Genomic DNA, 53,560 nt, shown 5'->3' with positions numbered 1-53,560 from the left:
TAGTGGGAATGCGGCCATGGGCAAGATGCAAATATTGGCCCTCCCCAGTGCGCGCTCCCCTCGCCTCACTTCTTCGTCAGCGACCGTTTCGGGCGGCCAAAGCGTCGTAAACGGGACGACGCCGGCGACATTCTCCTCTAAGCTGCGACCCATGACCGCACGGGAAGAGGAGCCCGCGCGGACCGCAGCATTTTCAACGGAGGAGATGAAAATGAGCAAGAACCGTGGCGTCGTCTACATGCGGCCCGGCGTTGTCGAAATCCATGACATCGATGATCCGAAGCTCGAGGCACCCGATGGGCGCCGCATCGAGCATGGCGTGATCCTGAAGGTGATCTCGACCAATATCTGCGGATCGGACCAGCACATGGTGCGCGGCCGCACCACGGCGATGCCGGGGCTGGTTCTCGGCCATGAAATCACCGGCCAGATCATCGAAAAGGGCATTGATGTCGAGATGCTCGAGGTCGGCGACATCGTCTCCGTACCGTTCAACGTCGCCTGCGGTCGCTGCCGCTGCTGCAAGTCGCAGGACACCGGCGTTTGCCTCACCGTCAACCCGTCGCGCGCCGGCGGCGCCTATGGCTATGTCGACATGGGCGGCTGGATCGGCGGCCAAGCCCGCTACGTGACCATCCCCTATGCAGACTTCAACCTCCTGAAAATTCCGGATCGCGACCGGGCGATGGAGAAGATCCGCGATCTCACCATGCTCTCCGACATCCTGCCGACGGGCTTCCATGGCGCGGTGCGCGCCGGCGTCGGCGTCGGCTCGACCGTCTATGTCGCGGGCGCCGGGCCGGTCGGGCTTGCGGCCGCCGCTTCCGCCCGCATCCTGGGCGCCGCCGTGGTGATGATCGGCGACTTCAACAAGGATCGCCTGGCGCATGCCGCCCGCGTCGGTTTCGAGCCGATCGATCTGTCGAAGAGCGACCGTCTCGGCGACATGATCGCGCAGGTGACCGGGAGTAACGAGGTGGACAGCGCCATCGACGCCGTCGGCTTCGAGGCGCGTGGTCATTCGGGCGGCGAGCAGCCGGCGATCGTGCTCAACCAGATGATGGACATCACCCGCGCGGCGGGCTCGATCGGCATTCCCGGCCTCTACGTGACCGAGGACCCCGGCGCTGTCGACAGTGCCGCCAAGACCGGCAACCTGTCGCTGCGCTTCGGCCTCGGCTGGGCCAAGGCGCAATCCTTCCACACCGGCCAGACGCCGGTGCTGAAGTATAACCGACAGCTGATGCAGGCGATCCTCCACGACCGTCTGCCGATCGCCGATATCGTCAACGCCAAGGTGATCCCGCTCGAAGAGGCCGTTCAGGGCTACGAGAGCTTCGACCACGGGGCGGCGACGAAATTCGTGCTCGACCCGCATGGGGATGTCGCGAAGGCGGCTTGAGGGATATGAGGATGAGGGGGTGGCCGGCGGCGTGCCGTGTGGCCCCCTCACCCTACCCTCTCCCCGCTGGGGATAGGGGGAGCAAGAGGCCCGCCACGAGTCCCTTCTCCCCTGTGGGGAGAAGGTGGCGGCAGCCGGATGAGGGGGCTGCGGGCGCTGACGTTAGCCACTTTCAAAACTCCTACCTGCAAAACTACATGCCTCTACCCCGGCAGGTTTTACCCCCGGTTGATACGGCACTGGTACGGACGGGGCGCCAAAAGCTGCCTCGTAAATAGTTTAGTTTTATTGACACCTTCCGGCGCCCCGTTCGGCGGTCTGCAATCGTGTCCTGGTTCCTTTACCGGGTGATCGGCATCTTTTCAGAGATATGCTCGCGGGATTGTTCTTGTTCTTGAGGCTTTCGCTCCCCGGGCATCCCGAATGGGCCGTCTTGATCGACGCCGGGAGGGCCTCCGCGGACCTGTCGCCCGCGGCACCCCGGCGCCGTTCCGCAAAACCCTTCCGGACTTCACGGTCGGCCAGTCGCCGTCCCTTATGTGCATAGGCGCGTGGTATCGGCGAACCGACCTTCACACCCGCACACCAACTCTTCGCTGGCGGGACCATTCCGCGACGCCCCTCGTTTCACCCTGCGTCAGGGGCTTCCCGAAAGCGCCGGTCCCACCTCGCCGGCAACGCAACCGGTGTATCCGAAGACGGGACGGGGTGAGTGTGGCGCAGGAGGTGGGCGTGGGGAAAATGTGTGGTGTAAGTAGTTGATATTGTGGGGTGTGAGGGTGAGGTTGCGAGGAGCAACGCTGGCATGCGCGACGTGATCGGCTGGTGATGATTACTACCGGGCCTAAGCGGCGATCAATTCATTGACGATCAAGCCGCCACGATCTCTAAATGCTGGGGATCAATGACATGCGAGGAACCTGAGATTTGCAACCTTTGACAATCCGCGTGGCGCGGCCAAGTGATGATTTGGAAGCCCTCCGCCAGTTCTACTGTGCCGGTCTTGGGCTTGAATTGCTCTACGAGTTCGCGGGACACGATGGCTTTGACGGCATAATGGTCGGCCAGCGTGGGGTTCCGTATCACTTTGAGTTCACGAAGAAGGTAGGGCACCCTGTCGGCCGTGCCCCAACCGAAGACAACTTGATCGTCTTCTATATTCCTGATCCGATTGAATGGAATGCATCCGTCGACCGTATGGTCGCGTCTGGGTTCCCGCCTGTTGCCGCATTTAATCCCTATTGGGATCGAAATGGTAAAACCTTCGAAGACCCAGACGGCTACAGAATCGTACTCCAAAACGCTGCTTGGGATTAGGCCTATGACAATGAGCCCGATTGACTGATCGTCGGTTCCAACGTGTCGCCCCCTCACCCTACCTTCTCCCCTCGGGGAGAAGGTGGCCCGAAGGGTTCAGGTGCAACAAGTTGCACCTGAGATGAGGGGGCGGCTGGCGCGGAGTTAGCTGCTTGATCAAGCTCCTTCGGCGCGTTTGCCCAACCTCTCCGCAACCTCAAACAGCGCCGGCACCGCCGGGTTGCTCGACGCAGCCGAGGCGCAGAGCACGATGTCGAACTCCGGCGCATCCATGATCGGCCGCGAGACCAGCCCTTCGGCCAGATCCGCGCACAAAGACTGCGGGATGAGCGCTATGCCCAGGCCTTCGGCGACAAGGCGGATGATGGTGTGCTGCAGGCGGGGTTCGAGCGCGAAATGCGGGACGACGCCCGGGGCGGCGCAGTAGTTGCGTATGGCGTCGCGGAGCGTCGGCGTGACGCTTGCGGGGGCGGCGATCAGGCGTTCGCTTGCGAGGTCCGTTGGGCCGGCGATGTCGAGTTTCGCCAGGCGGTGATCTCGCGGCACGATCAGGCGCAGGCGGTCGCGGGCGAGAAGCGTGGTGCGCAGATGCGCGGCCGGGCTGCCGCCGAAGGTGACGGCGGCGTCGAGGCGGCCTTCGATCAGCATCTCCTCGATATCGGTCGGTATGCGCTCCTCGAGCACGAGGCGGACATCGGGGCGCGCTTCGGAGTAAAGCCGCACCAGCGCCGGGACGACGCTATAGGCGGCGTTCATCATGAAGCCGAGCTTCAATTCGCCCTTCACGCCGGATGCGACCAGCTGCACATCGCGGCAGGCGGCGTCGAAATGCGCGAGCACGGCGCGGCACTCCTCCAGAAAATGCCGGCCCGCCGCCGTCAGCGCGACATTGCGGGAATTGCGCTCGCAGAGGCGGGCGCCGAGCGTCTTCTCGATCGCGGCGATCTGCCGGCTGAAGGGCGGCTGGCTCATGTTCATGCGGGCTGCCGCGTGGCCGAAGTGCAAGGTCTCGGCGAGCGCCACGAAATAGCGCATGTGGCGCGTGTCCATTTCATACCCCTCAGGTATCAATCAGTGACAATATCGACATTGGATTATATCGATATCAGGGGCTAGACAATGGTCTTTGCAACCTGAGTTCCTTCCCCCAATGCTGACCAATCTCCTCATCGTGCTCCCCATATTCGCGCTGATCCTGACCGGATGGATCGCGCGCAAGACCGACGCGCTCGGCCCCAATGCGACGCGCGAGGTGAACCGGCTGGTGGTCTATCTGGCGCTGCCTGCTTTGCTCTTCGACATCATGGCCAACGCCAAACTATCGCAGATCTGGCAGCCGGGCTTCATCCTCGCCTTCACCTCCGGCTGCGCCATCATCTTTTGCGCGACGCTCTGGTGGCGGATGTCCAAGGGCCGGCACCTGGCGGATGCGGCGATCGACAGCCTGAATGCCAGCTACGCCAACACGGGGTTCGTCGGCTTTCCGCTGGTGCTCTCGATCGTTGGCGACAACGGCATGGCGCCGACGCTGATCGCGACGATCGTCACCGTCTGCGTGCTCTTCGCGGTCGCTATCGTCTTGATCGAGGGCGGGCTGCAATCGGAGACACGGCGGCGCGATATCGCCCGGAAGACATTTCTCTCGCTGGCCAAGAACCCGCTGTTGATCGCGCCGGTGCTGGGCGCGCTGTTCATGGTCTCGGGCGTTTCGCTGCCGGCGCCGGTGCATGCGTTTCTAAAACTTCTCGGCGGCGCGGCTTCGCCCTGCGCGCTGATCGCGCTTGGGCTCTTTCTGGCCGGATCGAAGGCGGGGGCGGCGACCGAGCGGGCGGCGACGGCGGGGATTCTGGTCGGGCTGAAGCTGGTTGCGCAGCCTCTGGTGACCTGGGTGATTGCCGGGCCGCTGCTGCAGCTGCCGCCGGTTGCGGTGCATACCTGCGTTCTCTTGGCGGCGCTGCCGACGGGGACCGGGCCGTTCATGCTGGCGGAGTTTTATGGGCGGGAGGCGAGTTTGACCGGGCGCGTGGTGCTGGCCTCGACGGTGCTGTCGATTGGGACGATTTCGGCTTATTTGGCGGTGGCGGGGTGAAATTTGGTTGGGGCGAGCGGCCCGCCACGAGTCCCTTCTCCCCAGCGGGGAGAAGATGCCGGCAGGCAGATGAGGGGGCCAGAGGTGAGAGGTCTACGATAATAATTTCAAACGGATAGCTGGGAGCCCGGAGCCCCCTCATCCGACCCTTCGGGCCACCTTCTCCCCGCTGGGGAGAAGGAAATGTCGAGCAAGCGGCCAGCTCCTACCCGCAAAAAAGAGAAGCCGCCCTACCGCTTCTTGAACGGCTCCATGCCCTTGCGCGCCAACTCGTCGGCGCGTTCGTTTTCCGGGTGGCCGGCGTGGCCTTTGACCCAGTGCCAGTTGACCTTGTGGCGCTGGTTGGCGGCGTCGAGCGCCTGCCAGAGTTCGCCGTTCTTCACCGGCTTCTTGTCCGCGGTCTTCCAGCCGTTCTTCTTCCAGCCGAAGATCCACTTGGAGATGCCGTCCATGACGTATTTGCTGTCGGTGTGGAGATCGACCTCGCAGGCGCTTTTCAGCGCCGTCAGCGCCGAGATGGCGGCCAAGAGTTCCATGCGGTTGTTGGTGGTTTCCGCCTCGCCGCCGCAGAGCTCCTTCTCCACCTCGCCATAGCGCAGCACCGCGCCCCAGCCGCCGGGTCCCGGGTTTCCGGAGCAGGCGCCGTCGGTGTAGATGTCGACGTGCTTCATGGCATGAGCCCGTATTCGGCGGCGGATTTGATCTGCCGGTGGAAGCGCAGCTTGCGCAGGTATTCGAGCGGGTCCTTCTTGGTCACCATCGCGCCCTCGGGCGTCATCAGCCAGTCGTAGAGGCGGGTGAGGAAGAAGCGCAGGGCCGAGCCGCGCGAGAGGATCGGCAGCGCCGCTAAGTCGGCGTCGCTCAGCGGGCGCACGCTGGTATAACCCTCGAGCATCGCCATGCCCTTGGTGATGTTATAGGCGCCGTCCTTTTCGAAGCACCAGGCGTTGAGGATGATCGAGACGTCGTAGGCCAAGAGATCGTTGCAGGCGAAGTAGAAATCGATCAGGCCCGAGAGATCGTCGCCCAGGAAAAAGACGTTGTCGGGGAAGAGATCGGCGTGGATGACGCCTGCGGGGAGATCCTTCGGCCAGTGCGCCGCGAGAAAATCGAGTTCGCCGCGGATTTCCGCCTGCAGGCCCTTCTCGACTTCGTCTGCGCGGGCTTCAGACTTGTCCCACAGCACCTGCCAGCCATCGACGGAGAGCGCGTTGGGGCGCTTGAGCTCAAAACCTTCGCCGGCGATGTGCATCCGGGCCAGCGCCTTGCCGACCTCGCGGCAATGCTTGGCTTCCGGCTTGCGCAGCCACATGCCTTCGAGGAAGGAGATCAGCGCCGCGGGGCGGTCCGACAGCTGGCCGAGCAGCGCGCCATCCTTGCGCGGCAAGGGCAGCGGGCAGGACAGGCCGCGCGCGGAGAGATGCTGCATCAGGCCGAGGAAGAACGGCAGATCGGTCTTTTCGACGCGCTTTTCGTAGAGCGTCAGGATCAGCGGGTCCTTCGAGGTATGCAGCAGGAAGTTGCTGTTTTCGACGCCCTCGGCGATGCCCTTGTAGGACAACAGCGTGCCGGCGTCATATTCCGTCAGGAACCACTTCAGATCGTCTTCGGAGATATCGGTGTAGACTGCCAAGGCGGGCTCTCGTTTTCGGTTTGGTGCTTCGGTCGGCTTCGGGCGGTGGTGCAGATGATACCCCCCTCTGCCCTGCCGGGCATCTCCCCCACAAGGGGGGAGATTGATCCGTGGTGGGGGTTTCCCCAAACAATTGATCTTGCAGCGAGCGGCGGCCCCCAGCCGATCTCCCCCCCTTGTGGGGGAGATGTCCGGCAGGACAGAGGGGGGGTGGCCCCACCCTCCGACCACCAATTACCCGTTCACGAACGCCATATCCGCCGTCGTCAGCTCGATGTCGCGCAGTTCGCGGTTGACGAGGAAGTGCTCGTTTTCCTGAACGGTCTCGGCAAGCTCGACGCGGGCGTCGAACCGGGCGCGAAAAGCCTCGATGATCTCGTTGACGATGACCTCGGGGGCAGAGGCGCCGGCGGAGAGGCCGAGCGTGCCGACGGGGCCGATATCGTCCCAATCGAGCTCGGAGGCGCGCTGCACTAGGATCGATTTCTTCGCCCCTGCCCTCAGCGCCACTTCGACGAGGCGCTTGGAGTTGGACGAATTGGGCGCGCCGACGATGATGAAGAGATCGCAGCCGGGTGCCGCCTGCTTGACGACTTCCTGGCGGTTGGTCGTGGCGTAGCAGATCGAATCGGCCGAGGGTGCCGTCAGGTTCGGGAAGCGCTCCTGCAGGCGGGCGATGACGCCGGCGGTGTCGTCGACCGAGAGCGTCGTCTGCGTAACATAGCCGAGATTGTCGGGGTCGACGGGCTCGTAGAGATCGACGTCGGCGATCGTTTCGACCAGCGACACCGCGCCTTCAGGGAGCTGGCCCATGGTGCCGATCACCTCCGGGTGGCCGGCATGGCCGATCAAGACGACGTGGCGGCCGAGCTTGTTGTGGCGCATGGCCTGCTTGTGGACCTTGGAGACCAGCGGGCATGTGGCGTCGAGATAGAAGAGGTTGCGCGTGGTCGCATCCTCGGGCACCGATTTCGGCACGCCATGGGCGGAGAAGACCACCGGCTGGGCGCGATGCTCTTCCGGGATCTCGTTCAGCTCCTCGACGAAGACGGCGCCCTTGGCTTCCAGACCTTCGACGACATAGCGGTTATGCACGATCTCGTGCCTGACATAGACGGGCGCGCCATAGGATTTCAGCGCCAGAACGACGATCTGGATCGCCCTATCAACGCCGGCGCAGAAGCCGCGCGGCCCGCAGAGCCTGATCGTCAGTGGAGGTTTCGCCGCAATATTCATGTCTTTTCCGGTTTATGCAGATACGCGTCTCTAGCCCAATATAGGCACGAATTGAAGCGATACTATTGCGCCGGCGGATTGCCGCGCGTGCGCAAGCGCGCGACGACGACGATCACGACCAGCGTGGCGGCGAGACCATACCAGGTGAAGGCGTATTGCAGGTGGTTGTTGGGCAGGTCGACCTCGGTGACGCCGCCGATCGGCATGCCCTTGGGATTCGGCGTGTCGTCGGCATCGACGAAGAAGGGCACGACAGAAGCCTTTTCGAGCCCGGTGCTCGAGGCCATGACGTCGAGGTCCTTCCAGTAGAAGATGTTCTTGGCGACGTCGTTGTCAGGCACGACCCAGGAGGGCTTGCCGGGGAGTTTGCCACGGGCGAGACCGTTGACGGTCTGCTCGCCAGTCAGCTGGCCCTGCATGCGCATTTCCGGTTCCTTGTTGTCATAGGGCACGAAGCCGCGATTGACGAAGAGGAAGCGGCCGTCTGCGAGCTGCAGCGGCGTATAGACATGAAAGCCGGTCTGGCCGCGCCAGGTGGCGAAGAAGTGGCGCTCGCGGCTGTTATCGTAGACGCCTGTCGCGGTGACGCGTCGGTATTCGATATCCTCGCCCTTGGCAGCCATGGCCTCGATATCGGACAAGGGGACTACGGGGGCCGCGAGGCGCGTGGTGATATCGGCGAGCAGGCCTTCCTTCCAGTGCAGCCGCTCGACCTGCCAGGTGCCGAGCACGATCAGGATGGCGAGTGCTACGAGGACCGCGATGGCGGTCAGAACGGATCGCGTGCGGCGGGGGGCTGCGGCTGTGGCATCAATCACGGGAGAGACGTCCTTCACGGGCATTGTGGCGATACTGCATGGCGATGAGGATGCCCTTCATCCAACGCAGCGCGAGCAGCGAGAGGATGATCGTCAGCGGCGCGAAGAGCAGGATGTGCAGCCAGATCGGCGGCGAATAGTTCACTTCCAGCCACAACACCGAGCCGATGACGATGAAGCCGACGATCAGGATGACGAAGACGGCCGGGCCATCGCCGGCGTCGGCAAAGGCATAATCGAGACCGCAGGCGGCGCAGCGCGGCTTCAGGCCCAGCAAACCATTGAAAAGTTTGCCATTGCCGCAGCGCGGGCAGCAGCCGCGCAGACCTGTTTTCAAAGGATCCACAGGCGGGAAATGCGCGCTGTCCTCGTTCATGCTATCCTCCCCTTGCGGTGAGTCACCGCCTTAAAGTCACCCATAATCTAATCGAAATGCGAAGTGAAATGCCTGCGCGATTTCGCCTCACTGATTCGCGCCAAACAAAAGAAGAAAACACATGTCCGAGGAAACCCCAGCCGCTCAGATCGTCATTCTGAACGGCGCACCGCGCAGCGGAAAATCATCGATCGCCAAGGCGATCCAGGACGAGTTCGACGGCCCGTGGATGAACCTCGGCGTCGATGCCTATAACGGCATGACGCCGGAGCGCTATCTGCCGGGCATCGGCCTGCGTCCCGGTGGCGAGCGGCCCGATCTTGAGGAGATGGTGCCGTTCTTCTACGCCGCACTCTACGAGACCATCGCCATCCATGTCGGCCTCGGCCTCAACGTCGTCGCCGATCTCGGGCACCACGATTTCTACTCGCAACCGCTCGGCATCCTGACCGACTGCGCCCGCAGGCTGGAAGGTTTTCCGGTGCTCTTCGTCGGCGTGCACTGCCCGCTCGACACGATCATGCGCCGCCGCGAGATCCGCATGCCGGGCCGCGAGGGGCTCTACGACCAGGCAAGCGCCGAAGACCCGATCCCCGATTCAGTGCAGCGCTGGCAGGACCATGTGCACCAGCCGGGCATCTACGATCTGGAAGTGGACACGTCGCTGCTGACGCCGCTGGAGTGCGCGGAGATTATCCGGCAGACACTCGATCTCGGGATTCCCCGGCCGTCGGCGTTCGAGCGGATCGCGGAAGCGCGGTAAGGGCGAAGATAAACTGAAAGACCCGCGCGGTTCATCGCCGCGCGGGTCTTAGGCAAGATCAGGCGGTCAATCGCCATCATCACCCAGCGGCGACCATCCTGCGGCGGCTGGCGACGCCAACCAGGGTGGCGCCAAGCAGGGCCGCTATGCCGGCGAAGGTAAAGACGCCAGCGGCACCCTGAGCATCCACGATCAGCCCGCCAAGCACGGCGCCGCTCGAAATCGCGACCTGGAACGTCGTCAGCATGAGGGCGCCGGCGCTCTCGGCTTCGTCGGCGGCAGCCTCGGTGATGAAGCTCTGAACGCTGACGGGCAACGCGCCGAAAGCAAAGCCCCACAGGGCTGTCGCAACGGCGGCAAGCGCCGGCGCTTCACCTGCGAAAGCAAGCAGGAAGGCGGTGACGGCAATTCCTGAGGCGGCAAGCGTCATGGCAAGGGTCGTGTTGCGCTCGGCGATCAGGCCGCCGGCGATATTGCCGATAAAGCCGCCAATGCCGAAGGCGAGAAGGATGCCGGAAATCGCCTCGACGCCGAAATGCGGCACCGTTTCAAGGAACGGGCGGATGAAGGTGAAGCCCGCGAAATGGCCGGAGACGACGAAGAGGATGGTGACGAGGCCGAGCCGGATGGCCGGACGGCGCAAGACCTGGGCCATCGTGCCGAGGCCGCCCGAACTTGTCGGCGGCATGGCCGGAAGCGTGAACGCCTGGACGAGAAAGGCGACGACGCCAAGCACAGAGGCGATCCAGAAGGCCGCACGCCAGCCGAACGCCTCGCCGACCCAGGCGCCGACAGGTGCGGCACAGACCGTTGCCGCCGACACGCCGGTCATGACGATCGCCATGGCGCGCGGCATCAGCCGCTCCGGCACGAGGCGCATGGCGAGCGCCAGCGACATCGCCCAGAAGCCGCCAAGCCCGACACCGAGCAGCGCGCGCGACAAGAGCAGGGTCACCAGCCCGTTTGCCGTTGCGGCGATCAGGCTCGATATGATGAGCAGGCTTGTGAGCGCCAGCAGCGTGTAGCGGCGATCGAAGCGGGCCGTGCCGAGCACGACACCCGGCCCCGCCAGCGCGCCGACCACGGCGGTCGCCGTCACCGATTGACCGGCCGCGCCGAGGCTGACGCCGAGGTCATGCGACATCGGCGTCAGCAGGCTCGCGGGTAGAAATTCCGCCGTAACGAGCCCAAATACACCAAGCGACAGCGAAACAACGCCTGCCCATGCGGCAGGTGTCTCGCCCTTCACGGCTGGATGGTTGATCTCCGAGTGAATGTTCATATGCATCTCCGTAAATTCTGCGGCGACGCTACGCTCAAGCATCTGGCGTTTCCATGCTGGAAAAGCTATAAAGCATGACAATTCGTCCAAACCTGCCGGAGGCCATGATGACCGATCCATTGACCGAGATGCTGCGTGGGCTGCGGCTCGATGGCGTCGAATATGGTCGCTGCCAGCCATCAGCACCCTGGGCCACGGCCTATCCCGCACAGGCGGAAGCGCGATTTCACTTCCTGGCGGCGGGCAGCGCCTATCTGCAGGCACCCAATGGCGAGTGGACCGAGATGCGCCCCGGCGACGCCGTGCTCCTGCCGCGCGGCGACGCGCATGTGCTGGCGAGCGAGCCGGGCATTCCGCCGACCCCAGTCGACTGCCTGCCGCGCAAGCCGCTCTGCGATGGCATCGTGGACCTGCAATGTCCATGCACCGACAGCAACAACCTCATCTTTTTCGCTGTCATGCGCTTCAATGTCGACAAGCGGCATCCGCTACTCAACCTGATGCCCGATGTGATGCGCACCAGCGATCTCGCCAAGAGCGAGCCGACGATCCCGCCACTGCTCGACGCCATGATGCGGGAGGTCGAGATGAACCGGGTGGGCGCCGGCGGCATCCTCTCGCGCCTTGCCGACGTGCTGACGGCGACGATCATCCGGACATGGGTGGAGCATGGCTGCGGCGATGCCAGCGGCTGGCTTGCCGCCGTGCGCAACCCGGAGGTCGGGCGGGTGCTGGCGGCGATCCACCTCGATCCCGCGCACGACTGGAGCGTGAACGAACTGGCGCGCCACATGGGCGCCTCGCGCTCGGGTTTTGCCCAGCGCTTCGTCAACGTCGTCGGCGAAACGCCGGCGCGCTACGTGGCGCGGATGCGCATGCACCAGGCCCATGAGTGGCTACGCGAGGGGCAGCGGGTGGCAACCGTCGCCGAACGGCTGGGTTACGATTCGGAGGCGTCCTTCAGCCGCGCGTTCAAGCGCGTGATCGGTGCTTCGCCGAGCCATTTTCGCGAGAAGCGGAATGGTGCCGTGGCGCCGGTTGGCAGCTGAGGTACTCCGATGAGCCGATTTGACGATACCGAAAACGCCTTGATCGGAAGGCTGCGCGCGCTCAAGGCCAAGCCTGACGTGACGATCAACCTGCTGGATGTCATCGAACGGCTGGGCGTTGATGGATATACGCCGGGGGAGATCAAGGCTGTGTTGCGGGCACTTGAGCAGGACGGGGTAATTGCTTTCGCGACCGCGAACCGGATTTTGATTCTGAAGGAGTTGGCGTAGGCGACGTCGTATGCGGATGCCCCGTGGATAGCTCAGTATCCGGAGCCCATCATCCGCCCTCTAGGGGCAACGGAAGTCTTGTCTTCGGAGACTCATTTTTTCCGTCCGAAGGGGCGCTTCGGAGAACCGCGCGCAAGGTTTGGGCCATCTGCGTCGCCATCACCAAGTTTCGCAGTCCCCTGATTGCGGCGAAGCCACAGCCAACGACCGACAAGCGTTCCCAAAACAAATGCGATACAAGCAGGCGCAAGCACCCAGCTCAATAGGACGAGCGGCATCACTACCGCTGTGACCGCAATTGCGGCCAATATGATTACAAGTTCCAACCATTCATTGTTTGGAATGCCTGATGCGTCGATGTGTGGAAAAAATGGTCGCAGTGTGTAAGGGCCATCAATGAAGAAAATTCTATATATATCGACCGCTCCAAAAAGCGCGGTATACCATCCTACTTTACGTAAACGGCGCCCGGTATATTCACCCCTGCGGCTCTCGTTATAGCTTCTATCTGCTGCAAGTAGAAAGATGACGACCGCGCCAATACAGAGCACTATGTACCACTCAAATAGCGTATCGCGGTGCAAAGACATGGGCCTCACGGGATTCTGGTTCGTACAACTTTGCCGTCCTCGCCGTGGCGCGGAAAGCCGCATTTCACCTTGACGGGAAGATACGAAGTTCGCGTTTAAGCTGATTTAACATGTCAGCTTCAATTATATAGAAAATTGTTAGGCATATCCGAGCATAGCGAAAGTATCGTTAGCTCTGCTCTATAGCCCCCCGAAAACAAAAAATGCGGAGCCACCTCTCGATGGCTCCGCATTTGCATTTCAATCGGTGGTCTCCGTGACCAGTCTTTCCGCAGCCCTCACCCGGCCGCGAGTGGTGCGCCCCAGCCGCCCCAGACGTAGATCGAGAAGAACAGGAAGAGCCAGACCACGTCGACGAAGTGCCAGTACCAGGCGGCCGCTTCGAAGCCGAAGTGTTGCTTGGGGGTGAAATCGCCGCGCATGGCGCGGATCAGGCAGACGATCAGGAAGATCGTGCCGACGAGCACGTGGAAGCCGTGGAAGCCGGTCGCCATGAAGAAGGTGGCGCCGTAGATCGAGTTTTTGAAGGCAAACGGCGCGTGGGCGTATTCGTAGGCCTGGACGCTGGAGAACAGGACGCCGAGCAGCACGGTCAGCGTGAGGCCCTGGATGAGGCCCTTGCGGTCGTTGTGCAGCAGCGCGTGGTGCGCCCAGGTGACCGTGGTGCCCGAGAGCAGCAGGATGACGGTGTTGTAGATCGGCAGGTGCCAGGGGTCGAGCACCTCGATGCCCTTCGGCGGCCACTGACCGCCGGTGAAGGCCAGACGCGAGGCCTGGATGGCTTCGTGCGGATAGAGGCTGGCGTCGAAATAGGCCCAGAACCAGGCCACGAAGAACATCACCTCCGAGGCGATGAACATGATCATGCCGTAGCGCAGGTGCAGCGAGACGACGCGGGTATGGGCGCCGTCATGTGCTTCCTTGACGGTGTCGGCCCACCAGCCGAACATCACGTAGAGCACGACGGCGAGGCCGATGAAGAACAGCCAGGGATGCGCCCATTCGATGCCGAAGATGTGCAGCGAGCCGCCATTGATGTAGCGCATGAAGCCGACGCCGCCAAAGGCCATGATGAAGGCGCCGATCGAGGCCAGAAGCGGCCACGGGCTCGGATCTATGATGTGATAATCGTGATGTTTCTGATGCGCTTCGGCCATTTGGACTCCCCCGGACCTATCCTCTCCGCTCCGGCTTAGCCGGAAACGAACCCAGTATCAAAGTTTCTTTTCAAGCGTTTGCGTTCCATCCTCGCGCGAAGCCACCGGCTTCGGTCCTTCCTTCGGATAGAACGTGTAAGACAAGGTGACCGTGTGGATATCCTTGGATTCCACGGCCTTGACGATATCGGCGTCGATGTAGAAGACGACAGGCATCTCCAGCTTCTCGCCCGGCTTGAGCTCGGTCTCGTTGAAGCAAAAGCACTGCACCTTGTTGAAATAGACACCCGCCTCGCCCGGCGTGACGTTGAACACGGCCTGGCCGCGCTGCGGCTTGTCGGACTTGTTGACGGCGGTGAAATTCACCTGGATCGTTTCGCCGATGCGCGGATTGACCTCGCGCTCCACCGGCTTGAACTCCCAATCCAGCCCGGGCGCGACGTTGGCATCGAAGGTGACCCGCATCTTGCGGTCGAGGATGACCGACGAGGCCTGCTCGACGCGCTGCGTCGTGCCGTTATAGCCGGTCAGTTGGCAGAACATCCTGTAGAGCGGCACGGCGGCATAGCTTGCCGCGCCCATGCCGAAGACGAAGGCAAGGCACATGAAAACGACGGCGCCATTGTTGCGCGGCTTTCTCGGCGTGCTTTGCGCTTCGCTCATCTCATGCCCTCAAGTGAATTTCACGATGGTTATGGCGTAGAAAATGACGACCAGCGCGGCCAGCACGAGGCCGAGCGCAACGTTGCGGTTGCGGCGGGACTTGCGCTGGGCCTCGGTGAGCTTGACGGTCTCGATCAAAGGCCGGCTCCCCAGTGGGCGACCAGGAAGGACGCCAGGCGGTCGAACATCAGCGCCGAGAATATGGCGAAGAGGTAGAAGATCGAATAGGCGAAGAGCTTCTTGGCCGGCACCATCTTCTCGTCGCCATCGGGCATGCGCCAGCAGATGACGGACCAGTAGACGAAGATGGCGCTGAGCAGGCCGGCGACCACGCCGTAGCCGGTGCTGGCAAAGCCGAGGAAGGTCGGCGCAACGGCGCTGAACGCGGTCAGCACGGCATAGACGACGATCTGGTTCTTGGTGGTGCGCTCGCCCGAGACATTCGGCAGCATCGGCACGCCGACGGACTGGTAATCCCGCATCTTGAACAGCGCCAGCGCCCAGAAGTGGGCAGGCGTCCAGAGGAAGATGATCAGGAAGAGGACCGTGCTTTCGATGGTGACGCTATCGGTCACGCAGGCCCAGCCGATCATCGGCGGGAAAGCGCCGGCCGCACCGCCGATGACGATGTTCTGCGGCGTCGAGCGCTTCAGCCACATCGTGTAGACGACGGCGTAGAAGAAGATGGTGAAGGCGAGGATCGAGGCTGCGAGCCAATTGACGGCGAGCCCGAGGATAGACACGGAAAAGCAGGAGAGCACGAGACCGAAGGCGAGCGCCTCGTTCGGCGCGATACGGCCAGCAGGGATCGGGCGCTTGGCGGTGCGGGTCATCACCCCATCGATATCGGCGTCATACCACATGTTGAGCGCGCCGGAGGCACCAGCGCCGACGGCAATGCAGAGCACCGCGATGATGCCGATGATCGGGTTGATGTGGCCGGGCGCCACGATCAGGCCGGCGAATGCGGTGAAGACCACAAGCGACATGACGCGCGGCTTGAGAAGCTCGAAGTAATCGCGTGCGCTGGCTTCCGACATGCGAAATTCGCTGTCGTCTCCTAGGCTGCTGCGATCGTCGATGACTATCATTGGTATTGTCCTGAAAACTGAACGGTGACCGCCGCGCTCCTCCGGCGGCGGTCACGATGTCTCGCATCCATTTACTTGATGCGCGGGAGCTGTTCCCATTGGTGATAAGGGGGTGGCGAGGAAAGCTGCCACTCGAGGGTCGTAGCACCCTCACCCCACGGATTGTCTCCGGCGACGCGCTTCTTGGCGAAGGCTTCGAACACGCCGAAGAGGAAGATCAGAACGCCGAAGGCCGAAATGTAGGAGCCGATCGAAGACACGTAGTTCCAGCCGGCGAAGGCGTCCGGATAGTCGATATAGCGACGCGGCATGCCGGCGAGGCCGAGGAAGTGCTGCGGGAAGAACACCAGGTTGACGCCGATGAACATGACCCAGAAGTGCAGCTTGCCGATGAGCTCGTTGTACATGTAGCCGGTCATCTTCGGGAACCAGTAGTACCAGCCGGCGAAGATGGCGAAGACGGCGCCGAGCGACAGAACGTAGTGGAAGTGCGCCACGACGTAATAGGTGTCGTGCAGCGAACGGTCGAGACCGGCGTTTGCCAGCTGCACGCCGGTGACGCCACCGACCGTGAACAGGAAGATGAAGCCGATCGCCCAGACCATCGGCGTCGAGAAGGTGATCGAGCCACCCCACATCGTCGCGATCCAGGAGAAGATCTTCACGCCCGTGGGCACGGCGATGACCATGGTTGCGAAGACGAAGTAGCGCTGCGCATCGAGCGACAGGCCGACCGTGTACATGTGGTGCGCCCAGACGACGAAGCCGACGGCGCCGATCGCGACCATGGCGTAGGCCATGCCGAGGTAGCCGAAGATCGGCTTCTTCGAGAAGGTCGAGATGATGTGGCTGACGATGCCGAAGCCGGGCAGGATCAGGATGTAGACTTCAGGGTGACCGAAGAACCAGAACAGGTGCTGGTAAAGGATCGGGTCGCCGCCGCCCTCGGGCACGAAGAAGGAGGTGCCGAAGTTGCGGTCGGTCAGCATCATGGTGATGGCGCCGGCGAGAACCGGGAGCGACAGCAGAAGCAGGAAGGCAGTGATCAGAACCGACCAGGCAAAGAGCGGCATCTTGTGCAGCGTCATGCCTGGAGCGCGCATGTTCAGGATCGTGGTGATGAAGTTGATCGCACCGAGGATCGACGATGCACCGGCGATGTGGAGCGCGAAGATCGCGAGATCGACCGCGGGACCCGGCGTACCCGTGCTCGAAAGCGGCGGATACATCGTCCAGCCGCCGCCGGCACCATAAGCACCAGCCGGGCCTTCGACGAACATCGACATGATGAGCAGGATGAAGGCCGGAACGATCAGCCAGAAGGAGATGTTGTTGAGGCGCGGGAAGGCCATGTCGGGCGCGCCGATCATGATCGGCACCATCCAGTTGGCGAAACCGCCGATCATCGCCGGCATGACCATGAAGAAGATCATGATCAGCGCGTGCGCGGTGGTGAACATGTTGAACATCTGCTTGGCGCCGTCGATGGCGGCATCGCCCTCGTAGCCGTAGACCATGGCGGCGAGGCCATGGAAGATCTGGATACCGGGCTCCTGCAGCTCCATGCGCATGGCAACGGAGAGCGCGCCGCCGACGATGCCGGCCATGATCGCGAAGATCAGGTACAGCGTGCCGATGTCCTTGTGGTTGGTCGAAAAGAGCCAGCGATTGACGAAGCTCGGCTTGTGCGAGTGGTCGTGGTGATCGTCATGGGCGTGCGCGCCATGATCGTGTGCGGAAGGTCCAGCCATGTCCCGTTCCTTTTCCTTTACTGAGCGACGTTTTCGGCGACATCGAGGGTCTTTGCGGGACCATCGGTTTCAGCCATGAGGTTCTTGTAAGCACCGGGCAGGTCGGAGGCGGCGGACGCCATCCACTGCTTGTACTTGTCCTCGGAAACGACGCGAATTGCGATCGGCATGAACGCGTGGTCCTTGCCGCAGAGTTCGGAACACTGGCCGTAGAACAGGCCCTCGCGCTCGGCGCGGAACCATGTTTCGTTCAGGCGGCCGGGCACGGCATCGATCTTGACGCCGAAGGACGGCATCGCGAAGGCGTGAATGACGTCGGTCGGGGCCGCGGTCACGAGAACGCGCACGGTCTTGTTGACCGGCAGCACGAGTTCGTTGTCGACGGCGAGAAGGCGCGGATACTTGGCCTTGTCTTCCTTGCCGGCGGCGGCGCGGTCCTGATCCTTCAGGAGATAGCTGTCGAAGGCGAGCGGATTGTCGCCCGAGCCCTCGTATTCATAATTCCACTGCCACTGCGTCGCGGTCGCCTTGATGGTGACATCAGGGTTCTCAGGAAGCGTCAGCTGCGCGGTCAAAAGATTGAACGACGGAACCGCCAGGAAGAGCAGCACTAGAACCGGTCCCACGGTCCAGGCGATCTCGATCGCGGTGTTGTGGCTCGTCTTTGATGGAACCGGGTTCGCACTGGCCCGGAAGCGAAGACAGACGATGATAAGAAGAGCGAGCACGAAGAGTGTCACGGGAACAATAAACCACAGCGTATATTGTTCGAACCAGTGAATATCGCGCATGATCGGCGTCGCGGCTGGCTGCAAAGTGGCCTGCCACGGCATCGGTTGGTCGGCATAACTGCCGGAAGCAAAAAGCAGACAGACCATCGCGGTCATGCCTGCATAGGCCTTCTTAATCACGTTTCATCTCCCTCGAGCGCTGACCCGCGTGCACTGCACGCAGAATCCTTGCCATCCTCATGCGCTTCAAACCACAGTTTAGCACTTGCCGCAACAATCCAAAGCATTTGGCCGTGCGGCATTTTCGCCCCGATGATCCCTCCTCCGGGCGCATCGAAACATGCCATGATTTTCCTTATGATACGGAAAATGTTGGCGTCGGCCAGCCATCCTTCCCAAGAATAATCAAGAAACGTCCCATTTCCGCCGTAGTCCCCGGCTTTTCAGCGGGTGGGGCTTTTCATTTTGGACGGCCCGCCCCAACTTAGCGGCACTGATTCGAACTGCAGAGGTTTTCATGGGTTTCCGTTCCCTAGTGCGGCCGTTCGTGCTGTCGGCTTTTGTTACCGCCGCGGCGATCGCTCCGGCTTTCGCGCAGACGCCGGCGCCGACACCAGCTCCGGCCGCGCCAGCACAGCCCGCCCCCGGCGCCCCTGCCGCGCAGGCGACACCAGGACAGACGCAACCGCAGGCGCCCGGCACCGTCCGCTCCAATCACGGCGCATGGTCCGTGGTCTGCGACAAGCCGGCCGGCGCTTCGGCCGAGCAATGCGCGCTGATGCAGAACGTCATCGCCGAGGACCGCCCGGAAGTGGGCCTCTCGGTGGTCGTGCTGAAGACCGCCGACCGCAAGTCGAAGATTCTCCGCGTGCTCGCACCGCTCGGCGTGCTGCTGCCCAACGGTCTCGGCCTTAATGTCGACGGCAAGGATATCGGCCGCGCCTACTTCGTTCGCTGCTTCGCCGACGGCTGCTATGCCGAAGTCGTGCTCGAGGACGAACTGCTGAAGACCTTCCGCAGCGGCGCCAGCGCCACCTTCATCGTCTTCCAGACGCCTGAAGAGGGTATCGGCATTCCCGTCGACCTGAAAGGCTTCGCTGAAGGCTACGACGCGCTTCCGTGATATCAGGGGCCTAATAGCTGGGTCTGAGCTCCGCGTCTGATCGCTTTTGCGATCCTTACGAATTCGACACTTGCTCGAACCGTCCCCGGGACCTACATCGGCAGGAAGCATTTCCTGCCGCAGCGGAGCATAATGACATGAATACCGATCTCCTGACGCTTTTCGACGCCGACGAAGCGAAGATGCGTTCGCTTGTCGCCGAGGCCCTTTCCGGCGCGGACGACGGGGAGCTCTATATCGAGCACGCGCAGGCCGAATCGCTGATGTTCGACAATGGCCGCCTCAAGGGCGGCAGCTTCAACACCGAGCAGGGTTTTGGCCTACGCGCGGTGGCGGGTGAAGCCGTTGGTTACGCGCATGCGGGCGATCTCTCGGTTTCGGCGCTGAAGCGGGCTGCCGACGCAGTGAGCGCCGTGACGCGCGGCTATACCGGCAGCTATGCGGCGGCCCCGCAGGGCACCAACAAGAGGCTCTACAGCGACGAAAACCCGATCGGCTCGCCCACCTTCGAGGAGAAGGTCAAGGTTCTGCAGGACATCGACGCCTATCTGCGCGGCAAGGACGACAAGGTCAGGCAGGTCACGGCCTCGGTCGCCGCGAGCTGGCAGGTGGTCGACATTCTGCGCGCAGATGGTCACCGGGTCCGCGATATCCGCCCGATGACGCGCATCAACATCTCCGTCATGGTCGGCCAGGGCGACCGGCAGGAAAGTGGCTCCTATGGTAGCGGCGGACGCATTGGCTTCGGCGACTTCATCGCCGAGGGCAACTGGCAGTACGGCGCCGACGAGGCGCTGCGCCAGGCGCTGGTCAATCTCGAGGCGATCGACGCGCCTGCCGGCACGATGGACGTTGTGCTCTCTTCCGGCTGGCCGGGCGTGATGCTGCACGAGGCCGTCGGCCACGGGCTGGAAGGCGATTTCAATCGCAAGAAGACGTCGGCCTTCGCCGGCCTGCTCGGCCAGATGGTCGCCGCCCCCGGCGTGACCGTCGTCGACGATGGCACGATCGACAGCCGCCGCGGCTCGATCACCATCGACGACGAAGGCACGCCGTCGGGCTACAACGTGCTGATCGAAAACGGCAAGCTGGTCGGCTACATGCAGGACCGGCAGAACGCCCGGCTGATGGGCATGAAACCGACAGGCAACGGCCGCCGGCAGGGCTATGCCCATGTGCCGATGCCGCGCATGACCAACACCTATATGCTGGGTGGCGACAAGACGCCGGAAGAAATTATCTCTTCCGTGAAGAAGGGCATCTATGCCGTCTCCTTCGGCGGCGGCCAGGTCGACATCACCTCCGGCAAGTTCGTGTTCGGCTGCACCGAGGCCTATCTGATCGAGAACGGCAAGATCGGTCCCGCCGTCAAGGGCGCCATGCTGATCGGCAACGGTCCCGATGCGATGCAGCGGATCTCCATGGTCGGCAACGACATGAAGCTCGACACCGGCATCGGCAATTGCGGCAAGGCCGGCCAGTGGGTTCCGGTCGGCGTCGGCCAGCCGCATCTGAGGATGGATCAGGTGACGGTGGGCGGCACGCAGGCGTAACGGGCCAAGGGAGCTCATGGCGGCGGAAACATTCATCCTGAAATTTCTGTCGCCCGAGACCTTGTGTTCGGCACATGAGCTGCGCTTCACGGCAGAGCCGTCCGACGTAGCGGCCACTATCGATGCCGAAGAGAGCGATCTGAAGCATGGTCGGTTCGATCTGGAGCCGGCCGATCTATTGGCGCTGTCGGGCGCGTTCGGGCTTTTGATGCCCGAGAGCGTGCAAAGCGTACGGCTGGAGCGACCGCATTCAATCGATGCGGCGCCCTATCTCGTACACACCAACTTCGAGCTTCCATTGATGCTCGACGGCCGCAAACCGCTCTCTTATTTCTGCCCTGAAAGCGACGAATGGCTAGCAAAGGTGCGGGTGCCGTTCATCCCGCATGTCGCCTCCGGCTTGATCGTCGAGCGGATCATCAAGCGGAGCGTAACCTATCCGACGACGAGCGGCGGAACGCGGACGCTTCAGCTTTCCGCTTTGCTCTACGTGCTGCCCGGCGAAGAGTGGAGAATAGATCCGTTCATGTCGCTGCTCGCCAGCCCGGCGTGGACCGAAGAGCAAGAGCGCGAGCAAGGCCGATTGTTCGGCTACAGCAAGGATGAGTGCGATTGGTGGATCGCCAATCGCTTTCGCAAACGCGCGGGCGCCAATCCATCGGCGTGAGGCCTGCGCCTCTCCTTCTATTTTTCATCCAGCGAAAACAGCCACTTGCGCTTGATCGCGGCCGCGAGGTCGAGATCGTTTTGGTGCGCGAAGAGCAGGATGTGGCCGAGCACGTCGGCGGCTTCGTCTTCGAGTTCGCGGGCCATGTCCTCGCCGGAGCGTCCCTTGGGGCGCCCTCTCCCGCTGACGCGGTTCCAAGCCTGCGTGAGTTCGCCCATCTCTTCCTGGAGCTTCAGCAGAAACCAGTCGGCATCGCGGGTGATGCCGTTTTCTCCGGCATAGGCACTCGAGGCCCGCTCGAACTTCAGGGCAAGATCATCCAGCATCATGTTCTCCTTTCGTTTACGTAGGAGAACCCTGATTCAGCGGCAATGTCCAGTCGGAATGGCGGCGGATCAGCCGCGATCGCCGAGCAGCATGCAATCGTAGGAGCGCTTCTTCAGCGCATCGCAGGCCGACGTCGCGGCGTCGCGGCTTTCGAAGCCGACGAAGCGCGCGCGGTAGACCTTGTTGGCACCCTTACCGACGGCTTCCGTATAGGGGTTGGCCGACTTCAGCGCGGCGCCGCCTTCGGACTTGGCCTGAGCGAGAAGCGCGCGGGCGGCTTCGTCGCTCGGGGCAGCAGAGATCTGGATCGACCAGTCGCCGGTCGAGGCGACGGATGCGAGCGGCTTTGCGGAGCCGATTTTTGCCGACGGCGTTACGGCGTCGAGCGCCGAGGGACGCTCCTGCGGAACGGTGTCGCTCAGATAGCCGAGCGCCTTCGGTGCAAGTTCGCTGCGGGCGATTTCAGGTGCTGCGACCGGAGCGACATCCTCGACGCGCGGTGCGGATGCGGGAACCGGCAGGTCGCTGGCATCGGCCGCGGAGGCGACTTCAACAGGCTCGCGCGAATTGACGCTGGCGACCAGACGGGCGCCACCCGAGGAGGATGCGCGGCCCATCGCCTTGTCGAGCAGGGCCGCCATCTTGTCGTCGCGGCTGCGGGCGGTGCGGCCGCCGAGGACCACGCCGACGACGCGGCGGTTGCCATCCTTGACGGCGCTGACGAGGTTGAAGCCCGAAGCGTTGGTATAGCCGGTCTTGATGCCGTCCATGCCCTGGTAGCGATACATCAGGTTGTTGTGGCCACGAATCTGGCGGCCGCGGAAGTTGAAGCTCGCGGTCGAGAACAGGCGATATTCGCGCGGATAATTCTTCATCAGAGCGACGGCAAGCGTCGACATATCGCGGGCGGTGGTGATCTGGCGGCCATCCGGCAGGCCCGACGCATTGACGAAAGTGGTGCGGCTCATGCCGAGCTGGCGGGCCTTCTGCGTCATCATGCGGGCGAAATTGCTTTCCGAGCCACCGAGCTTTTCGCCCATGGCGGCAGCGGCGTCATTGGCCGACTTGGTGATCATGCCGAGGATCGCGTCGCGCACGGTGATCGACGTTCCTGCCTTGGCGCCGAGCTTGGTCGGCGGGCGGGAGGCCGCGTATTTCGACATGACGATCGGCGTATCCCAGTTCATCTTGCCGCGATTGATGGCCTCGAAAGCCATGTAGATCGTCATCATCTTCGTAAGAGACGCGGGATGATTGAGGACATCGGCGTTTTCCGACGACAGAACCTTGCCGGTTCTCGCATCGAGGATGAGGGAGGCGCTGCCAGCCATAGCCGACAACGGCGCCGCAACGACCAACGTCGCGGTTATAATCGCGGCCAACAGCTTTCTCATGCACTTCCCCTCGATGAACAGCCGACCCTCGTCGCCCGAATTTTGTCCCGTTCTTGTACAGAAGGACACAATATGGCGCGACTTTGCGGCAACGTGGACCATTTTTGTCAAATTTTACCCTTTATGGTGAAAAAACCGTAAAACACGCCCTGCAATATTAGAATTCAGGCAAAGTCGGCATTCAGCAAGGCTTAACCTCGCGCTTGTTAGGGTCGCCCTCCTCACGACCCCGCAAACGGAGCGGAGATGATGAACGCCAGAACGCTGGCAAAGCGGATCGCGATAACTGGCGGGCTGGAGGTGGCAAACCTCCTGCGCTCGGTTGGGCTGATGCGCGGCGCACGCGGTATGGGCGCGATCTTCACGCTGCATCACGTTCGCCCCCACGAGCCGTCCGCCTTTTCGCCGAACGCGCATCTGGAGATCACGCCGGAATTTCTCGACGCGGTGCTGACGCGGCTGAAGAGCGACGGCTACCGATTCGTGTCGCTTGCAGACGTTCCCGATGCGCTGGCCGAGCCCAAGCCGTCGCAGCCCTTCGCGGCCTTTACGCTCGACGACGGTTATCGCAACAATCTCGTCTACGCCATGCCTGTGTTCGAGCGGCATGAGGCGCCTTTCACGATCTTCGTGGCCAAAGGGCTGGTAGAGCGGACGCATACGATCTGGTGGGAGACGCTGACGGCGCTCTTGCGGCGCGAAGACAAGCTGAGCTTCGATTTTGGCGATGGCGTCGAGACGATCGACACCGCCACCCCTCAAGACAAGCACCGCGCCTTCGCCCGCTTCGCACTCTATATTCATGCGCATGAAGAGACGGTGGCCGTAGAGGCCGTGGATGCGCTGGCGCGGTCGCATGGAATCGACCCCACCGAGATCGTCGACGATTTGGTCATGGGGGCGCCGGAGCTGAACCTCCTGGACGCCAGCCCGCTCGCCTCGCTCGGCGCCCACACCGTCAGCCACCGTGCTGTCGCGCGGCTTTCCGACGCCGAGGTTCGCGATGAGATGACGCACTCCCAGGATTATGTCGAGGTGATCAGCGGACACCGGCCGGGCGCATTCGCCTATCCGTATGGAACGCGCGAGGCGGTGACGCAGCAGCAGGCGGCGATCGCTAGGGATCTCGGCTTTTCTCTGGCGGTGACGACCCAGCCCGGCGTGATCGGCCGGCAATCGCTCGAGCGTTCCACTTATCTGCCGCGCCTGTCGATCAATGGTCTCTATCAGAAGCCGCGCTATGTCTCCGGCCTTGCCTCGGGAATCCCTTTGAAGCTGATGGGCAATCGCGGCTGAGGGTCAGCCCCTCCCCGCGACATTCTCCGCCGATCACTTTCTTTTGAGGCGGCGCGCCATTTCCAGGTGACGCCGGCGCCCCGAAGCACGATCTTTTCAACCTAGGATGAAAATTCAAGCGAAGAGCGCCGTGGTTGCGCGGCGCTCCGTTTCAATGTCAGCGGCGGCGGGTTCGTGGCGCCCTTGTGCAAGCAATTGGAGACGCCGCCGAGGGGATGCTTACGGATACATCCGCACCTTGTCCCAGCCGCCCTCGGGCGTGCCACGGCGGAACTCGATGCGGTCGTGGAGCCGGAACTTCTGGTCTTTCCAGAACTCGATCGAGGTCGGCTTGATGCGAAAGCCGGACCAGTGCGGCGGGCGCGGGATCTCGCCGATGGCATAGCGCGCGGTGTATTCGGCGACGGCTTTCTCCAGCGCGAAGCGGCTTTCGAGCGGGCGCGACTGCTTGGAGGCCCAGGCGCCGATGCGGCTGCCGCGGGCGCGGGTCTTGTAATAGGCGTCGGCCTCTTCGTCGCTCACCACTTCAACCGGGCCGCGCAGCCGAACCTGGCGGCGCAGCGTCTTCCAGTGGAAGCACATGGCCGCTTTTTTCTGGCCGAGGACTTCGCGGCCTTTCTGACTTTCGAAATTCGTGTAGAACACAAATCCGTCTTGATCGAATCCCTTAAGGAGAACCATGCGGACATTGGGAAGGCCGTCTTCATCGACCGTCGCAAGCGCCACCGCATTCGGGTCATTGATCTCGGAAGCTTCGGCTTCCTTCAGCCAATCCGCAAAGAGCTGGAACGGCTCGTTTTGCTCGGTGAAGTCACTGGTTGTTAACTCATTTTCCGACATATTAGCTCAAATGCCCCGGGTTTATTCGATAATTGCCCAGCCCAAAACCACTGGACAGGACACAGGGTGGAAGTCATAGCAAAGTCAGTTCGTCATACAAAGGGCCTCATGCGCCAATGCGCGGCCATCTGCGTTGTCGGAATGGCAGTGCTTTCCCTCACCGGCTGCATGGCCGGCGGGCTTGATATGTTCAGCAGCAACAAGGTCGACCGTTCGGTCGCGACCGGCACCGTGCCGCAGCCTGCGCCGACAAGCGACAGCATCTCCGACGAAATGACCGTGGGCAATGCCGTCACCTCAGCCGACATCAACGGCCTGCAGGGACGCCCCCTTCCCTGGGCGAACGCTTCCACCGGCAGCGCCGGCGTGATCGACACGATCGTCGAAAACAACGACACCGGCCAAGTCTGCCGTCAGTTCAAGACGACGCGCCACTCCTATGTCGGCATCTCGAAATTCTACGGCAAGACCTGCCTCGTCGGCGGCGGCAACTGGCAGCTTTTGAGCTTCCAGCCGGAAAGCTGATCGCCTTGCAAGCCAGTCGTTAACGGCTGCCCCCGGCTTCATTTCCAGATTTAGCAAAAGATAACCATTCCGCATGAAACCGTGGCGTGTCCTGACGCCAAATAAGGACTGATTAGCAACTTTGCGGGACTGTGGTTCGCATATGTGCGCAGATTTTCTGCTCGCGAAGCGAACTTCGGCGCACCAAATGAGTTTAATCGGGGCTTCGAGGTGCCGGACAGGGCATCTCGCATTTGGACACCGGGCGGTTTGGAACATGCGCGATCCGTATAAGATATTGGGCGTCAGGCGCGATGCGGGGCAGGACGAGATCAAGGCAGCTTGGCGCAACATGGCCAAGGTGGTGCATCCTGACCATAATCAGGGCGACCCGCTGGCCGGTGCGCGCTTCGCCGAGATCGGCCGCGCCTACGACACGCTGAAGGACCCGAAGAAGCGCAGTCTTTTCGACAGCGCGGCGCGAGCGGCTGAGGCCAAGCAGAACGAGAAGCAGAACGAAAACACCATCATGGCGCAGCGCCAGGCGGCGCGCGAAGCGGCGATCCGCGCCAAGCAGGCGCAGGAAAACGCCGAGCGCGTGATGGAAGAGCTGGCACGGGCAGCGGCGCAGAAGGCCGCCGCCGAGGCCGCCAAGCAGCCGCAGCCGCAACAACAGCAGCAGGCAGGCGCAGCAGAACCCGCCGAAGAGATGATCGAGCGGATCTTCGGCAACCAGGCCCGCGCGGCGAGCGGTGGCGGACGGACGCGCGGTTTTGCTTCCGGCCGGGCCAAGCGGCCGGAGCCCGAGAGCGCCGAGGCCGACAAGCAAACAGATAAGACTACCGAGAGCGCCAAGGCCGGCGACTTCGGCAAGACAGTAGACGACGAGCACGGCGCGGACGAGACCGCGGCGGCGAGCGCTGCCGTCCTGCAGCCGCTCAGCCTCCTCACCTCATTCGTACGCCGCTTCACCGGCGGCACGGCCCCCGCGCCCGAGAAGGCGCCGGATCAGCTGGCGATAGCGACAGTGACCATCGAGGACATCTTGAAGGGCGCCTGGGTGAACGTCGATCTCGGCGATGGCCGCGATGCCGGCTTCGCGCTGACGCCGGGTACCACTGAAGGCCACACGGTGCGCCTCAAGGGCCAGGGTCACAAGCTGACAGGCATGCAGCGCGGCGACGCGGTCGTCAACATTCATATCGCCCCGCACGCCGACTTCACCGTCGACGGGTTCGATCTGCACACCGTGCTTCCCGTCACCATCGAAAATGCCGTGCTCGGCACCGACGCGCGCATCGACGGACCGAACGGACCACTGACGGTTACCGTGCCGGCATGGTCGGGATCGGACAAATCAATCCGCTTCGAAGGTCTCGGATTGCCCAAATCGGATGGCGGAAAGGGCGATCTCGTGGTCGAACTGCGCATTATCCTGTGGGAAAAACCCGACGATAAGGTCACGGATTTGATGAGAATTATGAAGAACGGCCTGTTTTTGTGAATTTTGGGTGACATTAGCACCCTTTGTTACGTTCCCTAACAGTTGATGATTGCTAGCAATCTTGAACCGGCTGGCCGGCTATGCCATAGGCAGGATCGATCAATTTACCTAAGGGGCGAAACATGGCTCAGGCACAAGGCCTCATGTCAGGCAAGCGCGGCGTCATCATGGGCGTTGCCAACAATCGTTCGATTGCGTGGGGCATTGCCAAAGCTATTCATGCGCAGGGCGGCGAGATTGCCTTTACTTATCAGGGCGATGCGCTGAAGAAGCGGGTCGAACCGCTGGCAGCTGAACTCGGCGGCATTCTTGCTGGACACTGTGATGTCAGCGATGAAGCATCGATCGACGAGGTTTTCGACAACATCGAGAAGACCTGGGGCAAGATCGACTTCATCGTGCATGCGATCGGCTTTTCGGACAAGGACGAGCTCACCGGCCGTTACGTCGACACCTCGGCGGACAACTTCGCCAAGACGATGCAGATCTCCGTCTATTCGTTCACCTCGGTTGCACGCCGCGCCGAGAAGCTGATGACGGATGGCGGCTCGATGCTGACGCTGACCTATTACGGCGCCGAAAAGGTGATGCCGAACTACAACGTCATGGGCGTTGCCAAGGCAGCTCTTGAAGCCAGCGTGAAGTACCTGGCGGTCGATCTCGGACCGAAGAACATCCGCGTCAACGCGATCTCGGCCGGCCCGATCAAGACGCTTGCAGCGTCCGGCATTGGCGACTTCCGCTACATTCTCAAGTGGAACGAATACAACGCGCCGCTGCGCCGCACCGTCACCATCGAGGAAGTCGGCGATGTCGGCCTCTACATGCTTTCGGACCTGTCGCGCTCCGTCACCGGCGAAGTGCATCACGCCGACAGCGGTTATCATGTTATCGGCATGAAGGCTGTGGACGCGCCGGATATTTCCGTCATAAAAGACTGATCGTACTCTCTTATGAGTCATGCTCGCGGCCCCTCCTCGCGGAAGCGATAAGGGGCCGTTTGCAATATGGAGCCGATCATTGCTTATCTACGTCATTCGTCACGGCCAGACAGACTGGAACGCGGAACGTCGCCTGCAAGGGCAAAAGGACATCCCGCTCAATGCCATCGGTCGTGAGCAGGCGCGCCAGAACGGTATCAATCTCGCGGAAATCCTGAAGGTCGAAGGCATCGAATTCGATTTCATCGCGAGCCCGCTCGGCCGCACGCGCGCGACGATGGAAATCGCCCGCGAAGCAATGAACCTCCCGCCCAAGGACTACCGCACCGACGAGCGTCTCGTCGAAGTGTCGTTCGGTGACTGGGAAGGCTTTACGGTCAAGGAACTGAAGGCGACCGCCAAGGACCGAATCGTCGAGCGCAATCTGAACAAGTGGGATTTCATTCCGCCGGGTGCCGATGCCGAGAGCTACGAGATCATGTCGTGGCGGGTGGCTTCCTGGCTGAACGAGGTGGACCGGCCGACGGTCTGCGTCACGCATGGCGGCGTCATTCGCAGCCTGTTCAGGACGATTGCCGACGTGCCGAAGGATGAAGCGGCCGAGGGCGAGATTCCGCAGGACCGGATTCTCAAGATCGAGACAGCCACGAAGCAGATCGCCTGGATCTAGGCCTGCTTCGCGCCAGCCGAATTACTGTACGATATCGAGATCGTTGATGACGCGCTTTCCGTCGACTTCCGTGTAGAAGACGATGACCTTCACGCCTGCCTTCAAGCCTTCGAAATTGAACTCTTCCGACGCCTGATAGGTCTTGCCGTCATCGAGCGTGAGGCTGAGATTGCTCATGTCGATGTTCTTGATCGTCGCTTCCACGTCCGCGCTCTCGGCAAAGCCGCTGATCGGCGACAGAAAACTCGCTGTGGCCAAAAGTGTAGCAACTACGAAGCGCATGACGGCATTCCTTCGAAAACACGACTCAAACATCCAATTGTGCATAGATAGCCTCCCGAATATGGCGAAATTTGCCCTGAACCGTGACCATTCCCGCCCAATTGATGAAGCGCATTTTAACAACAATCAAGAGGGTTCGTTAATACAGTCGTACACTTAAAACGTGTTCCCAATACTACCTGTAAGAAATCGTAAATTAACACCCGCTACTTACAGTCATAGGGAAACGGGGAGACTGGGGTTTTGCTATTCCGCAGGAAACATAACGAGGCAACGCGGAGTTCTTTGCGGAATACCCATATCTCGTTTCTGGTTTCCTGCCTGGTCGCTGTCGTCGTCATCATCGTCGGTTTCAGCCTGGATCGCGCCAATACGGCGGCTAATCTTCGCGAATTGACAATCCGCACGGAAAACGAGACCAGCCTTATTCGCGCGCGCGTGACCGCCCAGATCAACATGGACATCACCATCGTGCGCGACCTCTCCAACATGGTCGCGATCAGCTCGAAGGTGAATGCCGAGGAGATGGAGCGGCAGATCAACTGGCTGCTGATCCAGAACCCGCATTTCGTGCATATCGCCGTTGCGCCCGATTTCATCGTGCAATCAGTATTTCCGCCGACGGAGGGCAAGGATCGGCTTGGCCACGACGTCCGCGAATTCCTGATGGATCGCCAGTCGGTGGCGCGCACCACCGGCAACCAGCAGGCGCGATTCTACGGACCGATCCGCACGCTCGACGGCAAGGACACATTCGCGATCTTCTTTCCCGTCTTCGTAAAAGAGAACGGCCAGCGACGAGTCTGGGGCGCGGTCGAGGCGGTGATCGACGCCGACATGTTCTATGAGAACACCGGTTTGAAGCCGGCGCGCGACAGCGAGAACCGCGAGAAATATCCGCATCTCGACCACCTCTCCATCGCGCTGCGCGATCTCGGAACCACGGGTGCAGCCGTCTCGCCGTTCTTCGGTTCGCCCGAAGTATTGGGACAGCGGCCGCTGACGCGCAAGATCACATTCGCGGGCGGGCGCTGGGAGATCGCGGCGGCACCGAAGACCGGCTGGACCGCCCCTCCAGAGAATCAGCAGACGCTGCGGTTCATCATTCTCGCCGCCGCCTGCCTCACCATCATTCCCGTGTTCTTCGCGACCCTTCTGCTTGGCGAGCGCAACAAGAACATCAGGCAGCTGGAAAAGCGCGAGGAGACGCTGCTGGAGCTGTCACAGCGGCTCAACCTGGCGCTGGAAACATCCAATATCGGCATCTGGGAACTGAGGAATGGCGGCCAGAGCCTGTTCTGGGATGGGCGCGCCGCCGCATTGCACGGCAAACAAGCGATCGAGGGGAGCTACTCGCTCGACGACTGGCTGGAAACGATCGTTCCCGACGATCGCCGGGTGGCGAAGATCCACCTCTTGAAGGATGGCCGGTCGGGCTCGTCCTACACGACACAATACCGGATCGAGCTTTCGGACGGCAGCACGCGCTACCTACGATCGGTGGGCTCTGTTTATAACGACGCCGCCGGCACCATCCGCACGATCGGCATCGTCTGGGACGTGACCGCCGATGCGGTTGCCGCCGAAACGCTGCGCCGGGCTAAGGATGTCAGCGATATAAAGAACGCCGAGCTGGAACTTGCGCTTGACGAACTCTCGCATCGCGAGGCGGAACTCGCCGAGCTCTCCGGCAAGCTCGATCTGGCGCTCGATTCCTATCAGTGCGGCATCTGGGAGGCCACGCTCGGCAAGGCCGGCTCCTTCTGGGACGACCGGATGCACGAACTCTACGGGCTGGAGCCGCGCGCCGGCTTCATGGACGAGGAGACGTGGCTCTCCTGCGTGCTCGAGGACGATCGCCCGCTGGCGATCGAGAGCGCGCGGTATTTCAAGAAGGTCGGCGATACCCATACCGTCGTCTGTCGCGTGCCGACCGAAGACGGGACGATGCGCTATGTGCGCTCGACCGGAAAGGTGCACGCGACGTCGAACGGCCAGCTGAAGATTATCGGCGTTGCCTTCGACATCACCGAAGACGCACTAATGACCGCGGAGCTGAAGGCGGCGAAGGACGAGGCGATCGGCAAGAACATCGAGCTCGAACTCGCCAACAACCGCATCGAACACAATTCGCTGCATGATCCGCTGACCGGGCTCGCCAACCGCCGCAAGCTCGACAAGGCGCTGGAGCAGCTGACCGAGGCCGGGCAGCAAGCCAGGCAGAAGTTCGCGATCCTGCATATCGACCTTGATCGCTTCAAGGAGATCAACGACACGCTGGGCCACGCGGCGGGCGACGCCATGCTCGTCCATGCCTCCCGCGTGCTCTCGCGCAGCATCCGCCCGAGCGATATCGTGGCGCGCATCGGGGGAGACGAATTCGTCATCCTGGCGCTCAATGCCAATGACGCCGAGATGTCGGCGCTTTCGGGCCGGATCGTCGAGGAGATGCGCCAGCCAATCGACTTCCAGGGCTTTGCCTGCCGCTGCGGCGTGTCGATCGGGATTGCGCTGGCAAGCGGCATGCGCGTCGATGCCCGCAAGGTGCTGATCAACGCCGATATCGCACTCTACCGTGCCAAGAGCCAAGGCCGCAATCGGTTCCAGTTCTTCAATCACAATCTGCAGGCCGATATCATCAACAACAAGCGGCTGGCCGACGAGATCCTCTCGGGCATCGAGAACGGCGAGTTCACGACCTGGTACCAGCCGCAATTCAGCGCCCGTACCATGCAACTAACAGGCGTCGAGGCGCTGGTGCGCTGGCAGCATCCGTCCCGGGGTCTGCTGACGCCGGACAAGTTCCTGAAGATCGCCGAAGAGATCAACGTCGTGCAAACGCTCGACCGCATCGTTCTCGAGACCGCGCTGAAGGACAAGATGCGGTGGGCGGCGCTTGGCGTTTCCGTTCCCAAGGTCTCGGTCAACGTGTCTGCCCGGCGCCTGCATGACGATGCGCTGGCCGATTCGTTGCGCATGCTGCAGATCAGGCCGGGCGAAATCTCGTTCGAGCTGGTGGAATCGATCTTCCTCGACGAGAGCGAGGACGTCGCCGCCGAGAACCTCGACAAGATCAAGGCGCTCGGCATCGATATCGAGATCGACGATTTCGGCACGGGCCACACCTCGATCGTCAGCCTTTTGAAGCTGAAGCCGAAGCGGCTGAAGATCGACCGGCAGCTGGTGCAGCCGATCATCACCTCGGCGCAGGAGCGCGCGCTGGTGCGCTCGATCATCGACATCGCCCGCTCGCTCGGCGTCGAGACCGTGGCCGAGGGCGTCGAGACCGTGGCGCATGCCAGCCTCCTTCTCGAACTCGGCTGCGACCTGCTGCAGGGCTACGCCTTCTCGCGCCCCCTCTCCTTCGACGATTTCACCGAAGCGGCCACCCATACGGCCTGGCGCATCGCCTCGTAGTATGGCTTTGCGCGGTTGTTCTCGGATTTGAGGAAACACCGTTTCCCAATGGAGACGGTTTGGCGCAAAGAAAGCCTTTTGCCCTCTCGCCTTTTGGCCTATGAGTGTCGCGCCTTTTTAAAGAATGGCGCGGCCCGGGGACGCCCGGCGGCGCGATCCGGTCGGAGCATATGTCACACAATACATTCGGTCACCTCTTCCGCGTAACCACCTGGGGCGAAAGCCACGGACCGGCACTCGGCTGCGTCGTCGACGGCTGCCCTCCCGGCCTGCGTTTCAAGCTCGCCGACCTGCAGGTGTGGCTCGACAAGCGCAAACCCGGCCAGTCGCGCTTCGTGACGCAGCGCCGCGAGGACGACCTCGTCAAGGTGCTCTCGGGCGTGATGCTTGATGCCGACGGCGAGACGATGATCTCGACCGGCACGCCGATTTCGATGCTGATCGAGAATACCGACCAGCGCTCCAAGGATTACGGCGAGATCGCCCGCCAGTACCGGCCGGGCCATGCCGACTACACCTATGATCTGAAATACGGCATCCGCGACTATCGCGGCGGCGGGCGCTCGTCTGCGCGCGAGACGGCGGCGCGCGTTGCGGCAGGCGGCATCGCGCGGCTGGTCGTTCCCGGCGTTCGTGTGCGCGGGGCGCTGGTGCAGATCGGCAAGCACAAGATCAACCGCGACAACTGGGACTGGGACCAGGTCGACCAGAACCCGTTCTTCGCCCCCGATCCCGAGATCGTGCCCGTCTGGGAAGAGTATCTCGACGGGATCCGCAAGAAGGGCTCTTCGATCGGCGCCGTGGTCGAGGTGGTGGCCGACGGCGTTCCGGCCGGTTTGGGCGCGCCGATCTATTCCAAGCTCGACCAGGATATCGCCTCGCTTTTAATGTCGATCAACGCCGTCAAGGGCGTGGAGATCGGCAATGGATTTGAGGCGGCCGAAATCACCGGCGAAGAAAACGCCGACGAAATGCGCATGGGCAACGACGGCCAGCCGATTTTCCTGTCGAACCATGCCGGCGGCATTCTTGGCGGCATTTCGACCGGTCAGCCTGTCATCGCCCGCTTCGCGATCAAGCCGACCTCGTCGATCCTGACCGAGCGCCAGTCGATCGATGCCGACGGCAAGAATGTCGATATCCGCACCAAGGGTCGCCACGACCCCTGCGTCGGCATCCGCGCCGTGCCGATCGGCGAGGCGATGATCGCCTGCGCCATCGCCGACCACTACCTTCGAGACCGCGGCCAGACCGGCCGGCTGAAATAGGAACGTTCCCATGCCTTACGATCAGAAGCGCGTCGTAGACGCTATCCGGGCCTTCGAGGCCGGCGAAATCGTTGTCGTCGTCGATGACGACGGCCGCGAGAACGAAGGCGATCTTATCGTTGCCGCTGTTCACTGTACGCCGGAAAAGATGGCCTTCATCGTGCGCCACACCTCGGGCATCGTCTGCACGCCGATGCCGAAGGAAGAGGCCAAGCGCCTCGGCCTCAACGCCATGGTCGCGGAAAACGACAGCGCGCATACGACGGCCTTCACCGTCACCGTCGACTTCAAGCACGGCACGACGACGGGCATCTCCGCCGACGACCGCACCCTGACGGTGCGCAACCTTGCCAACCCGAATGTCGGCGCCTCCGACTTCGTGCGCCCCGGCCACATCTTCCCGCTGGTCGCCCGCGAGGGTGGCGTTCTGATGCGCTCGGGCCATACGGAAGCCGCCGTCGATCTCTGCAAGCTCGCCGGCCTGCCGCCGATCGGCGTGATCTGCGAACTGGTCAACGATACCGGCAGCGTGATGCGCGGGCCGCAGGTATCGAGCTTTGCCGAAGAGAACGGCCTCAAGCTGGTCTCCGTCGCCGACCTCATCGCATACCGCCAGCGCAAGGAAACGCTGATCCAGCTGCAGGCGAGCTTCGACGTCGAAACGCCGTTCGGCAAGGCCAAGGCCCACAGCTACTCGCTGCCTTGGGATCCGATGCAGCATCTCGCCGTCGTCTTCGGCGACATCCGCGACGGCATCGACATTCCGGTGCGCCTGCACACGGAAAGCGTCGTGGACGACCTGTTCGGCAAGCGCTCGGTCGATCACTACATGAAGAAGATCGCAGAGAAGGGTCGCGGCGTCATCGTCTATCTGCGCGAAGGTTCTGTTGGCGTCGGCCACCAGGACAACGGCCGCAAGGCTTTGGGCCAAGGCCGCGAAGCGCATGCGGAAGCGCAAAACCGTGAAAGCGAATGGCTGGAAATCGGTCTCGGTGCGCAGATCCTGAAGGATCTCGGCGTCAGCTCGATCAAGCTCTTGACCCGCAGCGAGCGCCACTATGTCGGCCTCGAAGGCTTCGGCATCAAGATCGCCGAGACAGAGATCGGCTGAGGCCGGTGAGATGATCAGCCGGCGGGTAAGGCCCGCCGGTTCGACATTCGTCAGGCGGCGATGCGCTTGAAGCGCGTTCGGACGTTCTGCATGTAATATTTACCCGGCGATTCAGACGTCACCATGGCGATGACATGGGCTTCGGCCACGCCTTCGAACATGCGCTCCTCGCCATTGTTCAGGCAGACACGCAATCTGCCGTCTTCCTGGCTGAAGTAGACCGCGTCGATCAGGGCGGACTTGACGGTAACGGGCTTCATCCGCGCGCGCTGCTCGCTCAACGAAACGATCGAACTGGTCGCCGCGGCGCGGGCGTCGCGACGGTTACGCATCAGTGCTCTGACCCTGCGGGCGAGGCTGTTCCATGCCGCCCATGCGGCGTATCTGATCGCTCGTGTTTTCATGCTGCGATCGTAGGCGAACGGTCCTTAAGAAGTTCGCGAAGAAGCATGGTAAACCCCCGTCAAGATTAACAGGCGGTAATCATCTAAAATGCGAACTATCTCAACGATGACAATCGCTTAGCCGCGCCAACCATCCAGCATTTCGACCCGCTCGACGCCGGCGAACCGGGCGACGCGATCAAGCTCCGCTGCGAGCTTTTCAAGACGGCCGGCGGAGGGTTTTACGCCCGGCTCCAGCCACAGGCGTTTGACGTCGAGCGAGCCCTTCTTACGGTCCGCCTTCATATCGATGCGGCCGATCAGGCGATCCCCTTCCAGCAGCGGAAAGACGTAATAGCCATATTCGCGCTTGGGCTCGGGGACGAAGATTTCGATGCGATAGAAGAAACCGAAGAGGCGTTCGGTGCGGTTGCGGTCGCGGATCATCGGATCGAAGGGGCTCAACACCCGGATGCGCGGTGGTGCTGCTGCGTAATCGTCGAGCGTATCGAGGAAATCCGAAAAGGCCCAAGAGGGGCGCGGCTTGCCGCCCAATGCCGGCTCGATCAGGATCTCGGTCAGTTCATCGCGGTGGGCGGTGACCCAGCCCTTGGCCTCGTCAGGCGAGACCAGCGCCCAGAAGGCCGCTACCTCGCCATGGGTGGCAAAGCCCAGCCTTGTCAGCGCGCTGCGGCAGGCCCAGTCCACGAATTCCTCGCGGCTGACCTCCGGCTCGTGAAACTCGGCCGGGATGACGCGCTCGACCAGATCATAGACCTTCTGGAAATTCGAGCGGCTCGAGATGGCGAACTTGCCGGTGCGCCAGAAATATTCGAGCGCCGTCTTGTTGGGATGCCAGTTCCACCAGCCGCCGGAGACGTGACCATCGGCCTTGATTTCGCGGGCCATGATGGCGCCGTCGCGGCTCACCCGCTCGTAGGTCTCGTCGAAGGCATCCTCGAAGCCCTCGCCGCGCCATTTGCGCCAGCGATCCACCAAGACCTCCTCCTCGCGGCGGAACTTGTGCTTCCAATAGCGGAAGTAGCTACTCGGCAGGATGGAGGCGTCGTGCGTCCAGTGCTCGAACAGCGCGCCGTCCTTTTCCAGAAGCGCCGTCAGGTGCTCGCGCTTGTAGGTCTGGTTGCGCGAAAAGAGGATCTGGTGGTGGGCGCGCTCCACCCACTGGATGCTGTCGATCTGCACGAAGCCGAGATCGTGGATCAGCTGCAGCAGGCCGGGTTTGGTGAGCACGCGATTGGGCGGGGCGCTCAGGCCCTGCTTGGCCAGAAAGATGCGGCGGGCGTCGGCATTGGAGATCAGCTTCGTCATGGCAGCGATGATAATCCGGAAAATGTTCCTAGCCACCCGAATATGGCGGGTTCGGGCGAGGATGCAATGGGGTCAGGTCGCGTCGCGTTTTGATCTTCCCTCCGGCCGCATTCGTTTATAGAACGGCGCTTCACCTCAGGGGGGACGCAGTGAATATCCGTTTCGAAAGCGCCGGTGTCAGCTACGGGTCGCGGACTGCGCTGCAGCCGCTGACGTTGGAGCTCACCGAAAAGCGCATCGCCATCATCGGGCTGAACGGCTCCGGCAAGACGACCTTCGCGCGGCTGATCAACGGCTTGACCAAGCCGACGTCAGGCCGCGTCATCGTCAACGGGCGCGACACATCGGATGAGAAGGCAGCGCTCGGCGATGTCGGCTTCATCTTCCAATCGCCGCAGAACCAGATCATCCTGCCTGTCGTGCGAGATGATATCGCCTTCGGGCTGAAGAGCCGCGGACTTGCGAAGGCCGCGATCGAGGCGAGGGTGACCGAGGTGCTCGACCGCTTCAATGCCGGGCATCTGGCCGAGCGGCGAGCGCACGAGCTTTCCGGCGGCGAACTGCAGATGGCGGCACTCTGCTCGGTGCTCGCCACCGGCCCCGATATTCTCATTCTCGACGAGCCGACCAACCAGCTCGACCTGCGCAACCGCGGGCTCGTGCAGGGGCTGATCGAGAGCCTGCACGAAAGCGCCATCGTCATCACCCACGATCTGGAGCTGATCGCCGACTATCCGCGCGTGCTGGTGTTCCACCAGGGACAACTGGCGGCCGATGCGCCGGCCGCCGAGGCAATCGCCCGCTACCGGGAGCTCGCGGCCTGATGCAATCGCTCTATGTCGAGGGCAATAGCCGGCTGCACCTGATCTCTGCGCGGGTGAAGCTCATCGTGCTTGCCGCACTCGGCATCGCGCTATTCGCCACCGCCAACATCGCGCTGCTCGGCTTTGCCGTCGTTGCCACCGGCGCCGCCTACTTCGGCATCGGCATGCCGGTTCGTGCAGCCCTTGCGCGCTTGAAGCCGATCCTTCTCACCATTCTGATCGTCGCCGTCTTCAGCCTCGCCTTCAATCCATGGCATGGCGCCGTCGTGGCGCTACTCAGGCTGACAGCGCTGATGCTGTTTGCCGCGAGCGTGACCGCGACCACCACGATCGCCGCCTTCATGGACGAGATCACGCTTGCCGCCCGGCCGCTGGAGCGGCTCGGGCTCGTGCGGGCCGACGATGTCGGGCTTGCCGTCGGGCTGGTTGTGCGATTCGTGCCTGAAATCATCGGCCGCTACCACGCGATTGCCGAGGCGCACCATGCGCGCGCGCTGAAGGTACGCCCATCGACGGTGCTGGTGCCGTTGATCATCCTGACGCTGAAGGATGCTGATAACATCGCGGCTGCGATTGACGCGCGCGGTATTCGGCGGCATGTGGATTAGCACCTATTGAACCACGGAGCCATCATGAGCACCCGAGACCTCGTTCTGTCCGCCCTGTTTGCCGCCATCATCGTCGCGCTCGGCATCCTGCCGCCGATCACGCTCGGCTTCATTCCGGTGCCGATCACGGCGCAGTCGCTCGGCGTGATGATGGCCGGCGTGGTGCTCGGCGCCCGGCGCGGCACGGTGGCGGTGCTGATCGTGCTGGTGCTTGTTGCGATCGGCCTGCCTGTTCTCTCCGGCGGACGCGGCGGGCTGGCGGCTTTCGCGGCACCCACCACCGGCTTCCTGATCGGCTGGGTCTTCGCCGCATTCACGACGGGCTATATCAGCGAGCGGCTGGTGAAGCACGGCCAGGCGGCCGGCATGCAGCTGACCGGCTTCTTCTTTGCGGCCATGATGGGCGGGATCGTCGTGCTCTATGCCTTCGGCATCGTCTATCTTGCCTTTGCCGCGCAGATCGGCCTGAAGGCGGCGTTTACCGGCTCGATGGCCTTCATTCCCGGCGACGTGATCAAGGCCTTCGTGGCGGCGCTGGTCGGCCGCGCGGTCATGGCCGGCTATCCGCTGCTGCCGGTTAAAGGCTAAGCCAGAACCTAGTTCATGAAACCGTAGAGCCAGTCCCGCGTCACCTCTGGCAGCGGGACCGGTGCCTTGTCCTCGCGGGTCTGCGCCTGCCAGACGATCTCGACCTCGGCGGCGCGCTCATCGCCACTATCCACCGCGATGATGAAGCCGACGGAGCGCACGCCGATCTTGTCGACGGCGGTGGTAAACAGCACCATTTCGTCATAGCGCAGAGGCCGGTGCAGGATGCAGGTGATCTTGCTCGCCACATAGAGCGGCTCGTCTGCCAAATCAGGGCGCTCGGACCAGAATTTCGCCAGAGCGGATTCTGCATAGGAGATGTAGGAGCCGAGGAACATCTGGCCGTTCATGTCCACATCGCGAAACGGCACGTGGATCTGCACAATGTTGGAGCGCATCGCAGCGTTCATCGATTTCCCCCAGTCTCAGCCTTTGCTATTGCGCAATTCCGAACGCAAAACCGTGCTACACTTTTGCTGGAATTGCTTTAGCCCCCCAAGAATAACCGCCTGCTAATATTATGTAAACGAAGGCGAAAGGCGTATGACAGCGCAGGATTGTTGAAATCGCGAGCCCCTACCCCATCTGCTGTGGAACATGACGAGGCAGGCAGATAGAGTGATTGCATGAGCACCCGCCTTTACGAACATCCGATCTTTCTGGAACACATCACGCCCGAGGGCCACCCCGAGCGATCCGACCGGTTGCGGGCGCTGAACGTGGCGCTGGGGCATCCGCATTTCGACCGGCTGGACCGCCAGCAGGCGCCGCAGGCATCCGAGGACGCCGTGCTTCTGGCGCATCCCGAAGAGCATCTTTTCGCCGTGATGCGGCAGGTGCCGGAGGAAGACGGCGAGATCAACCAGCTCGAGGCCGACACCTATGCCAGCCCAAAAAGCCTGCAGGCAGCGCTGACCGGGATCGGTGGCGCGATGGCGGCCGTGGATGACGTCTTCACAGGCAAGGCGGACAATGTCTTCGTCGCCTCGCGACCACCAGGCCACCACGCCGAGAAATCCAAGGCGATGGGCTTCTGCTTCTTCAACAACGCCGCCATCGCCGCCCGCCACGCTCAGCGCAGGCACGGCGCCGAGCGCGTGGCGATCGTCGATTGGGACGTGCACCACGGCAACGGCACGCAGGACATCTTCTGGGACGACCCATCCGTGCTGTTCTGCTCGACGCACCAGATGCCGCTCTATCCCGGCAGCGGCGCCAAGAACGAAACCGGCGCGCACGATACGATCGTCAACGCACCGCTTTCGCCCAATGTCGGCAGCGAGCATTTCCGCGAGGCGTTCAAATCCCGCGTGCTGCCGGCGCTGAACGACTTCCGCCCCGACCTGATCATCATCTCGGCCGGCTTCGACGCGCACCACCGCGACCCGCTGGCGCAGATCAACCTCGTTGGCGAGGACTTCGACTGGGCGACCGGCCGGCTGCTCGAAGTGGCCGACAAAAGTGCCGGCAACCGGGTCGTCAGCCTTCTGGAAGGCGGCTATGATCTTGAGGGCTTGGCCGAATCGGCCGGGCTGCATGTTTTGAGAATGATGAAGGGTTGAGCATGACCGACAACGCCAAGCCGGAGGTTTCCGGCCTCTCTTTCGAAAAGGCTGTCGCCGAACTCGAAAGCATCGTCGCCCGGCTGGAACGCGGCGACGTGGCGCTGGACGAGTCCATCGAGATCTACGAGCGCGGCGAAGCGCTGAAGAAGCATTGCGAGACGCTGCTTTCGGCGGCTGAAAACCGGATTGAGAAGATCAGGCTTGACCGCGCGGGCAAGCCGCAGGGCGTGGAGCCGCTGGACGGGGCTTGAGGTATAGAGCAGCTGGACGACGCGTCAGAGCGGCGCGCGCAGGGCGGCGGTGCCTTCAAGATAATCTCGACGCGCATCCAACTCTCCGCCCTCATCCCTGTGCTCGTCACAGGGATCCAGCGCGATCAAGCCCTTGATCACAATAGACTCTTTTCGCCGCGCAGACGCGCGTCGGCTGGATTCCTGTGACAAGCACAGGAATGAGGGAGGTAAAGGCTGTGCCCGAGTGAATGGGCTCAGGCGCCTTTAATAGCGGTCATCTCTCTCTCCACGAACATCCCCAGCAAACCCTCTTGGCCAGCGCCCAGATCGCGGTCTATCATCCCCGAAACACCAAAGGGGACGGCGAGCATGACAGATAGATTGAAGGGCAAGATCGCGATTGTCTCGGGCGGGGCGACCGGCATGGGCGGGGCGGCGTCGAGACTGTTTGCGGCCGAGGGCGCGAAGGTCGCGATCATCGATCGCAATGGCGAGGCGGCGGCTGAGACGGTGCGTGATATCCGCGCCGCAGGTGGCGAGGCCGATTTCTGGACGGCCGATGTGTCCGACGAAACGGCGGTGAACGCGGCGGTCTCCGACATCGAGGCTCGCTACGGCGCGGTGACCGTGCTCTTCAACCATGCCGGCACGATCGTCATCAAGCCGTTCCTGGAAACCACGCTTGAGGAATGGGACTGGCTGCATGCCGTCAACGTGCGATCAATGTTCCTGATGACCAAGGCGGTGCTGCCGAAGATGATTGCGGCCGGCGGCGGGTCGATCGTCTGCACCTCGTCGATCTCGGCGGTGGCGGCGACGCCTATGGAGGTGCTCTACGACACGACCAAGGGCGCCGTGCACATGTTCGCGCGCGCCATCGCCGTCGAGTTCCGCGACCGCAACATCCGCTGCAACGCAGTCTGCCCCGGCTTCATCCGCACGCCGCACGGCCTGCGCGAGGTGGCCGACCTGCAAAAGCTCGGCGTCGACGTCTCCGACGCTGCGATTGCGGCGCAGCAGGGACGCATCGGCGAGCCGGAGGATGTGGCGCGGGCGGCGCTTTATTTGGCCAGCGATGAGTCGAGCTTCGTCAACGGAGCGCATCTGTTCGTCGACAACGGGTTTACGGCGATGTGATTGGCGGAGCGGCTTGGCCGATTGTGGCGGCGTCTCGACCAAGTCGCAGAGGTCGATTATATTGGCGATATGGACAAGGATCAGGTCATAGCGATCATTCGTAAGCATGAGGACGCGCTCAGGGCTGAGGGCGTTCTTGGGCTTTCGCTGTTCGGGTCAGTCGCTCGCGGCGAAGCGACTGCGGAGTCGGATATCGATGTCATTGTTGAGCTTACGGACGAGGTCCTGCATTCCGGCTTTGGATATTTCGGGACGCTGTATCGTCTCAAAGAAAGACTTGAAGATATCACCGGCCGGCCTGTCGACGTCATCTCGGAACCGATCGAGAAGCCTCGCCTCGCCAAAGAGATCGAAAGAGACCGCCAAGTTGCCTTCTAGCAAACCATGGCTCCGCCTGGCCGACATCACCGATAACAGTCGAAAGATACTGGCCTATACCGAGGGCATGACCTACGCTGAGTTCGTTGCAAACGAGATGGCTGCTGATGCGAGCGAGCGCTGTATCTCGCGCATTTCGGAGGCTGCGGTCAAACTCGGCAGCTTCGCCGAAGAGCTGCTGCCCGGCCACGACTGGCAAGCGATACGCGGCATCGGCAATATCCTTCGCCACGACTATGAAGACGTCATGCTGCCGCGTATCTGGGAGCTGATTAAAAAGAATATTCAACCACTTCTCAGAGATATAGAGTTGGCGATCGAAGCTCACGAAGCGGCCGACAAGTAAGCTCACCACTTTCGCGATTGCTCGCCGGGCTCGAAACACTCCTCGCAATACAGCCCGACCGAAATGGAACGCTTCCCAACCTCTATAGCGCGATCACCGTGCTGATCTCCGTGTAGTCGGCATGCAAGCCATCGGCATCGCGTTCGATCAGCCCGGCGCGGGAGAAGATATCGACGTCATCATGAACACGGCGATAGTCGCGTTTCAGGCTCTTAGCCAGCCCTGAAATGCTTGTCCGTGGATTGCTGCGTAGGTAACGGAGCAGTTCGAGCTGCTTGGCCGTCATCGTGCGCGCGAAGACTTCCCAATCGACGAAGGTTAGGTATTCCTCGGAAACGGGCTGGCCCGCCTCGGCGCGCTGCCATGCGCCGATGAAGCGCTTGTCGGCATCTTCGAAGGAACCGCCAACATGCATGTCGATGGTCTTGCTCATATCGTCTCGCCTCTTGCGTGGTCCATACTGTCGGTGATCACTGTCGCCCGTCAATCGCCCCGAGCCTGCCTTCTGGTCATCGGGCACGATAGCCGATAAACTCCCCACTTTCGCCAACGGAGACACCAATGTCCTTCTTCCCCGGCAAAGACCCTCTCCCCGGCGATGCCTTTGCCTGCGACGCCATCGAGAACCTGATCATCCCGCGCACCAGCGATATCGGCGGGTTTCAGGTCAGGCGAGCGCTGCCGACCCGGCAGCGGCGGCTGGTGGGGCCGTTTATCTTTTTCGATCGGATGGGGCCGGCGATCTTGAAGCCGGACGAGGCGCTGGATGTGAAGCCACATCCGCATATCGGGTTGTCGACGGTCACCTATCTCTTCGATGGCGAGATCAGGCATCTCGATAGCCTCGGGACCGAGAAGGTGATCCGGCCCGGCGATATCAACCTGATGACGGCTGGGCGCGGCATCGTGCATTCGGAGCGTACGCCGGATAATCTGCGTGGCCATCCGCTTTTGATGTCCGGTCTGCAGACGTGGCTGGCGCTGCCCGATGACAAGGAGGAGATCGATCCCTCCTTCGCGCATACGGAAAAGAGCGAGATGCCGCTCATCGACGAACGTGGGGTGCGCGGGCGGGTCGTCATCGGTGCGTTCGAGGGCATGACCTCGCCGGTGAGCGTGTTTTCCGACACGCTCTATGCCGATATCAATCTCGATGCCGGCGCGAAGTTCCCGTTCGGCGCCGCGCATGAGGAGCGGGCGATCTATGTGCTGTCTGGCGAAGTGGTGATCGCGGGCGACCGATTCGCGGCCGATCAGCTGCTGGTATTCCGTCCGGGTGACGCCATCACGCTAGAAGGCGGTGCCCAGGGCTGTCATCTCATGCTGTTTGGCGGAGCGGCGCTGAACTCGAAGCGCTACATCTGGTGGAACTTCGTTTCCTCGTCGAAAGAGCGCATCGAAAAGGCCAAGGAGGAGTGGCGCACCGGCCGTTTCGACATCGTTCCGGGGGATGAAGAGGAATTCGTCCCTTTGCCGGAGTAGCGTTCTCCTCTAGAAAGGATCCTTGCGGTTCTTGAAATCGACTTCTTTCACCGCAACTTATGGCCTAAAGGCTATGTGCCCCAAAACGCCTGGAAAAGACGACAAGAACAAGAACGACAAGAAAGAGTGCCTCCCGTGACACAACCGCCGAAGACGCCGCTGCTGGACAAGGTCATTTATCCGGCCGACCTCCGAAAGCTGGAGGATCGCGACCTGCCGCAGCTTGCGCGCGAGGTGCGCGACGAGATGATCGACGCGGTGTCGAAGACGGGCGGACATCTGGGCGCAGGCCTTGGCGTCGTCGAACTGACGATCGCCATCCACAATGTCTTCAACACGCCCGACGACAAGCTGATCTTCGATGTCGGGCACCAGTGTTATCCGCACAAGATCCTGACCGGCCGGCGCGACCGCATCCGCACGCTGCGCCAGGAAGGCGGGCTCTCGGGCTTTACCCGCCGCGCCGAAAGCGAATACGACCCCTTTGGCGCAGCACACTCCTCGACCTCGATCTCGGCCGGCCTCGGCATGGCTGTCGCGGCAGATCTCTCCGGCTCGAAGCGCAACGTCATCGCGGTGATCGGCGACGGCGCGATGTCGGCCGGCATGGCCTATGAGGCGCTCAACAATGCCGGCGCGCTCGATGCGCGGCTGATCGTCATCTTGAACGACAACGACATGTCGATCGCGCCGCCGACCGGCGCCATGAGCGCCTACCTGGCGCGCCTCGCCTCGGGCCGCACCTATATGGGCATGCGCGAAGTCGGCAAGAAGCTGACAAGCTACCTCGGCAAATCGGTCGATCGTGCCATTACCCGCGCCGTCGAGCATGCGCGCGGCTACGTGACCGGTGGCACCATGTTCGAGGAAATGGGCTTTTATCATATCGGGCCGATCGACGGGCACTCCTTCGAGCATCTGCTGCCCGTGCTGCGCAATGTGCGCGACAATGCGCATGGGCCGGTGCTGATCCATGTCGTCACGCAGAAGGGCAAGGGCTATGCGCCAGCGGAAGCTGCCGCCGACAAGTATCACGGCGTCAACAAGTTCGATGTCATCACCGGCGCGCAGGCGAAGGTGAAGCCGAATGCGCCGAGCTACACCAATGTGTTTGCCGAAGCGCTGGTGCAGGAAGCCGAGCTCGACGACAAGATCGTTGGCATCACCGCCGCCATGCCTAATGGTACGGGTCTGGACAAGCTGGCAAGCGTGTTTCCGTCGCGCTGTTTCGATGTCGGCATTGCCGAGCAGCATGCCGTGACCTTCGCCGCCGGACTTGCCGCCGAGGGCTACAAGCCGTTTACAGCACTCTACTCGACCTTCCTGCAGCGCGCCTTCGACCAGGTGGTGCACGATGTGGCAATCCAGGGCCTGCCGGTGCGCTTCCCGATCGACCGCGCCGGCTTCGTCGGCGCCGACGGGCCGACGCATGCGGGCTCCTTCGACACGACTTTCCTTGCGACGTTGCCGGGCTTCGTCGTCATGGCCGCCGCCGACGAGGCGGAGCTGAAGCACATGGTGCGCACGGCCGCCGCCTATGACGCCGGCCCGATCTCGTTCCGCTATCCGCGCGGCGAAGGCGTGGGCGTCGAGATGCCGGTGCGTGGCGAAATCCTGCAGATCGGCAAGGGCCGCATCGTCAAGGAAGGCACCAAGGTGGCGCTGCTCTCCTTCGGCACGCGCCTGGCGGACTGCATGCTGGCGGCAGAAGACCTCGATGCCGCAGGGCTTTCGACCACGGTCGCCGACGCGCGTTTCGCCAAGCCGCTCGACCACGACCTGATCCGCCAACTGGCGCGTCACCACGAGATGCTGATCACCGTTGAAGAAGGTGCCGTTGGCGGCTTCGGCAGCCATGTGCTGCAGTTCCTCGCGACCGAGGGTCTGCTCGACAACGGGCTGAAGGTGCGCTCGCTTGTCATGCCGGATCTCTGGGTGGAGCAGGCGAAGCCCGAGGTGATGAACGCGCAGGCCGGGCTCGATCGGGCCGGGATTGTCGGCACCGTGTTCAAGGCGCTTGGGCGGCCGGCGGCTGTCGGGTTTGCTGGGTAAGTGGAGCGTGTGTGGTCGGTGATTGATCGACCTCATTGCTTTGCTGAAATAGCTAGCTCCGCGCCAGCATTACCCCCCTCTGCCCTGCCGGGCATCTCCCCCACAAGGGGGGAGATCGATTCGCGGTGAGGTTTACCCCAAACAATGAGCGTGGAACGAGCGGCTGCCCCCAGCCAATCTCCCCCCTTGTGGGGGAGATGTCCGGCAGGACAGAGGGGGGTGCCACTTGCTCAACATTCGCGAATAGCGTCTCTCAATCCTTCCGCACCCCATCGCGATAAAACACCATCCCACCATGATGAAGCACGTCGTCGATGAATTCGCCGTCGGCGGTGAAACCGGTGTCGTCCCAGTAATCGATGTGGCGTCCCCTCACCTCGTAGCGCCCCTGATAGGCACTTTTGACCGTGCCACGCGCTTCGTCGTAGCGGCCGTTGGGCAGCAGTTCCTGCCTGATGCGACCGTCGGCGGTGATCCACATGCCGATATAGGGGTGGGTCGCGTCGGGAGGTGTTGGCATCTTGATATCCTTGGCGAAGGCGCTGGCGGCGGCAAAGGTGATCAGTGCCGCCGCGAGGGATTGGCGGATGACCATGATCACAACCCCGCATTGGCCGTCGGGCGCACGACGATGTCGTTGACGTCGACATCGGCGGGCTGGTCGATGGCGTAGAGGATGGCGCGGGCGATGGCGTCGGGTTTCAGCGCAACGGCGCGGTAGGCGACCATGGCTTCGGCGGCGAAGGGTTCGGTGATGGTTTCAGCGAGTTCGGATTCGACCACGCCAGGATAGACACAGGTGACGCGCAGGATCTTGTTTTCCTGCCTGAGCCCATCCGAGATCGCCCGCACCGCATATTTGGTGGCGCAATAGACCGCCGCTGTCGGCGAGACGGCGAGGCCGCCGACGGAGGAGACGTTGATGATCTGGCCGGATTGCTGGGCGTTCATGACAGGCAGCACGGCGGCGATGCCATAGAGCACGCCCTTGATGTTGACGTCGATCATCCGGTCCCATTCCTCGACCTTCAGCGAGGACATCAGCGACAGCGGCATGACGCCGGCATTGTTGACGAGGACGTCGACGCGGCCGAACTCGGCAATAGCGGCGTCGACGAAGGCCTGCATGTCGGCGCGGTCGGTGACATCGAGCGCTCTCGAAATCACGACACCGCCCGCAGCGCGGATTTCCTCGCTCAAAGCGTCCAGACGGTCGGTTCGGCGTGCGCCGATGACCAGTTTTGTACCGGCGAGACCCAATTCGCGGGCCGTTGCGGCACCGATGCCGCTGCTGGCGCCGGTGATCAGCACTACCTTGTTGTTCATATCGGTCATGTCTTGCTCCTCAAGCGATCTGTTGACCGGCACAGGATCGCGCGACCGGCACCGGTGGCGGTAGACGGCTTTTCCGGAATTCTTGCACGATCCTCCGAAATGGGATGATGGTCTCTTGGCAAAGCGCGCGAGACGTCCGATGCTGGCGCGATGGAAACAATTACCGATCTCGCAGCGCTGATCGATCGCCATGCCGGCGTGGATGGAAACTTCGACACCGTGCTGCCGCGCGTCGGCGTTATACGATCCTCGGCGACCACCGAGCCGTTGCATACGCTCTACAAGCCCTCCTGCTGCATTGTCGCGCAGGGGCGCAAACGGGCGACGATCGGCGATACCAGCTATATCTACGATGCCGCGCATTATCTCGTGGTTGGCGTGGACCTGCCTGTCATCGGCGCGGTGATCGAGGCCAGTCCCGATGCGCCCTATCTCTGCCTACGGCTGGAGTTCGACCGCACGCTGTTGAACGAAATGATCGCTGGTACACCAGCACGCGACGAGAACCCGGCGGCGGCGCGGGTGAGCGAGACGACGCCAAGGCTGATCGATGCGGCGGCGCGTCTGCTTGGTCTTCTCGATGCGCCCGAGGATGCGCCGGTGCTGGCGCCGCTTGTCGAGCGGGAGATTTTGCATCGGCTGATATCGGGACCGCAGGGCGGGCTGATCCGGCAGATCGCCAGCGGCGAGAGCCGGCTGAACCAGATCGGCCGGGCGGTGGATTATGTCTGCCGCAATTTCGGGAGCCCCTTCGCGATCGAGGAACTGGCGGATATTGCCGGGATGAGCTCGTCATCCTTCTACGAGCATTTTCGCGCCGCGATGGCGATGAGCCCGCTGCAGTTTCGCACCCAGATCCGCCTGCAGGAAGCGCGGCGGCTGATGATCGTCGAGGGCATGACGGCGGCCGAGGCGGGGTTTCGCGTCGGATATGACAGCCCCTCGCAGTTCAACCGCGACTATGTCCGCGTCCACAAGGAGACGCCGAAGCGGGATGTGGCGCGGATGCGCACGTCTCCGAACTTTGCCGGATACTAGGAAGCGGCGGGCGGCAGCAGGAACAGCGTCAGGCCGAATATGGCGTAGACGGCGAGCGCCAGCACGCCGACATACCAGGCGCCGCGCCCGCCATTGGAGAGCAGCGCCGCCGCCATCATGGCGAGGAACATCATGGCCACCGCGCCCGGCCAGAACTGCAGCGACATGGGCTCGGGGCCGATGAAATAGCTGACGATGACGAGGACAGGGGCGACGAAGAGCGCGATCTGCGAGGCGCTGCCAAGCGCGATGCCGACGCTGAGATCGAGCCGGTTGGCGCGGGCGGCCGAGAAGGCTGCAGTCATTTCCGCCGCCGCACCGACGAGCGCCACGACGATGAAGCCGACGAAGGCGGGCGTCATGCCCATCTTCTCGGCCGCCGCCTGCACCGAGCCGACGAAGACCTCGCTGATGAGCGCCACGAAGAGCGTCACCACGACGAGGATGATGATGCTGGTCGATAGCCCCCAGCCGCCGTGGTGCTCCTCCGCCTCGCCGACGCTGGCGAAGAGCTCGCGGTGGGTCTTCAGCGAAAACAGCATGCCCATGGCGTAGACGGCGATCAGGATCACGGCGAGGCCGAGGCTGAGCGCCTGCACCATCTCCGGCCCCTGGTCGGCGCGGCTGACGAGCGAGGGGACGAACAGCGCGACAGTGGCGAGAAAGAGCAGCGACGCCTGGAAGCGGGCGCTGACGCGGTTGAACTCCTGCAGGTGATGCTTGAGGCCGCCGAGCAGAAAGGAGCCGCCGAGCATGAACAGCGTGTTGGTGACGATGGCACCGGCGATCGAGGCCTTGACCAGCAGATATTGCCCGGCCTGCAAGGCGGCAAGCGATATGACGAGTTCGGTGAGGTTGCCGAGCGTGGCATTCAAAAGGCCGCCGACGGCGTCGCCCGTGCGGGCGGAGACGGCTTCGGTTGCGCGGCTGAGCAGGGCCGCGAGCGGGATGATGGCAAGCACCGAGAGGATGAAGAGCAGCGTGTGCGATTCCGGCGAGGCGATGTCCGTCAGGATCACGACCGGCACGAAGACGAGGAGCGCCAGGAGCGGCGCGGCGCGGAGCTCGGCCATTGTCGCCTCGACCAGCCCCGGGGGCCCATGTTTGCGCTGAACGTTCTGCACGGCGGGCTCCATCCGGATTTTCGCGCGGATGAGCATAGGGGCTTGGCCGATCCCGTGCATTGCGCGCGATCAACGCTGCGCCGATATCGCTGCCTTTCCCGCGAAGGATTGATCCTGCGCAATGCGTAGCGTCCTGTGCCTGCTAGTTTGGCCGGGATGAAAGCGAGGGGTGTGGTTGGAATGCAGTCAGGAGCGGCGATCGGAGTGCGGTACATGGTTGTGCCGGGCCGCCTTGGTCTTGTCGACGTCATCGACCAGGCGACGGGTTTGCCTGTCGAGGCCGGGGTGACGGCTGTGCTGCTTGAGCCGCGAGAAGCGAGGGAACTTGTGCGGTGGCTGCTGCGCCGGGCGCATGCCGAAGGCAGTCGCGCGCATGCCGAAGGCGGAGGGCAGCGCTCGACATGCGCCAAGGAAGACGTGCCGCTCTGCCGGCTCTCGCGTAGACGCAACGAAGCCGAGATCGCCGTGCAGTATTGATATTGACCCACATCCGCTGGAGGTCCGGTGCCCGTCAATTTTCTCCTCGCCACCGCGCTGATCGCGGCCACAGTCGCCATACAGGCCGTCTTCATGGAGATCGGGCTTCGCGCGATCCGGCATGCGGAGCCGGGATATCTCGGTCGCCATGCCACGATCGCCACCGTCGTCTGGGTGAGCTACCTCCTCATTCCGATCAGTCTCGATATCTGCCTCTGGGCGCTTCTCTACTATCTGATCGGCGCCCTGCCCTCGCTTGACGACGCGATCTATTTCTCCACCGCCACCTTCACGACGGTCGGCTATGGCGATGTCGTGCTTGGCAAGGAGTGGCGGCAGATTTCGGTGTTCGAAGCGGTCAATGGCTGGATCATCTTCGGCTGGGCGACGGCGCTGATCATGGCTGTCATCCAGCGCCTTTATTTCAGGGACGGCAAGGCGAACGATGCGTGAGGTATCAGGCGCGCGAGGTCATGAAAACGCCGACCAGCGTGACGCCGAGACCGACGAACATCGTCAGCGTCAGTGGCTCGGAAAACAGCGCCCAGGCCCAGAGCATGGTGACCGGTGGGCTCAGATAGATCGCGGCGCTGACCTTGGCGACCGGGAAGAGCCGCAGGCTGGTGTAATAGACCGAATAGGCGGCGAAGGTGGCGATCAGCACCAGCCAGACCATGCCGATGGCAAAATTCTCAGTCATCGGCGGCGCGATGTCGCCCTGGATCAGGGCGCAAATGCCGAAGAGCACCGAGCCGGTCAGCGTGTGGATGCAGAGGCTCTGATGCACGGGCATGTGTCCGACGCGGCGGCGCTTGTGGAGCACCGAGGCGAGCGCGAAGATCAGCATCGAGCCGACGGTCAATCCGTAAGCCCAGAGCGGCGCCGAGCCGAAGCTCAGGCTATCGAGCGAGACGATCAGCACGCCCGCCACGGCGATCGCGGTACCCAGCCACTGGCGGCCGCTCAGGCGTTCGCCCAGCACCGGCTGCGACAGGGTGGCGATGGCGAGCGGCAGCAGGTCCGAGATCAGCGCCACAAGGCCGGTGGGCACGCGCTGCTCGATCGCCAGCGCGAAGCCGCCGAGATAGAGGAAGACGGACATGACGCCGAACCACATTTGCCCGACGATAGCCTTCCGCTGCATGCGCGGGCCGATGGTCAGGGCGAAGGGGAGCAGGATCAGGCCGGACAGCAGCGTGCGCCAGAAGAGCACGAGCACGACGCTTGCTTCCTCGCTGGCATAGCGGATGCCGACGAAGCCGGAGCTCCAGCCGATGATGAGCAATGTGGCCATCAGCGGCCATAGAAGGCGATGCTGCTGCTTGGTCGTGGCGGTCAATGCGTGGTCCGTCATCGGTGATCCCTGTCATGCGTCTCACCGAGGGCATAAGCTATTGGTTGCCGGCGAGCACATGACAAATTTCGATCGTGGCATGACTTTCAAGCGAAACCAGTCATGGAAGTTTGCAAATGCTGGCTCAACATTGCATGCTCTGATCGGCAGGCAACGAAGAGACCGAGTGACATGAGCGACCTGAACAACCGGCGGCTGGAGATCGACGCGCTGCGCGCCATCTGGGCGATCCGCCATCACGGCGGCATCACGCGGGCGGCGGAAGCGCTTGGCCTGTCGCAATCGGCCGTCAGCCACAAGATCAAGCGGCTGGAAACGAGCCTCGGCTGCGAGCTCTTGAACCGCAAGGCCGGCGCCACCGCCTTTACCACCGAGGGCGAGGAGCTGCTGGATTATGCCGGGCGCATTCTCGGGCTGCACGACGAGGCTCTGCTCAGCCTGTCGAAGACGACGCTTGCCGGGCGGATCGCGCTCGGGCTGACGGAGGATACGACGTGCTCCGCGCTCGCCCATATTCTCGGCCGCTTCCGCCGGCTGCATCCCGACGTTTCCGTGCGCACGCAGGTGCGCATGAGCCTGGTGCTGCGGGCGATGCTCGAGCAGGGTGAACTCGATGCGGCGATCGTGCAGGTCTTCGCCCACGAGGTGCGCCCGACCGATGTCATCCTGTTTCGCGAGACGCTGCACTGGGTGAAGCATCCGAGCCTGCTCCTGCCGCAGAGCACGTCCGTGCCGTTCCTCTCCTTCCATGACGATTGCTTCTATCGCCACTGGGCGCTCGATATCGGGCAGGATGGCGGGATCATGCTGGAGACGGTGTTCGAATGCTCGAGCGCCGCGGGCATTATCGCCGCTGTCAGTTCGGGTATGGGCGTGGCACTGCTCAACGAGCGGCATCTCAGGCCGGAGATGCAGATCATCACCGACCGCTTCCCGGTGCCGCCCGATCTCGTTTATGTGGTCCGTCGCGGCCGCAAGGTGCGCAACGCAGCGCTCGATACGCTGGTGGCCGAGATCGAAAGCGAGATCAGCCGCTATGGCGGGCTGGCGCTGGCCAGCTGAGGTTTGCGGCCAGATGAGGTCCTGAACACGAAAGGGGCCGCGCGATGCGCAGCCCCTTCCCTTTCCTATCGATGATCAGGCGTTCGATCAGAACTCCGACCATTCTTCCTTGACGGCCGCGGCACTTGCGCCGCCGCCACCGAAAGCGCGGGCAACGCTGCGCTTCAGCGCGTTGGCCGGCGAGGCGACCGGGCGCGAGGCCGCAGTGGCGGTTGCGGCACGCGGTGCGGCGCGGTCGTTGCCGAGGTTGAACTGGCGCAACAGATCGTCCAGCGCCATGGCTTCCTGGGCGAGCGAGTGGCTGGCGGCCGTCTGTTCCTCGACCATGGCTGCGTTCTGCTGGGTGCCCTGGTCCATGTTGTTTACGGCGGTGTTGATCTCCTGCAGGCCGATCGACTGTTCGCGCGTGGCGGTGACGATGGCGCCGACATGGCGATTGATCTCCTGCACGGCGCCGACGATCTCCGACAGAGCCTTGCCGGTTTCGCCGACCAGCGAGACGCCGGAATTGACCTGCGTGCCCGAGGTGTTGATCAGCGCCTTGATTTCCTTGGCGGCATTGGCCGAGCGCTGGGCGAGCTCGCGCACTTCCTGGGCGACAACGGCGAAGCCCTTACCGGCTTCACCGGCGCGTGCTGCCTCGACGCCGGCGTTCAGCGCCAGCAGGTTGGTCTGGAAGGCGATGTCGTCGATGACACCGATGATGTTGGAGATCTCGCCCGAGGACTTCTCGATTTCCTGCATGGCGGTGACGGCCTTGCGGACGACCTCGCCGGAGCGCTCGGCGCCGAGACGGGTGCGCTCGACGAGCTGGCCGACATCCTCGGCGCGCTTGGCGCTGTCGCGGACCGTGGTGGTGACCTCTTCGAGGGCAGCTGCCGTTTCCTCGACGGCTGCGGCCTGCTGCTCGGTGCGGCGGGCCAGATCGTCGGCTGCGGTGCGGATTTCGCCGGCGCCGGCATTGATGGCGGACGCGTTATGGCCGACCGACTGCAGGGCTGCCTGCAGCTTTTCGACGGCGTGGTTGAAGTCGTTGCGCAGGCGGTCGAACTGGGGCGCAAAGGCGGTGGTGATGCGGATCGCGACATTGCCGTTGGCAAGGCCGGAGAGACCATCGGCGAGGTTGTCGATGGCGAAGCGCAGTTCGCTTTCCTCGCGCGCCTTCTGCT

At 62.7% G+C, this 53,560-nt stretch carries 58 protein-coding genes (1 of these 58 only partly in view); 31 read left to right on the top strand and 27 right to left on the bottom strand.

Annotated elements, in window-relative coordinates; all coding sequences use genetic code 11:
• Positions 1-211 precede the first annotated feature (211 nt).
• Positions 212-1,402, top strand: coding sequence for a formaldehyde dehydrogenase, glutathione-independent (gene fdhA, locus ACIQUB_RS10140; protein ID WP_018899073.1), 1,191 nt, complete (start codon positions 212-214; stop codon positions 1,400-1,402).
• Between the two features lie 927 nt (positions 1,403-2,329).
• A complete protein-coding gene (locus ACIQUB_RS10135) occupies positions 2,330-2,719 on the top strand; it encodes a VOC family protein (protein ID WP_113235620.1) in 390 nt (129 codons plus the stop codon).
• A gap of 156 nt (positions 2,720-2,875) precedes the next feature.
• On the opposite strand, the gene ACIQUB_RS10130 is transcribed toward ACIQUB_RS10135, so the two are convergent.
• The gene (locus tag ACIQUB_RS10130) at positions 2,876-3,769 is read right to left on the bottom strand and encodes a LysR family transcriptional regulator (RefSeq protein WP_402929371.1); all 894 of its coding nucleotides are present in this window, start codon (positions 3,767-3,769) and stop codon (positions 2,876-2,878) included.
• Positions 3,770-3,869: 100 nt separating this feature from the next.
• On the opposite strand from ACIQUB_RS10130, the gene ACIQUB_RS10125 reads away from it, so the two are divergent.
• Complete coding sequence (locus ACIQUB_RS10125; RefSeq protein WP_113235618.1) at positions 3,870-4,808, top strand: AEC family transporter; 939 nt, start codon at positions 3,870-3,872, stop codon at positions 4,806-4,808.
• Positions 4,809-5,038: 230 nt separating this feature from the next.
• Here the strand turns inward: ACIQUB_RS10125 and rnhA are convergent, their stop codons facing one another.
• The 5 genes from rnhA to ACIQUB_RS10100 form a co-directional block, all read right to left on the bottom strand.
• On the bottom strand, positions 5,039-5,479 hold the full coding sequence (rnhA, locus tag ACIQUB_RS10120; RefSeq protein WP_113235617.1) for a ribonuclease HI: 441 nt from the start codon (positions 5,477-5,479) through the stop codon (positions 5,039-5,041).
• Positions 5,476-6,441: a homoserine kinase gene (locus ACIQUB_RS10115; protein ID WP_113235616.1), complete on the bottom strand. Its 966-nt coding sequence runs from the start codon at positions 6,439-6,441 to the stop codon at positions 5,476-5,478. Before ACIQUB_RS10115 ends, rnhA begins: the two co-directional genes overlap by 4 nt.
• 234 nt (positions 6,442-6,675) lie before the next feature.
• The gene (gene ispH, locus ACIQUB_RS10110) at positions 6,676-7,677 is read right to left on the bottom strand and encodes a 4-hydroxy-3-methylbut-2-enyl diphosphate reductase (protein WP_113238504.1); all 1,002 of its coding nucleotides are present in this window, start codon (positions 7,675-7,677) and stop codon (positions 6,676-6,678) included.
• Positions 7,678-7,739: 62 nt separating this feature from the next.
• Positions 7,740-8,519, bottom strand: coding sequence for an SURF1 family protein (locus ACIQUB_RS10105; RefSeq protein WP_402929370.1), 780 nt, complete (start codon positions 8,517-8,519; stop codon positions 7,740-7,742).
• Positions 8,488-8,871, bottom strand: coding sequence for a DUF983 domain-containing protein (locus ACIQUB_RS10100; protein WP_113238509.1), 384 nt, complete (start codon positions 8,869-8,871; stop codon positions 8,488-8,490). Before ACIQUB_RS10100 ends, ACIQUB_RS10105 begins: the two co-directional genes overlap by 32 nt.
• 121 nt (positions 8,872-8,992) lie before the next feature.
• On the opposite strand from ACIQUB_RS10100, the gene ACIQUB_RS10095 reads away from it, so the two are divergent.
• Positions 8,993-9,634, top strand: a complete 642-nt coding sequence (locus ACIQUB_RS10095) for a chloramphenicol phosphotransferase (RefSeq protein ID WP_113238502.1) — start codon at positions 8,993-8,995, stop codon at positions 9,632-9,634.
• A 79-nt stretch (positions 9,635-9,713) separates the two neighbouring features.
• Here ACIQUB_RS10095 and ACIQUB_RS10090 read toward each other — a convergent pair whose 3' ends face one another.
• The gene (locus tag ACIQUB_RS10090; protein WP_113238508.1) at positions 9,714-10,916 is read right to left on the bottom strand and encodes an MFS transporter; all 1,203 of its coding nucleotides are present in this window, start codon (positions 10,914-10,916) and stop codon (positions 9,714-9,716) included.
• 107 nt (positions 10,917-11,023) lie between these two features.
• On the opposite strand from ACIQUB_RS10090, the gene ACIQUB_RS10085 reads away from it, so the two are divergent.
• Together ACIQUB_RS10085 and ACIQUB_RS10080 are read left to right on the top strand one after the other, a co-directional pair.
• On the top strand, positions 11,024-11,965 hold the full coding sequence (locus ACIQUB_RS10085; RefSeq protein ID WP_113238507.1) for an AraC family transcriptional regulator: 942 nt from the start codon (positions 11,024-11,026) through the stop codon (positions 11,963-11,965).
• Positions 11,966-11,974: 9 nt separating this feature from the next.
• Positions 11,975-12,196, top strand: coding sequence for a hypothetical protein (locus ACIQUB_RS10080; RefSeq protein ID WP_113238501.1), 222 nt, complete (start codon positions 11,975-11,977; stop codon positions 12,194-12,196).
• A gap of 92 nt (positions 12,197-12,288) precedes the next feature.
• Here ACIQUB_RS10080 and ACIQUB_RS10075 read toward each other — a convergent pair whose 3' ends face one another.
• The 7 genes from ACIQUB_RS10075 to coxB all read right to left on the bottom strand — a co-directional run bounded on the left by ACIQUB_RS10075 (position 12,289) and on the right by coxB (position 18,359).
• Positions 12,289-12,786 (bottom strand): hypothetical protein, encoded by a 498-nt coding sequence (locus tag ACIQUB_RS10075; protein ID WP_162737556.1) that lies wholly within the window; start codon positions 12,784-12,786, stop codon positions 12,289-12,291.
• 278 nt (positions 12,787-13,064) lie between these two features.
• Positions 13,065-13,943 (bottom strand): cytochrome c oxidase subunit 3, encoded by an 879-nt coding sequence (locus ACIQUB_RS10070; protein ID WP_018902028.1) that lies wholly within the window; start codon positions 13,941-13,943, stop codon positions 13,065-13,067.
• Between the two features lie 57 nt (positions 13,944-14,000).
• Positions 14,001-14,606 (bottom strand): cytochrome c oxidase assembly protein, encoded by a 606-nt coding sequence (locus ACIQUB_RS10065; protein ID WP_113238500.1) that lies wholly within the window; start codon positions 14,604-14,606, stop codon positions 14,001-14,003.
• Between the two features lie 9 nt (positions 14,607-14,615).
• Positions 14,616-14,744: a hypothetical protein gene (locus tag ACIQUB_RS10060; RefSeq protein WP_018902030.1), complete on the bottom strand. Its 129-nt coding sequence runs from the start codon at positions 14,742-14,744 to the stop codon at positions 14,616-14,618.
• Entirely contained in the window at positions 14,741-15,697 is a 957-nt protein-coding gene (locus ACIQUB_RS10055) for a heme o synthase (protein ID WP_402929369.1), read from the bottom strand. Before ACIQUB_RS10055 ends, ACIQUB_RS10060 begins: the two co-directional genes overlap by 4 nt.
• A 71-nt stretch (positions 15,698-15,768) precedes the next feature.
• Positions 15,769-17,448, bottom strand: a complete 1,680-nt coding sequence (gene ctaD, locus ACIQUB_RS10050; RefSeq protein WP_113238498.1) for a cytochrome c oxidase subunit I — start codon at positions 17,446-17,448, stop codon at positions 15,769-15,771.
• Between the two features lie 17 nt (positions 17,449-17,465).
• The gene (coxB, locus tag ACIQUB_RS10045; RefSeq protein ID WP_018902033.1) at positions 17,466-18,359 is read right to left on the bottom strand and encodes a cytochrome c oxidase subunit II; all 894 of its coding nucleotides are present in this window, start codon (positions 18,357-18,359) and stop codon (positions 17,466-17,468) included.
• Between the two features lie 337 nt (positions 18,360-18,696).
• Here coxB and ACIQUB_RS10040 point away from each other — a divergent pair, with 337 nt between their 5' ends.
• From ACIQUB_RS10040 to ACIQUB_RS10030, 3 genes are all read left to right on the top strand, one after another.
• Positions 18,697-19,302, top strand: a complete 606-nt coding sequence (locus ACIQUB_RS10040) for an invasion associated locus B family protein (protein ID WP_113238497.1) — start codon at positions 18,697-18,699, stop codon at positions 19,300-19,302.
• A 137-nt stretch (positions 19,303-19,439) separates the two neighbouring features.
• Positions 19,440-20,855 carry a metalloprotease TldD gene (gene tldD, locus ACIQUB_RS10035; protein WP_402929368.1) on the top strand — a complete coding sequence of 472 codons (1,416 nt, stop codon included), beginning with the start codon at positions 19,440-19,442 and terminating at the stop codon, positions 20,853-20,855.
• 16 nt (positions 20,856-20,871) lie between these two features.
• The gene (locus ACIQUB_RS10030; protein ID WP_113238495.1) at positions 20,872-21,522 is read left to right on the top strand and encodes a hypothetical protein; all 651 of its coding nucleotides are present in this window, start codon (positions 20,872-20,874) and stop codon (positions 21,520-21,522) included.
• A 17-nt stretch (positions 21,523-21,539) separates the two neighbouring features.
• On the opposite strand, the gene ACIQUB_RS10025 is transcribed toward ACIQUB_RS10030, so the two are convergent.
• Complete coding sequence (locus tag ACIQUB_RS10025; protein ID WP_113238494.1) at positions 21,540-21,848, bottom strand: MazG nucleotide pyrophosphohydrolase domain-containing protein; 309 nt, start codon at positions 21,846-21,848, stop codon at positions 21,540-21,542.
• Positions 21,849-21,917: 69 nt separating this feature from the next.
• Positions 21,918-23,243 (bottom strand): D-alanyl-D-alanine carboxypeptidase, encoded by a 1,326-nt coding sequence (locus tag ACIQUB_RS10020; protein WP_113238493.1) that lies wholly within the window; start codon positions 23,241-23,243, stop codon positions 21,918-21,920.
• A 246-nt stretch (positions 23,244-23,489) separates the two neighbouring features.
• Between ACIQUB_RS10020 and ACIQUB_RS10015 the strand changes: the two genes are divergently transcribed.
• Positions 23,490-24,539, top strand: coding sequence for a polysaccharide deacetylase family protein (locus ACIQUB_RS10015; RefSeq protein ID WP_113238492.1), 1,050 nt, complete (start codon positions 23,490-23,492; stop codon positions 24,537-24,539).
• A gap of 219 nt (positions 24,540-24,758) precedes the next feature.
• Here the strand turns inward: ACIQUB_RS10015 and pdxH are convergent, their stop codons facing one another.
• Positions 24,759-25,379: a pyridoxamine 5'-phosphate oxidase gene (pdxH, locus tag ACIQUB_RS10010; RefSeq protein WP_113238491.1), complete on the bottom strand. Its 621-nt coding sequence runs from the start codon at positions 25,377-25,379 to the stop codon at positions 24,759-24,761.
• A 66-nt stretch (positions 25,380-25,445) separates the two neighbouring features.
• Here pdxH and ACIQUB_RS10005 point away from each other — a divergent pair, with 66 nt between their 5' ends.
• The 4 genes from ACIQUB_RS10005 to ACIQUB_RS09990 all read left to right on the top strand — a co-directional run bounded on the left by ACIQUB_RS10005 (position 25,446) and on the right by ACIQUB_RS09990 (position 28,998).
• Positions 25,446-25,904, top strand: a complete 459-nt coding sequence (locus ACIQUB_RS10005) for an RT0821/Lpp0805 family surface protein (RefSeq protein WP_113238490.1) — start codon at positions 25,446-25,448, stop codon at positions 25,902-25,904.
• 256 nt (positions 25,905-26,160) lie between these two features.
• A complete protein-coding gene (locus ACIQUB_RS10000; protein WP_113238489.1) occupies positions 26,161-27,387 on the top strand; it encodes a J domain-containing protein in 1,227 nt (408 codons plus the stop codon).
• Between the two features lie 122 nt (positions 27,388-27,509).
• A complete protein-coding gene (gene fabI / locus ACIQUB_RS09995) occupies positions 27,510-28,328 on the top strand; it encodes an enoyl-ACP reductase FabI (RefSeq protein WP_113238488.1) in 819 nt (272 codons plus the stop codon).
• Between the two features lie 79 nt (positions 28,329-28,407).
• Positions 28,408-28,998, top strand: a complete 591-nt coding sequence (locus ACIQUB_RS09990) for a histidine phosphatase family protein (RefSeq protein ID WP_113238487.1) — start codon at positions 28,408-28,410, stop codon at positions 28,996-28,998.
• A 21-nt stretch (positions 28,999-29,019) separates the two neighbouring features.
• On the opposite strand, the gene ACIQUB_RS09985 is transcribed toward ACIQUB_RS09990, so the two are convergent.
• Positions 29,020-29,280 carry a DUF1344 domain-containing protein gene (locus tag ACIQUB_RS09985; protein WP_018902046.1) on the bottom strand — a complete coding sequence of 87 codons (261 nt, stop codon included), beginning with the start codon at positions 29,278-29,280 and terminating at the stop codon, positions 29,020-29,022.
• Positions 29,281-29,565: 285 nt separating this feature from the next.
• Here ACIQUB_RS09985 and ACIQUB_RS09980 point away from each other — a divergent pair, with 285 nt between their 5' ends.
• The 3 genes from ACIQUB_RS09980 to ribB all read left to right on the top strand — a co-directional run bounded on the left by ACIQUB_RS09980 (position 29,566) and on the right by ribB (position 35,076).
• Positions 29,566-32,697 carry an EAL domain-containing protein gene (locus ACIQUB_RS09980; RefSeq protein WP_113238486.1) on the top strand — a complete coding sequence of 1,044 codons (3,132 nt, stop codon included), beginning with the start codon at positions 29,566-29,568 and terminating at the stop codon, positions 32,695-32,697.
• 170 nt (positions 32,698-32,867) lie between these two features.
• Positions 32,868-33,965: a chorismate synthase gene (gene aroC, locus ACIQUB_RS09975; protein ID WP_113200598.1), complete on the top strand. Its 1,098-nt coding sequence runs from the start codon at positions 32,868-32,870 to the stop codon at positions 33,963-33,965.
• A gap of 10 nt (positions 33,966-33,975) precedes the next feature.
• A complete protein-coding gene (gene ribB, locus ACIQUB_RS09970; protein WP_047507948.1) occupies positions 33,976-35,076 on the top strand; it encodes a 3,4-dihydroxy-2-butanone-4-phosphate synthase in 1,101 nt (366 codons plus the stop codon).
• 50 nt (positions 35,077-35,126) lie between these two features.
• Here ribB and ACIQUB_RS09965 read toward each other — a convergent pair whose 3' ends face one another.
• Positions 35,127-35,480, bottom strand: coding sequence for a KTSC domain-containing protein (locus ACIQUB_RS09965; RefSeq protein ID WP_113238485.1), 354 nt, complete (start codon positions 35,478-35,480; stop codon positions 35,127-35,129).
• Positions 35,481-35,597: 117 nt separating this feature from the next.
• The gene (locus ACIQUB_RS09960; protein ID WP_113238484.1) at positions 35,598-36,788 is read right to left on the bottom strand and encodes a winged helix-turn-helix domain-containing protein; all 1,191 of its coding nucleotides are present in this window, start codon (positions 36,786-36,788) and stop codon (positions 35,598-35,600) included.
• Between the two features lie 149 nt (positions 36,789-36,937).
• On the opposite strand from ACIQUB_RS09960, the gene ACIQUB_RS09955 reads away from it, so the two are divergent.
• Genes ACIQUB_RS09955 through ACIQUB_RS09945 form a run of 3 tightly spaced genes read left to right on the top strand, consistent with a single transcriptional unit; the run spans position 36,938 to position 38,808 of the window.
• Positions 36,938-37,612 (top strand): energy-coupling factor ABC transporter ATP-binding protein, encoded by a 675-nt coding sequence (locus tag ACIQUB_RS09955; RefSeq protein WP_111561887.1) that lies wholly within the window; start codon positions 36,938-36,940, stop codon positions 37,610-37,612.
• Entirely contained in the window at positions 37,612-38,220 is a 609-nt protein-coding gene (locus ACIQUB_RS09950) for an energy-coupling factor transporter transmembrane protein EcfT (RefSeq protein ID WP_113238483.1), read from the top strand. The genes ACIQUB_RS09955 and ACIQUB_RS09950 overlap by 1 nt, the downstream gene beginning before the upstream one ends.
• Before the next feature lie 24 nt (positions 38,221-38,244).
• Positions 38,245-38,808 (top strand): biotin transporter BioY, encoded by a 564-nt coding sequence (locus ACIQUB_RS09945; RefSeq protein WP_047507957.1) that lies wholly within the window; start codon positions 38,245-38,247, stop codon positions 38,806-38,808.
• 8 nt (positions 38,809-38,816) lie between these two features.
• On the opposite strand, the gene ACIQUB_RS09940 is transcribed toward ACIQUB_RS09945, so the two are convergent.
• A complete protein-coding gene (locus ACIQUB_RS09940) occupies positions 38,817-39,218 on the bottom strand; it encodes a thioesterase family protein (protein WP_113238482.1) in 402 nt (133 codons plus the stop codon).
• 216 nt (positions 39,219-39,434) lie between these two features.
• Here ACIQUB_RS09940 and ACIQUB_RS09935 point away from each other — a divergent pair, with 216 nt between their 5' ends.
• The 5 genes from ACIQUB_RS09935 to ACIQUB_RS09915 all read left to right on the top strand — a co-directional run bounded on the left by ACIQUB_RS09935 (position 39,435) and on the right by ACIQUB_RS09915 (position 42,467).
• The gene (locus tag ACIQUB_RS09935) at positions 39,435-40,370 is read left to right on the top strand and encodes a histone deacetylase family protein (RefSeq protein ID WP_113238481.1); all 936 of its coding nucleotides are present in this window, start codon (positions 39,435-39,437) and stop codon (positions 40,368-40,370) included.
• 2 nt (positions 40,371-40,372) lie between these two features.
• Positions 40,373-40,624, top strand: coding sequence for an exodeoxyribonuclease VII small subunit (locus ACIQUB_RS09930; RefSeq protein WP_047507965.1), 252 nt, complete (start codon positions 40,373-40,375; stop codon positions 40,622-40,624).
• Between the two features lie 351 nt (positions 40,625-40,975).
• A complete protein-coding gene (locus ACIQUB_RS09925) occupies positions 40,976-41,743 on the top strand; it encodes an SDR family oxidoreductase (protein ID WP_113238480.1) in 768 nt (255 codons plus the stop codon).
• Positions 41,744-42,121, top strand: a complete 378-nt coding sequence (locus ACIQUB_RS09920) for a nucleotidyltransferase family protein (RefSeq protein ID WP_402929362.1) — start codon at positions 41,744-41,746, stop codon at positions 42,119-42,121.
• Positions 42,111-42,467 (top strand): DUF86 domain-containing protein, encoded by a 357-nt coding sequence (locus ACIQUB_RS09915; protein WP_402929361.1) that lies wholly within the window; start codon positions 42,111-42,113, stop codon positions 42,465-42,467. The genes ACIQUB_RS09920 and ACIQUB_RS09915 overlap by 11 nt, the downstream gene beginning before the upstream one ends.
• An 82-nt stretch (positions 42,468-42,549) precedes the next feature.
• On the opposite strand, the gene ACIQUB_RS09910 is transcribed toward ACIQUB_RS09915, so the two are convergent.
• The gene (locus tag ACIQUB_RS09910) at positions 42,550-42,900 is read right to left on the bottom strand and encodes a hypothetical protein (protein ID WP_113238479.1); all 351 of its coding nucleotides are present in this window, start codon (positions 42,898-42,900) and stop codon (positions 42,550-42,552) included.
• A 128-nt stretch (positions 42,901-43,028) separates the two neighbouring features.
• Between ACIQUB_RS09910 and ACIQUB_RS09905 the strand changes: the two genes are divergently transcribed.
• The gene (locus tag ACIQUB_RS09905; protein WP_113238478.1) at positions 43,029-43,949 is read left to right on the top strand and encodes a pirin family protein; all 921 of its coding nucleotides are present in this window, start codon (positions 43,029-43,031) and stop codon (positions 43,947-43,949) included.
• A 135-nt stretch (positions 43,950-44,084) separates the two neighbouring features.
• Positions 44,085-46,001 carry a 1-deoxy-D-xylulose-5-phosphate synthase gene (gene dxs, locus ACIQUB_RS09900; protein WP_113238505.1) on the top strand — a complete coding sequence of 639 codons (1,917 nt, stop codon included), beginning with the start codon at positions 44,085-44,087 and terminating at the stop codon, positions 45,999-46,001.
• 253 nt (positions 46,002-46,254) lie between these two features.
• Here dxs and ACIQUB_RS09895 read toward each other — a convergent pair whose 3' ends face one another.
• The gene (locus ACIQUB_RS09895; protein ID WP_402929467.1) at positions 46,255-46,521 is read right to left on the bottom strand and encodes an Atu4866 domain-containing protein; all 267 of its coding nucleotides are present in this window, start codon (positions 46,519-46,521) and stop codon (positions 46,255-46,257) included.
• 77 nt (positions 46,522-46,598) lie between these two features.
• Positions 46,599-47,336: an SDR family oxidoreductase gene (locus ACIQUB_RS09890; RefSeq protein ID WP_113235454.1), complete on the bottom strand. Its 738-nt coding sequence runs from the start codon at positions 47,334-47,336 to the stop codon at positions 46,599-46,601.
• 150 nt (positions 47,337-47,486) lie between these two features.
• Between ACIQUB_RS09890 and ACIQUB_RS09885 the strand changes: the two genes are divergently transcribed.
• A complete protein-coding gene (locus ACIQUB_RS09885) occupies positions 47,487-48,374 on the top strand; it encodes an AraC family transcriptional regulator (protein WP_113235453.1) in 888 nt (295 codons plus the stop codon).
• Here the strand turns inward: ACIQUB_RS09885 and cax are convergent.
• Complete coding sequence (gene cax / locus ACIQUB_RS09880) at positions 48,371-49,447, bottom strand: calcium/proton exchanger (RefSeq protein WP_209233012.1); 1,077 nt, start codon at positions 49,445-49,447, stop codon at positions 48,371-48,373. The genes ACIQUB_RS09885 and cax overlap by 4 nt on opposite strands.
• Positions 49,448-49,702: 255 nt before the next feature.
• On the opposite strand from cax, the gene ACIQUB_RS09875 reads away from it, so the two are divergent.
• The gene (locus ACIQUB_RS09875; RefSeq protein ID WP_162737358.1) at positions 49,703-49,975 is read left to right on the top strand and encodes a hypothetical protein; all 273 of its coding nucleotides are present in this window, start codon (positions 49,703-49,705) and stop codon (positions 49,973-49,975) included.
• 27 nt (positions 49,976-50,002) lie between these two features.
• Positions 50,003-50,428, top strand: a complete 426-nt coding sequence (locus ACIQUB_RS09870; RefSeq protein WP_112982220.1) for a potassium channel family protein — start codon at positions 50,003-50,005, stop codon at positions 50,426-50,428.
• Between the two features lie 4 nt (positions 50,429-50,432).
• On the opposite strand, the gene ACIQUB_RS09865 is transcribed toward ACIQUB_RS09870, so the two are convergent.
• Positions 50,433-51,329, bottom strand: coding sequence for a DMT family transporter (locus ACIQUB_RS09865; RefSeq protein WP_113235451.1), 897 nt, complete (start codon positions 51,327-51,329; stop codon positions 50,433-50,435).
• A 171-nt stretch (positions 51,330-51,500) separates the two neighbouring features.
• Between ACIQUB_RS09865 and ACIQUB_RS09860 the strand changes: the two genes are divergently transcribed.
• Positions 51,501-52,391 carry a LysR family transcriptional regulator gene (locus ACIQUB_RS09860; RefSeq protein ID WP_113235450.1) on the top strand — a complete coding sequence of 297 codons (891 nt, stop codon included), beginning with the start codon at positions 51,501-51,503 and terminating at the stop codon, positions 52,389-52,391.
• A gap of 87 nt (positions 52,392-52,478) precedes the next feature.
• Here ACIQUB_RS09860 and ACIQUB_RS09855 read toward each other — a convergent pair whose 3' ends face one another.
• Positions 52,479-53,560, bottom strand: partial view of a methyl-accepting chemotaxis protein gene (locus tag ACIQUB_RS09855; RefSeq protein WP_113235449.1) — the 3' portion only. Its footprint extends 853 nt past the window's final position; the window shows 1,082 of its 1,935 coding nt (coding positions 854-1,935); its start codon lies beyond the right edge, outside the window — the gene reads right to left on this strand; the stop codon is at positions 52,479-52,481.

The sequence above is a fragment of the Rhizobium sp. NPDC090275 genome (assembly GCF_044772225.1).
GTDB lineage: Bacteria > Pseudomonadota > Alphaproteobacteria > Rhizobiales > Rhizobiaceae > Rhizobium.
Note: the sequence above shows the minus strand (reverse complement) of the source record. Positions and strands in the feature narration are given on the sequence as shown.

What these genes read in the sequence shown, in the direction of transcription:
- ACIQUB_RS09965 (WP_113238485.1), bottom strand. Translation starts at nt 35,480, where the DNA reads ATGAAAACACGAGCGATCAGATACGCCGCATGGGCGGCATGGAACAGC.
- ACIQUB_RS09865 (WP_113235451.1), bottom strand. Translation starts at nt 51,329, where the DNA reads ATGACGGACCACGCATTGACCGCCACGACCAAGCAGCAGCATCGCCTT.
- ACIQUB_RS10100 (WP_113238509.1), bottom strand. Translation starts at nt 8,871, where the DNA reads ATGAACGAGGACAGCGCGCATTTCCCGCCTGTGGATCCTTTGAAAACA.
- ACIQUB_RS09860 (WP_113235450.1), top strand. Translation starts at nt 51,501, where the DNA reads ATGAGCGACCTGAACAACCGGCGGCTGGAGATCGACGCGCTGCGCGCC.
- ACIQUB_RS10025 (WP_113238494.1), bottom strand. Translation starts at nt 21,848, where the DNA reads ATGCTGGATGATCTTGCCCTGAAGTTCGAGCGGGCCTCGAGTGCCTAT.
- ACIQUB_RS09985 (WP_018902046.1), bottom strand. Translation starts at nt 29,280, where the DNA reads ATGCGCTTCGTAGTTGCTACACTTTTGGCCACAGCGAGTTTTCTGTCG.
- ACIQUB_RS10055 (WP_402929369.1), bottom strand. Translation starts at nt 15,697, where the DNA reads ATGATAGTCATCGACGATCGCAGCAGCCTAGGAGACGACAGCGAATTT.
- ACIQUB_RS10040 (WP_113238497.1), top strand. Translation starts at nt 18,697, where the DNA reads ATGGGTTTCCGTTCCCTAGTGCGGCCGTTCGTGCTGTCGGCTTTTGTT.
- ACIQUB_RS10015 (WP_113238492.1), top strand. Translation starts at nt 23,490, where the DNA reads ATGATGAACGCCAGAACGCTGGCAAAGCGGATCGCGATAACTGGCGGG.
- ACIQUB_RS10030 (WP_113238495.1), top strand. Translation starts at nt 20,872, where the DNA reads ATGGCGGCGGAAACATTCATCCTGAAATTTCTGTCGCCCGAGACCTTG.
- rnhA (WP_113235617.1), bottom strand. Translation starts at nt 5,479, where the DNA reads ATGAAGCACGTCGACATCTACACCGACGGCGCCTGCTCCGGAAACCCG.
- fabI (WP_113238488.1), top strand. Translation starts at nt 27,510, where the DNA reads ATGGCTCAGGCACAAGGCCTCATGTCAGGCAAGCGCGGCGTCATCATG.
- tldD (WP_402929368.1), top strand. Translation starts at nt 19,440, where the DNA reads ATGAATACCGATCTCCTGACGCTTTTCGACGCCGACGAAGCGAAGATG.
- ribB (WP_047507948.1), top strand. Translation starts at nt 33,976, where the DNA reads ATGCCTTACGATCAGAAGCGCGTCGTAGACGCTATCCGGGCCTTCGAG.
- ACIQUB_RS10085 (WP_113238507.1), top strand. Translation starts at nt 11,024, where the DNA reads ATGACCGATCCATTGACCGAGATGCTGCGTGGGCTGCGGCTCGATGGC.
- ACIQUB_RS10095 (WP_113238502.1), top strand. Translation starts at nt 8,993, where the DNA reads ATGTCCGAGGAAACCCCAGCCGCTCAGATCGTCATTCTGAACGGCGCA.
- ACIQUB_RS09960 (WP_113238484.1), bottom strand. Translation starts at nt 36,788, where the DNA reads ATGACGAAGCTGATCTCCAATGCCGACGCCCGCCGCATCTTTCTGGCC.
- cax (WP_209233012.1), bottom strand. Translation starts at nt 49,447, where the DNA reads ATGGCCGAGCTCCGCGCCGCGCCGCTCCTGGCGCTCCTCGTCTTCGTG.
- aroC (WP_113200598.1), top strand. Translation starts at nt 32,868, where the DNA reads ATGTCACACAATACATTCGGTCACCTCTTCCGCGTAACCACCTGGGGC.
- ACIQUB_RS09910 (WP_113238479.1), bottom strand. Translation starts at nt 42,900, where the DNA reads ATGAGCAAGACCATCGACATGCATGTTGGCGGTTCCTTCGAAGATGCC.
- ACIQUB_RS09925 (WP_113238480.1), top strand. Translation starts at nt 40,976, where the DNA reads ATGACAGATAGATTGAAGGGCAAGATCGCGATTGTCTCGGGCGGGGCG.
- ACIQUB_RS10000 (WP_113238489.1), top strand. Translation starts at nt 26,161, where the DNA reads ATGCGCGATCCGTATAAGATATTGGGCGTCAGGCGCGATGCGGGGCAG.
- ACIQUB_RS10125 (WP_113235618.1), top strand. Translation starts at nt 3,870, where the DNA reads ATGCTGACCAATCTCCTCATCGTGCTCCCCATATTCGCGCTGATCCTG.
- pdxH (WP_113238491.1), bottom strand. Translation starts at nt 25,379, where the DNA reads ATGTCGGAAAATGAGTTAACAACCAGTGACTTCACCGAGCAAAACGAG.
- ctaD (WP_113238498.1), bottom strand. Translation starts at nt 17,448, where the DNA reads ATGGCTGGACCTTCCGCACACGATCATGGCGCGCACGCCCATGACGAT.
- ACIQUB_RS10075 (WP_162737556.1), bottom strand. Translation starts at nt 12,786, where the DNA reads ATGTCTTTGCACCGCGATACGCTATTTGAGTGGTACATAGTGCTCTGT.
- ACIQUB_RS09895 (WP_402929467.1), bottom strand. Translation starts at nt 46,521, where the DNA reads ATGCCAACACCTCCCGACGCGACCCACCCCTATATCGGCATGTGGATC.
- ACIQUB_RS09930 (WP_047507965.1), top strand. Translation starts at nt 40,373, where the DNA reads ATGACCGACAACGCCAAGCCGGAGGTTTCCGGCCTCTCTTTCGAAAAG.
- ACIQUB_RS10065 (WP_113238500.1), bottom strand. Translation starts at nt 14,606, where the DNA reads ATGAGCGAAGCGCAAAGCACGCCGAGAAAGCCGCGCAACAATGGCGCC.
- ACIQUB_RS10090 (WP_113238508.1), bottom strand. Translation starts at nt 10,916, where the DNA reads ATGAACATTCACTCGGAGATCAACCATCCAGCCGTGAAGGGCGAGACA.
- ACIQUB_RS10130 (WP_402929371.1), bottom strand. Translation starts at nt 3,769, where the DNA reads ATGGACACGCGCCACATGCGCTATTTCGTGGCGCTCGCCGAGACCTTG.
- ACIQUB_RS10020 (WP_113238493.1), bottom strand. Translation starts at nt 23,243, where the DNA reads ATGAGAAAGCTGTTGGCCGCGATTATAACCGCGACGTTGGTCGTTGCG.
- ispH (WP_113238504.1), bottom strand. Translation starts at nt 7,677, where the DNA reads ATGAATATTGCGGCGAAACCTCCACTGACGATCAGGCTCTGCGGGCCG.
- ACIQUB_RS10080 (WP_113238501.1), top strand. Translation starts at nt 11,975, where the DNA reads ATGAGCCGATTTGACGATACCGAAAACGCCTTGATCGGAAGGCTGCGC.
- ACIQUB_RS09950 (WP_113238483.1), top strand. Translation starts at nt 37,612, where the DNA reads ATGCAATCGCTCTATGTCGAGGGCAATAGCCGGCTGCACCTGATCTCT.
- ACIQUB_RS10105 (WP_402929370.1), bottom strand. Translation starts at nt 8,519, where the DNA reads ATGCCCGTGAAGGACGTCTCTCCCGTGATTGATGCCACAGCCGCAGCC.
- ACIQUB_RS10070 (WP_018902028.1), bottom strand. Translation starts at nt 13,943, where the DNA reads ATGGCCGAAGCGCATCAGAAACATCACGATTATCACATCATAGATCCG.
- ACIQUB_RS09935 (WP_113238481.1), top strand. Translation starts at nt 39,435, where the DNA reads ATGAGCACCCGCCTTTACGAACATCCGATCTTTCTGGAACACATCACG.
- ACIQUB_RS09940 (WP_113238482.1), bottom strand. Translation starts at nt 39,218, where the DNA reads ATGAACGCTGCGATGCGCTCCAACATTGTGCAGATCCACGTGCCGTTT.
- ACIQUB_RS09890 (WP_113235454.1), bottom strand. Translation starts at nt 47,336, where the DNA reads ATGACCGATATGAACAACAAGGTAGTGCTGATCACCGGCGCCAGCAGC.
- ACIQUB_RS09945 (WP_047507957.1), top strand. Translation starts at nt 38,245, where the DNA reads ATGAGCACCCGAGACCTCGTTCTGTCCGCCCTGTTTGCCGCCATCATC.
- ACIQUB_RS09905 (WP_113238478.1), top strand. Translation starts at nt 43,029, where the DNA reads ATGTCCTTCTTCCCCGGCAAAGACCCTCTCCCCGGCGATGCCTTTGCC.
- fdhA (WP_018899073.1), top strand. Translation starts at nt 212, where the DNA reads ATGAGCAAGAACCGTGGCGTCGTCTACATGCGGCCCGGCGTTGTCGAA.
- ACIQUB_RS09885 (WP_113235453.1), top strand. Translation starts at nt 47,487, where the DNA reads ATGGAAACAATTACCGATCTCGCAGCGCTGATCGATCGCCATGCCGGC.